The sequence below is a fragment of the Pseudomonas sp. GW821-FHT03C07 genome, assembly GCF_059420925.1.
Genome location: NZ_JBWKUQ010000004.1, coordinates 168825 through 223583 on the forward strand (window position 1 = coordinate 168825; position 54759 = coordinate 223583).

General features: G+C 59.1%; 57 protein-coding genes and 6 pseudogenes (2 of these 63 running past the window's edge). 27 read left to right on the forward strand and 36 right to left on the reverse strand.

Going from position 1 to position 54759, the window contains the following annotated elements; translation table 11 throughout:
- Positions 1–35, reverse strand: the start of a protein-coding gene (locus tag AC07VG_RS10040; RefSeq protein ID WP_495020962.1) for an SDR family oxidoreductase. It extends 934 nt beyond the left edge of the window; 35 of the gene's 969 nt are visible here — the first part of the coding sequence; the start codon lies at positions 33–35; its stop codon lies beyond the left edge, outside the window.
- A 146-nt stretch (positions 36–181) separates the two neighbouring features.
- On the opposite strand from AC07VG_RS10040, the gene AC07VG_RS10045 reads away from it, so the two are divergent.
- The gene (locus tag AC07VG_RS10045) at positions 182–634 is read left to right on the forward strand and encodes a winged helix-turn-helix transcriptional regulator (RefSeq protein WP_121132440.1); all 453 of its coding nucleotides are present in this window, start codon (positions 182–184) and stop codon (positions 632–634) included.
- A 130-nt stretch (positions 635–764) separates the two neighbouring features.
- Here AC07VG_RS10045 and AC07VG_RS10050 read toward each other — a convergent pair whose 3' ends face one another.
- The 3 genes from AC07VG_RS10050 to AC07VG_RS10060 all read right to left on the reverse strand — a co-directional run bounded on the left by AC07VG_RS10050 (position 765) and on the right by AC07VG_RS10060 (position 2446).
- The gene (locus tag AC07VG_RS10050; RefSeq protein ID WP_495020963.1) at positions 765–1634 is read right to left on the reverse strand and encodes an AraC family transcriptional regulator; all 870 of its coding nucleotides are present in this window, start codon (positions 1632–1634) and stop codon (positions 765–767) included.
- A 263-nt stretch (positions 1635–1897) separates the two neighbouring features.
- Positions 1898–2020 carry a hypothetical protein gene (locus AC07VG_RS10055; protein WP_495020964.1) on the reverse strand — a complete coding sequence of 41 codons (123 nt, stop codon included), beginning with the start codon at positions 2018–2020 and terminating at the stop codon, positions 1898–1900.
- Between the two features lie 117 nt (positions 2021–2137).
- Positions 2138–2446 carry a hypothetical protein gene (locus tag AC07VG_RS10060; RefSeq protein ID WP_495004445.1) on the reverse strand — a complete coding sequence of 103 codons (309 nt, stop codon included), beginning with the start codon at positions 2444–2446 and terminating at the stop codon, positions 2138–2140.
- 697 nt (positions 2447–3143) lie between these two features.
- On the opposite strand from AC07VG_RS10060, the gene AC07VG_RS10065 reads away from it, so the two are divergent.
- The 3 genes and pseudogenes from AC07VG_RS10065 to AC07VG_RS10075 all read left to right on the forward strand — a co-directional run.
- Positions 3144–5615, forward strand: coding sequence for a YeeR family protein (locus AC07VG_RS10065; protein ID WP_495020965.1), 2472 nt, complete (start codon positions 3144–3146; stop codon positions 5613–5615).
- A gap of 195 nt (positions 5616–5810) precedes the next feature.
- Positions 5811–6386, forward strand: a pseudogene (locus AC07VG_RS10070) (NAD(P)H-dependent oxidoreductase).
- 53 nt (positions 6387–6439) lie between these two features.
- Positions 6440–6550: pseudogene (locus AC07VG_RS10075) on the forward strand (MerR family DNA-binding transcriptional regulator); the annotation flags it as partial.
- A 643-nt stretch (positions 6551–7193) separates the two neighbouring features.
- Here AC07VG_RS10075 and AC07VG_RS10080 read toward each other — a convergent pair.
- Entirely contained in the window at positions 7194–8345 is a 1152-nt protein-coding gene (locus tag AC07VG_RS10080; protein ID WP_495020966.1) for a hypothetical protein, read from the reverse strand.
- Between the two features lie 527 nt (positions 8346–8872).
- On the opposite strand from AC07VG_RS10080, the gene AC07VG_RS10085 reads away from it, so the two are divergent.
- Complete coding sequence (locus tag AC07VG_RS10085; RefSeq protein ID WP_495020967.1) at positions 8873–9331, forward strand: metallophosphoesterase family protein; 459 nt, start codon at positions 8873–8875, stop codon at positions 9329–9331.
- A 185-nt stretch (positions 9332–9516) separates the two neighbouring features.
- Here AC07VG_RS10085 and AC07VG_RS10090 read toward each other — a convergent pair whose 3' ends face one another.
- The gene (locus tag AC07VG_RS10090; protein ID WP_495004450.1) at positions 9517–9807 is read right to left on the reverse strand and encodes a hypothetical protein; all 291 of its coding nucleotides are present in this window, start codon (positions 9805–9807) and stop codon (positions 9517–9519) included.
- Positions 9808–10077: 270 nt separating this feature from the next.
- On the opposite strand from AC07VG_RS10090, the gene AC07VG_RS10095 reads away from it, so the two are divergent.
- Positions 10078–10383, forward strand: a complete 306-nt coding sequence (locus tag AC07VG_RS10095; RefSeq protein ID WP_495004451.1) for an NIPSNAP family protein — start codon at positions 10078–10080, stop codon at positions 10381–10383.
- 162 nt (positions 10384–10545) lie between these two features.
- Positions 10546–10872: a hypothetical protein gene (locus AC07VG_RS10100; RefSeq protein ID WP_495004452.1), complete on the forward strand. Its 327-nt coding sequence runs from the start codon at positions 10546–10548 to the stop codon at positions 10870–10872.
- 345 nt (positions 10873–11217) lie between these two features.
- Here the strand turns inward: AC07VG_RS10100 and AC07VG_RS10105 are convergent, their stop codons facing one another.
- The 4 genes and pseudogenes from AC07VG_RS10105 to tnpB all read right to left on the reverse strand — a co-directional run bounded on the left by AC07VG_RS10105 (position 11218) and on the right by tnpB (position 13814).
- Positions 11218–12135: a class I SAM-dependent methyltransferase gene (locus tag AC07VG_RS10105; RefSeq protein ID WP_495004453.1), complete on the reverse strand. Its 918-nt coding sequence runs from the start codon at positions 12133–12135 to the stop codon at positions 11218–11220.
- A 169-nt stretch (positions 12136–12304) separates the two neighbouring features.
- A pseudogene (locus AC07VG_RS10110) lies at positions 12305–12457 on the reverse strand (IS5/IS1182 family transposase); the annotation flags it as partial.
- A 114-nt stretch (positions 12458–12571) separates the two neighbouring features.
- Positions 12572–13583: pseudogene (gene tnpC, locus AC07VG_RS10115) on the reverse strand (IS66 family transposase); the annotation flags it as partial.
- Between the two features lie 42 nt (positions 13584–13625).
- On the reverse strand, positions 13626–13814 hold the full coding sequence (tnpB, locus tag AC07VG_RS10120) for an IS66 family insertion sequence element accessory protein TnpB (protein ID WP_495020968.1): 189 nt from the start codon (positions 13812–13814) through the stop codon (positions 13626–13628).
- A 182-nt stretch (positions 13815–13996) separates the two neighbouring features.
- Here tnpB and AC07VG_RS10125 point away from each other — a divergent pair, with 182 nt between their 5' ends.
- On the forward strand, positions 13997–14161 hold the full coding sequence (locus tag AC07VG_RS10125; protein WP_495004455.1) for a metallothionein: 165 nt from the start codon (positions 13997–13999) through the stop codon (positions 14159–14161).
- Between the two features lie 31 nt (positions 14162–14192).
- Here the strand turns inward: AC07VG_RS10125 and AC07VG_RS10130 are convergent, their stop codons facing one another.
- Positions 14193–14414: a hypothetical protein gene (locus AC07VG_RS10130; protein WP_495020969.1), complete on the reverse strand. Its 222-nt coding sequence runs from the start codon at positions 14412–14414 to the stop codon at positions 14193–14195.
- A gap of 263 nt (positions 14415–14677) precedes the next feature.
- Here AC07VG_RS10130 and AC07VG_RS10135 point away from each other — a divergent pair, with 263 nt between their 5' ends.
- Positions 14678–15586, forward strand: coding sequence for a LysR family transcriptional regulator (locus AC07VG_RS10135; protein ID WP_495020970.1), 909 nt, complete (start codon positions 14678–14680; stop codon positions 15584–15586).
- Positions 15587–15761: 175 nt separating this feature from the next.
- Here the strand turns inward: AC07VG_RS10135 and AC07VG_RS10140 are convergent, their stop codons facing one another.
- The gene (locus tag AC07VG_RS10140; protein WP_495004458.1) at positions 15762–16679 is read right to left on the reverse strand and encodes a DMT family transporter; all 918 of its coding nucleotides are present in this window, start codon (positions 16677–16679) and stop codon (positions 15762–15764) included.
- Positions 16680–17055: 376 nt separating this feature from the next.
- On the opposite strand from AC07VG_RS10140, the gene AC07VG_RS10145 reads away from it, so the two are divergent.
- Complete coding sequence (locus AC07VG_RS10145) at positions 17056–17436, forward strand: GNAT family N-acetyltransferase (RefSeq protein ID WP_495020971.1); 381 nt, start codon at positions 17056–17058, stop codon at positions 17434–17436.
- 160 nt (positions 17437–17596) lie between these two features.
- Positions 17597–17791 (forward strand): DUF1737 domain-containing protein, encoded by a 195-nt coding sequence (locus AC07VG_RS10150; RefSeq protein ID WP_495004459.1) that lies wholly within the window; start codon positions 17597–17599, stop codon positions 17789–17791.
- Here the strand turns inward: AC07VG_RS10150 and AC07VG_RS10155 are convergent.
- The 3 genes from AC07VG_RS10155 to AC07VG_RS10165 form a co-directional block, all read right to left on the reverse strand.
- Positions 17778–18374, reverse strand: coding sequence for an eCIS core domain-containing protein (locus AC07VG_RS10155; RefSeq protein ID WP_495020972.1), 597 nt, complete (start codon positions 18372–18374; stop codon positions 17778–17780). The two genes, AC07VG_RS10150 and AC07VG_RS10155, sit on opposite strands and share 14 nt — an antisense overlap.
- Before the next feature lie 111 nt (positions 18375–18485).
- Positions 18486–19358 (reverse strand): NmrA family NAD(P)-binding protein, encoded by an 873-nt coding sequence (locus tag AC07VG_RS10160; RefSeq protein ID WP_495020973.1) that lies wholly within the window; start codon positions 19356–19358, stop codon positions 18486–18488.
- 46 nt (positions 19359–19404) lie between these two features.
- A complete protein-coding gene (locus AC07VG_RS10165; RefSeq protein WP_495004462.1) occupies positions 19405–19827 on the reverse strand; it encodes a DoxX family protein in 423 nt (140 codons plus the stop codon).
- Between the two features lie 119 nt (positions 19828–19946).
- Between AC07VG_RS10165 and AC07VG_RS10170 the strand changes: the two genes are divergently transcribed.
- Both AC07VG_RS10170 and AC07VG_RS10175 read left to right on the forward strand, forming a co-directional pair.
- A complete protein-coding gene (locus AC07VG_RS10170) occupies positions 19947–20852 on the forward strand; it encodes a LysR family transcriptional regulator (protein WP_495004463.1) in 906 nt (301 codons plus the stop codon).
- A gap of 380 nt (positions 20853–21232) precedes the next feature.
- On the forward strand, positions 21233–22525 hold the full coding sequence (locus tag AC07VG_RS10175) for an MFS transporter (protein ID WP_495020974.1): 1293 nt from the start codon (positions 21233–21235) through the stop codon (positions 22523–22525).
- Positions 22526–22694: 169 nt separating this feature from the next.
- Here AC07VG_RS10175 and AC07VG_RS10180 read toward each other — a convergent pair whose 3' ends face one another.
- The 4 genes from AC07VG_RS10180 to AC07VG_RS10195 are packed head-to-tail and all read right to left on the reverse strand — an operon-like array spanning position 22695 to position 27769.
- Positions 22695–24146, reverse strand: a complete 1452-nt coding sequence (locus tag AC07VG_RS10180) for an anion permease (RefSeq protein WP_495004465.1) — start codon at positions 24144–24146, stop codon at positions 22695–22697.
- A gap of 54 nt (positions 24147–24200) precedes the next feature.
- Positions 24201–25454 (reverse strand): complex I 51 kDa subunit family protein, encoded by a 1254-nt coding sequence (locus AC07VG_RS10185; RefSeq protein WP_495004466.1) that lies wholly within the window; start codon positions 25452–25454, stop codon positions 24201–24203.
- A 10-nt stretch (positions 25455–25464) separates the two neighbouring features.
- A complete protein-coding gene (locus AC07VG_RS10190) occupies positions 25465–27123 on the reverse strand; it encodes an FAD-binding protein (RefSeq protein ID WP_495020975.1) in 1659 nt (552 codons plus the stop codon).
- A 10-nt stretch (positions 27124–27133) separates the two neighbouring features.
- On the reverse strand, positions 27134–27769 hold the full coding sequence (locus AC07VG_RS10195; RefSeq protein ID WP_495020976.1) for a 4Fe-4S dicluster domain-containing protein: 636 nt from the start codon (positions 27767–27769) through the stop codon (positions 27134–27136).
- A gap of 384 nt (positions 27770–28153) precedes the next feature.
- On the opposite strand from AC07VG_RS10195, the gene AC07VG_RS10200 reads away from it, so the two are divergent.
- Positions 28154–29176, forward strand: a complete 1023-nt coding sequence (locus AC07VG_RS10200) for a hypothetical protein (RefSeq protein ID WP_495020977.1) — start codon at positions 28154–28156, stop codon at positions 29174–29176.
- A 408-nt stretch (positions 29177–29584) separates the two neighbouring features.
- Here AC07VG_RS10200 and AC07VG_RS10205 read toward each other — a convergent pair whose 3' ends face one another.
- The 7 genes and pseudogenes from AC07VG_RS10205 to AC07VG_RS10235 all read right to left on the reverse strand — a co-directional run.
- Positions 29585–29713, reverse strand: a complete 129-nt coding sequence (locus AC07VG_RS10205; RefSeq protein WP_495021118.1) for a colicin E3-like toxin immunity protein — start codon at positions 29711–29713, stop codon at positions 29585–29587.
- On the reverse strand, positions 29710–29841 hold the full coding sequence (locus tag AC07VG_RS10210; protein WP_495020978.1) for a colicin E3-like toxin immunity protein: 132 nt from the start codon (positions 29839–29841) through the stop codon (positions 29710–29712). The genes AC07VG_RS10205 and AC07VG_RS10210 overlap by 4 nt, the downstream gene beginning before the upstream one ends.
- Before the next feature lie 7 nt (positions 29842–29848).
- A complete protein-coding gene (locus tag AC07VG_RS10215) occupies positions 29849–29953 on the reverse strand; it encodes a colicin E3/pyocin S6 family cytotoxin (protein ID WP_495004472.1) in 105 nt (34 codons plus the stop codon).
- A 266-nt stretch (positions 29954–30219) separates the two neighbouring features.
- Positions 30220–31467, reverse strand: a complete 1248-nt coding sequence (locus AC07VG_RS10220; protein ID WP_177145490.1) for a ribonucleotide-diphosphate reductase subunit beta — start codon at positions 31465–31467, stop codon at positions 30220–30222.
- A 275-nt stretch (positions 31468–31742) separates the two neighbouring features.
- Positions 31743–32117, reverse strand: coding sequence for a DUF2784 domain-containing protein (locus AC07VG_RS10225; protein ID WP_495002372.1), 375 nt, complete (start codon positions 32115–32117; stop codon positions 31743–31745).
- A 64-nt stretch (positions 32118–32181) separates the two neighbouring features.
- A complete protein-coding gene (gene dapA, locus AC07VG_RS10230) occupies positions 32182–33057 on the reverse strand; it encodes a 4-hydroxy-tetrahydrodipicolinate synthase (RefSeq protein WP_495020979.1) in 876 nt (291 codons plus the stop codon).
- Positions 33058–33555: 498 nt separating this feature from the next.
- Positions 33556–33696: pseudogene (locus tag AC07VG_RS10235) on the reverse strand (antitoxin Xre/MbcA/ParS toxin-binding domain-containing protein); the annotation flags it as partial.
- Positions 33697–33811: 115 nt separating this feature from the next.
- On the opposite strand from AC07VG_RS10235, the gene tam reads away from it, so the two are divergent.
- Positions 33812–34576 carry a trans-aconitate 2-methyltransferase gene (tam, locus tag AC07VG_RS10240; protein WP_495002370.1) on the forward strand — a complete coding sequence of 255 codons (765 nt, stop codon included), beginning with the start codon at positions 33812–33814 and terminating at the stop codon, positions 34574–34576.
- A gap of 42 nt (positions 34577–34618) precedes the next feature.
- On the opposite strand, the pseudogene AC07VG_RS10245 reads toward tam, so the two are convergent.
- The 3 genes and pseudogenes from AC07VG_RS10245 to AC07VG_RS10255 form a co-directional block, all read right to left on the reverse strand.
- Positions 34619–34717 (reverse strand): annotated as a pseudogene (locus AC07VG_RS10245) (type II toxin-antitoxin system HicB family antitoxin); the annotation flags it as partial.
- 52 nt (positions 34718–34769) lie between these two features.
- Complete coding sequence (gene ppnN / locus AC07VG_RS10250; RefSeq protein ID WP_495002369.1) at positions 34770–36143, reverse strand: nucleotide 5'-monophosphate nucleosidase PpnN; 1374 nt, start codon at positions 36141–36143, stop codon at positions 34770–34772.
- Positions 36144–36464: 321 nt separating this feature from the next.
- The gene (locus tag AC07VG_RS10255; protein WP_495002368.1) at positions 36465–37409 is read right to left on the reverse strand and encodes a sensor domain-containing diguanylate cyclase; all 945 of its coding nucleotides are present in this window, start codon (positions 37407–37409) and stop codon (positions 36465–36467) included.
- Positions 37410–37626: 217 nt separating this feature from the next.
- Between AC07VG_RS10255 and fabV the strand changes: the two genes are divergently transcribed.
- Positions 37627–38823 carry an enoyl-ACP reductase FabV gene (gene fabV / locus AC07VG_RS10260; protein WP_495020980.1) on the forward strand — a complete coding sequence of 399 codons (1197 nt, stop codon included), beginning with the start codon at positions 37627–37629 and terminating at the stop codon, positions 38821–38823.
- 123 nt (positions 38824–38946) lie between these two features.
- Here the strand turns inward: fabV and AC07VG_RS10265 are convergent, their stop codons facing one another.
- Positions 38947–39771 (reverse strand): aspartyl/asparaginyl beta-hydroxylase domain-containing protein, encoded by an 825-nt coding sequence (locus AC07VG_RS10265; RefSeq protein WP_495002366.1) that lies wholly within the window; start codon positions 39769–39771, stop codon positions 38947–38949.
- A gap of 194 nt (positions 39772–39965) precedes the next feature.
- Here AC07VG_RS10265 and AC07VG_RS10270 point away from each other — a divergent pair, with 194 nt between their 5' ends.
- The 3 genes from AC07VG_RS10270 (at position 39966) to AC07VG_RS10280 (ending at position 41763) form a co-directional block, all read left to right on the forward strand.
- Positions 39966–40622, forward strand: a complete 657-nt coding sequence (locus AC07VG_RS10270; protein WP_495002365.1) for a ribonuclease T2 family protein — start codon at positions 39966–39968, stop codon at positions 40620–40622.
- Between the two features lie 128 nt (positions 40623–40750).
- Positions 40751–41449 (forward strand): AzlC family ABC transporter permease, encoded by a 699-nt coding sequence (locus AC07VG_RS10275; RefSeq protein WP_495002364.1) that lies wholly within the window; start codon positions 40751–40753, stop codon positions 41447–41449.
- Complete coding sequence (locus AC07VG_RS10280) at positions 41449–41763, forward strand: AzlD domain-containing protein (protein WP_495002380.1); 315 nt, start codon at positions 41449–41451, stop codon at positions 41761–41763. The genes AC07VG_RS10275 and AC07VG_RS10280 overlap by 1 nt, the downstream gene beginning before the upstream one ends.
- A 27-nt stretch (positions 41764–41790) precedes the next feature.
- On the opposite strand, the gene AC07VG_RS10285 is transcribed toward AC07VG_RS10280, so the two are convergent.
- Positions 41791–42879, reverse strand: coding sequence for a GlxA family transcriptional regulator (locus AC07VG_RS10285; protein ID WP_495002363.1), 1089 nt, complete (start codon positions 42877–42879; stop codon positions 41791–41793).
- A 99-nt stretch (positions 42880–42978) separates the two neighbouring features.
- Here AC07VG_RS10285 and AC07VG_RS10290 point away from each other — a divergent pair, with 99 nt between their 5' ends.
- The 7 genes from AC07VG_RS10290 to AC07VG_RS10320 all read left to right on the forward strand — a co-directional run bounded on the left by AC07VG_RS10290 (position 42979) and on the right by AC07VG_RS10320 (position 49075).
- Positions 42979–43848, forward strand: coding sequence for an ABC transporter substrate-binding protein (locus AC07VG_RS10290; RefSeq protein WP_495002362.1), 870 nt, complete (start codon positions 42979–42981; stop codon positions 43846–43848).
- Between the two features lie 66 nt (positions 43849–43914).
- Entirely contained in the window at positions 43915–44703 is a 789-nt protein-coding gene (locus AC07VG_RS10295) for an amino acid ABC transporter ATP-binding protein (RefSeq protein WP_495002361.1), read from the forward strand.
- Positions 44704–45360: an amino acid ABC transporter permease gene (locus tag AC07VG_RS10300; protein WP_495002360.1), complete on the forward strand. Its 657-nt coding sequence runs from the start codon at positions 44704–44706 to the stop codon at positions 45358–45360.
- On the forward strand, positions 45357–46040 hold the full coding sequence (locus AC07VG_RS10305; protein WP_495020981.1) for an amino acid ABC transporter permease: 684 nt from the start codon (positions 45357–45359) through the stop codon (positions 46038–46040). The genes AC07VG_RS10300 and AC07VG_RS10305 overlap by 4 nt, the downstream gene beginning before the upstream one ends.
- 4 nt (positions 46041–46044) lie before the next feature.
- Positions 46045–47469: an amidase gene (locus AC07VG_RS10310; protein ID WP_495002358.1), complete on the forward strand. Its 1425-nt coding sequence runs from the start codon at positions 46045–46047 to the stop codon at positions 47467–47469.
- Entirely contained in the window at positions 47469–48698 is a 1230-nt protein-coding gene (locus AC07VG_RS10315; protein ID WP_495020982.1) for a D-amino acid dehydrogenase, read from the forward strand. The genes AC07VG_RS10310 and AC07VG_RS10315 overlap by 1 nt, the downstream gene beginning before the upstream one ends.
- Before the next feature lie 23 nt (positions 48699–48721).
- Positions 48722–49075, forward strand: a complete 354-nt coding sequence (locus tag AC07VG_RS10320) for a RidA family protein (RefSeq protein WP_495002356.1) — start codon at positions 48722–48724, stop codon at positions 49073–49075.
- Positions 49076–49239: 164 nt separating this feature from the next.
- Here AC07VG_RS10320 and AC07VG_RS10325 read toward each other — a convergent pair whose 3' ends face one another.
- From AC07VG_RS10325 to AC07VG_RS10335, 3 genes are read right to left on the reverse strand one after another with little or no spacing between them, the layout of a single operon-like run.
- A complete protein-coding gene (locus AC07VG_RS10325) occupies positions 49240–50541 on the reverse strand; it encodes an NAD(P)/FAD-dependent oxidoreductase (protein ID WP_495020983.1) in 1302 nt (433 codons plus the stop codon).
- The gene (locus AC07VG_RS10330) at positions 50538–51626 is read right to left on the reverse strand and encodes a polyamine ABC transporter substrate-binding protein (RefSeq protein ID WP_495020984.1); all 1089 of its coding nucleotides are present in this window, start codon (positions 51624–51626) and stop codon (positions 50538–50540) included. Before AC07VG_RS10330 ends, AC07VG_RS10325 begins: the two co-directional genes overlap by 4 nt.
- Before the next feature lie 46 nt (positions 51627–51672).
- Positions 51673–53031 carry a glutamine synthetase family protein gene (locus AC07VG_RS10335; protein ID WP_495002353.1) on the reverse strand — a complete coding sequence of 453 codons (1359 nt, stop codon included), beginning with the start codon at positions 53029–53031 and terminating at the stop codon, positions 51673–51675.
- Between the two features lie 174 nt (positions 53032–53205).
- Between AC07VG_RS10335 and AC07VG_RS10340 the strand changes: the two genes are divergently transcribed.
- A complete protein-coding gene (locus AC07VG_RS10340) occupies positions 53206–54117 on the forward strand; it encodes a helix-turn-helix domain-containing protein (protein WP_495020985.1) in 912 nt (303 codons plus the stop codon).
- A 9-nt stretch (positions 54118–54126) separates the two neighbouring features.
- On the opposite strand, the gene AC07VG_RS10345 is transcribed toward AC07VG_RS10340, so the two are convergent.
- Together AC07VG_RS10345 and ampC are read right to left on the reverse strand one after the other, a co-directional pair.
- The gene (locus AC07VG_RS10345) at positions 54127–54525 is read right to left on the reverse strand and encodes a hypothetical protein (RefSeq protein WP_495020986.1); all 399 of its coding nucleotides are present in this window, start codon (positions 54523–54525) and stop codon (positions 54127–54129) included.
- Between the two features lie 43 nt (positions 54526–54568).
- Positions 54569–54759: the 3' portion of a class C beta-lactamase gene (gene ampC, locus AC07VG_RS10350; RefSeq protein ID WP_495020987.1), read on the reverse strand. 985 nt of this gene lie beyond the right edge of the window; only the last 191 of its 1176 coding nucleotides appear in the window; the start codon falls outside the window, past its right edge; it ends in the stop codon at positions 54569–54571.

The window sequence follows — 54759 nt, forward strand, 5'->3', positions numbered from 1 at the left end:
ACGTGGCCGGTGCCGCCAGTGACGAAAACGAGCATGTTATTGGCCCTTCTGAGCAGTGTGATACGAAACGTGCTGGTGCGACTGCGCTCAGCGTACGAGCCATGCTGGTATGTTCACTTGCAAAAAGCAAGTGAATTGCAGGGATTTACTTGCTCCATGCAAGCGATGTTAAGATCCGGCCATGAAAACAACCTCTAAAGAAGACGTTCGGTCCCATTGCGCAGTGAACTATGGTGTGGAGATTTTCGGCGACCGGTGGTCGCTCCTGATCATTCGCGACATCGTTTTTGTGGGTAAGAAGACCTATGGCCAGTTCCTGAAATCGGAAGAGGGGATCGCGTCTAATGTCCTCGCTTCCCGCCTTGCCTTTCTTGAGGGGCAAGGCATTCTCTCGAAGGCACCCAACCCCGACGATAGGCGCAAGGATTTCTACACGCTGACAGAGAAAGGCCTGGACCTCATTCCCATCGTGCTCAACATCGTGCTTTGGAGCGCGAAGCACGATTCGAAGTCATACGCACGGCACCTCGAGGCGTTCGTGACTCGAATAAGTCAAAACCCCACGCAGGTGAGCGAAGAGCTGAAGGCGCTGGTCCGCAATGGCGGATGTATCTTTCCCGAGATTAAGGAATGAACCAGACGGCCAGCAAAAACGGGGTCAGAAACCTCGCGATCGGCAGCAACGGGTCGATTCTGTTGAAAAAGTCGACCCTGGACGGACACTCGTCCACGTCAGCCCAGGGTCGAAAGCTCTGCTTGCTCCGCTATTGCAGCGGAACATACACATCTGTTTGCCACTGATCCCGCGGTGTCTCGGGATAGACACTCAGGTAATTGAAGAACAACGGCTGGTCACGAAGTTCCTCTCCACTGGCAGGAAGCCAATCGCGGTAAATCGGATAGATCGTTTCGCCGATATGATCCGGTGACCCCACGTGTCGCACCACGACGCAGCGACCGGCAGGAATGACGATCTCGTGCACGCCGAACTCATTCGGCGCCACGGCCTCGTGAATCTCGCCGCAGATTGCGAAGCGGAATGCTTCTGGTGGTGTCGTATCGGGGTTGTTATAGGGAATGCCAAAGTTGCGACTCGATGCCACCGGCGACTGTCGGCTCTGCATACGCCACTCGATGAACCTGCGCACGCTCTCATTGACGAGCCCGGGTGGTCCGCAGTGCTCAAGCGCGGCTACCCTGACTTCAGGGAAGTCTACGATTCGTACTTGCATGATGATAGTCCTGGAAAAATGAGGGATTGCGAATACCGCATTCCAGACTTGCCAGTTCGGTTCCTTCCTGAACGCACTCGGTGTCGTACCGAATGCCCGCCTGAACGCTCTGCAAAATGCCTCGGGACTTTCAAAGCCGGCACCGAATGCGGCGTCCAGTACCGAGTGATCCGCGAGGGCGGCCAGGCGATGTGCCGCGCGTCGTAGTCGCATCAGTTGCACATAGCGTGAGACCGGCACACCTACGAACGCGGTGAATTGTCGATGGAAGTGAAACGCCGAAAAGTTCGCCACATGGCTCAACGTCTTCACCGACAGGTCACCTTCGAGATTGGCATCAATGTAGGCGAGCACGGCGTTGAAGCGCTTTGTGTAAGCGAAATGGGTCGGCATGTCAGACACTGGGAAAAGCTCCTGGAGGTACGGTCGGCAATAGAGTCGACTATAGCGGCGCGAACGTGCCTAGCCGCGCTTGCTCAAGGCACATTTTGGGTTGGCCAATGCGATCTTTTCCAAGGCGTTCCTCTATCGTTTGAGCCGCTGTCATCAACTGACACCTACCACTGAAGTACCCAATACCTAGGCGGAACGGCGGCGCTCGGCAGCGTGCATCAATTTAACGGGGAATGGGTGTCCGGTCTGGTAGGGGCAAGTCCAATGACTGCTTAGCGCACAACATCCACTGCAGTGAACGTGTACGCGCTATTCGGTTTGTCCGACGTCAACTCCAGCATCAGGGAAACACCCAAGTCCTCGATGAAGGCGTTGGAGGTTTTACTGGTGCCCATCTCGCACTCTAGGTGTTCAGTCTCGGAATGAGAGGGTGCGGATTAATTGTGAAACTGTCTGGATTTTGACTCCAGTGCAGAAAATGCCCCGTCACACAAAGTGGCGGGGCTGGATGCTTAGTCGACGATGTCCAGGCTGAAGGACGGATTGAGTGTAGTGCCGGTGATCGAGTAAGAGGCGGTGGAGCTATCGTCTTCCCCGTAGTTGAAATTGTCGCCCGAGTCGTGATTGGGCCCGCCCTGAACGTAGGCCCTGGCCCAGCAGGAGGTGCCTTCAGGAACACCATATTCGCGAAGGTCGACCTTCGCAACGCCACCGGCGGTGATCACCTCAGTTCTATCTGGAGGGCATTCGCCACCGTCCCACTCGACTCTGAAGGACGAGGCGAATCCTGCTCTGTTATGAAATTCGACGAGATATGGCAAGGTATTTTCCTTTCATAAGTTTTAGTGTTTTCCTAATTGTCATATCACGTCTCTTCGAAGACGGAATGACGACAGCATGAGCCATGTTACGGGTAACACTTCCAGTATTAGCCCGACGTTTAAAATCTACGCATCACGCCAGGCTAGTGCGGAACCCTTTTTCCTCATGGTCGTCAAGTAAAGCGCAGAGCAGCGTTGACGCATTGAATCTGGGACGCTGCGATAGCGAAGCCTTCCATGGGGAATTATTTCCTTTTAATCGTAAGTAAGATGGCGCGTAGTGACATCTTCACTAGCGCTGCTCGATTACGAGGCTAGCCGCTTTTCACGGGTATGCGTTTTAATATTTAGAATTGTTGGTTATAAGAAAAGTGGCTAAAAGCCATTAATATTTTTTCACGCAGCCATAGAGATACGCTCAGATTTGAGCACGCCGACGATGTGCTTGCCTCTGAGATGACTCGGAGCCTGTGATGTTCAAGGCGCCTCCACCAAGAGGCGCTTTCAAACTAAACAGGTACGAATTAATTGAATTGAGCGCATGCCACCAGGGCTGACTCCATTAATTTGCTACTAGTCCAAATGATGTCTATGTGATATCAATCGCGCCCTCAAGGACCTTACTAGAGGGCGTTATGCCATTGCAGGGAAGCACATTACTGCCGTCACCCTTTCCGACCCCGGCGGATGACTGCTGATGGCTGTCATTGTCGGGATCATCGTTTTCCTCATCGCACTGGCGCTGTTGGCCAAGTTGTTACGTTTCATAGGGGTAGTCATACAGTTCGCCCTCGGCCTGGTCGGATTGGTCACTCTAGGGCTACCTGCCGGCTATGGCATGGCCGTAGAGGCTGGCTGCCAACGACCCTGGTTACGCTCCGGTATAGCCTGGCTAACCACTATCACGACATTCATGATTACCCTCTGCTGGGGTGTACTGGGCTGGCACCCGTACCTGCTTGCTGGCAGTTTCGCGAGCCTGAAATTCGCGCTGCCAGCTGGGTTGTTCGTGGTCATGCTTGTGGTCCACCGCAAGAGTCAGCGCAGCCATGTGGACAACCTGGCGGATGAGTGGCTGCTCAAGAAGGACCAGGAATTCTATCGTTGCCTCCACGGCACCTTCGCGCTGTTGATGATTTCCGCTGCGGTACCGGGGCTGTTCGACCTTCTGCACTGGCCCGCTGTGGGGCTTGCTGTCTACGCCTACTGGGGCGTGGCGTTGCTGGTACAGCTTTACTGCATCAGTCATGACTATGCCCGCATCCAGCTGGAGCTTGGCGCAGTGGAGGCGTTACAGGTGCAGACCTCGCTCAATGTCAGCCAGACCCTCAAGGATCTGACCGCCGATAGCCTGCTTGATGGCGAGGAGGTCGAGACCATTTTCAATGGACGTTTGTCCTCTATGGTCGCTGCTGGCACGTTACGGGAAATAGAGGTTGCTGATCAGCGCTGGGTCTTTGAAGGCGGCTGGTATCGTAACCGCTACAGGGCGCTGCATGGCGTGCTGCTCAAGCAGGTGCGCCACCGTTCGGAGGCCCTCGGAAGCTTTGTGCGCACTGCGTTTGGGTTGGAAGGTGCTGCTGGCCGGGACTTTATCGAGCAGCATATGAGCTTCGGTCAGTATCAGGATTTTCGTGACGGGCGTTTCTGGTGCGCTTTTGCGCTATCGCAGCGAATCAGCTGCTGCACTGCTTGCGGGATCGCCGAGGTTCGCAACAGCGCGAACGATGCAGAGTGGTTTTGCTCCAAGATCTGTACTGAAACCGAGCAGGTGTGCCTGACCGTTCGTGACAAGCCGCAAGAGGAGTTTCTGGCTGATGCCGCTACCAGCGGTTTTGTGCTCATGGCTGCCGGCAGTGCCTGGGATGCCAATCACAAATTGTTCGCCGCGGGTGGCCAGGGCCACGGCTTCGCCGCCGAGAAAGCCAATCATCGTGTCGATCGTTTGATGGGGCGTAACGCCGAGATCCTGGGTGACAACAACGCCAAGAATGGCGCTGACCGCTTGGTTCAGGGGCAGATGATCCAGACTAAATACTGCGCTACTGGCGCCCGCAGTGTGGGGGCCGCTTTCGATGGGCAGCAGGGCGACTACAAGTATTTCGACACACAGGGGCGCCCCATGCAAATTGAGGTGCCAAAGGATCAATACGTCGACGCCGTGCGCACCCTCCAGAGAAAGATTAGCGAGGGTAAGGTCCGCGGTGTCTCGGATCCGGAGGATGCCGCCAAACTTATCCGCAGGGGGCATCTGACCTACAGCCAGGCACGCAGCATCACCAAGTTTGGAACCTTCGAGTCGATCGCTTATGACATTACCGAGGGTGTAGTGGTCGGAGCCGTGGCCGGTGGCATCAGCTTCGGCGTCAGCGCTACGTTGTTCTACCTGAAAACCCAGGACCGTCGACAAGCGTTGCAGGTTGCGGCCGTGCAGGCCGGCAAGACTTTTGGCCGTAGCCTGACTGTTTATGTGGCTGCCCAGCAATTGCATCGAGTGCAGTTTATCCAGCGTTCGTTGACCCTTATCGATGTGACCAGCTTGGCACCGAGCACACGCGGGCTGTTGGCTCAAGGCATGGGGGTGAGCAAGAGCGGCTTGAACAAGGCCCTGCGCGGAACTCTGATCAGTTCCATCGCCGTGATCGCGGTCACCACGGGGCCGGACCTGGTCAAGCTTGCCCGCGGTCGTATCTCCAAAGCGCAGTTTGCCAAGAACCTGGCCGTTGCCTCATCAGGGGTGGCTGGTGGTGCGGTCGGCTCTATTGCGGGGGGGATCCTCGCCGCACCGCTGGGGCCAATCGGTGCCATGGTTGGCCGCACGGCTGGCGGTATCATTGGCGCAATCGTCGCTTCTGCGGTCTCTAGTAATCTGATGGGTAAACTGGTCCAGGAGGATCGAGTGCTGATTATTGGCATCATTCAGGCTCAACTGGAGTACCTTGCTGTCGCCTTCATGCTGGCTAAGGAAGAACTCGACAGCGTCAATGCCAACTTGGATAACGCCCTCACCCAGAAAAGTCTGGAGGTGATCTTCGCTGCCAAAGAACAACGTCGCGCAATGGCCAATTTTTACCTTAAACCGGTGGTGGTGGCGGTGGTACGCCAGCGTCCGGTAATTGAGTTTTCGCCGGGTGATGTGGTGGATGCATGGGAAGGTATGGTGGCTTGAGGGGGGTAAGCCTGATGGTCGGCAGAGGCCGCTCTGACCCTGTTGCTCTGTTACGAGTTGCTCTTTGGCGCCCACAACCTACCAGCAACATCAGCGCCGATGATGCATCTCTCGTGAGCCAGGCAATATCAAGCGCTTGACTCTCCTGCCAGGGGCAGACTTTACCCTGAGGGCTTATTCCCTCTGGAATCCCGCATGAGCAAGCGCACCCTGGTCGTTCTCGGCTACTCTTCCGCGAACAGTTTCTGCTCGGCGCTGGCCGATGCGTACCTTGAATCGTCTTTCCAGGCAGGTCACGAAGTACGCCTGTTGCGGTTGGGCTAGCAACGCTTCAACCCGGTGCTGCACGACGACCATCACACGACACAACCGCTAGAGCCAGACCTTCTACGGGCCCAGGCCGACATTGCCTGGGCGCAACATCTGGTGTTCATCTATCCGATTTGGTGGGGCGGGATCCCAGCGCTCTTGAAGGGTTTTCTGGATCGGGTATTACTGCCTGGCTTTGCCTTCAAATACCGACAGAATTCGCCGTTCCCGGAGCAACTGCTCAAGGGCCGTAGCGCTGAACTGTTGGTTACCCTCGATACGCCACCTTGGTATTACCGCTGGGTCTATCGCATGCCTGGCGTGCATCAAATGCGCAGGACCACCCTGGAGTTCTGTGGCATCAGACCCGTGAAAACCATCACCTTCGGTCCATTGATCAAGTCCCGGCCAGTGCAGCGGGAACGCTGGCTGGAGCAAGCGCGGGCCATTGCCCGTCGCTAGGGGGCGGATTTTCAGGTAATTTCGGTGCCCTGCACATCATCAATGGACTGTTCATGTACATCGGTAAAGCGGCTCAACTGTCAGGTACGACGGTAAAAACTATCCGCCACTACGAGACTATTGGCCTGCTACCTGCCGCGCGACGCCAAGGTCGTTATCGCCTCAGCTTGAATGGTTCGAGGGCGAACTGACCCGAAACCGCCAGTTGTGCCCTGTGTGACAGGTTCGTTTTCTATCCTGCAAGAAACGTCAAGCCAGTCGACCTCTCGCGGGCGTGAGTACATGGCTAATGAACAATCTCGGTTCATTTGAGGGTTGGCTGCAAACAAATTATTCAGCGAAGAGCTGATGAAGTATTAGACATGATCAGTGGCTCTCACTAGATCTGAATCGTGATCAACAAAGCGGAAAGCCGGGCTTTCTGCTTCTCCGCAGGGCGCTGTCAGCCGCTGACATTGGACGCTTATTCCGTTGGTTGGAAATCCCCATGAGTGCAAAGCCCAGTGCTGTCAACGCAGCGAACCACAGTTCTTTGACACGTTTTTGACACAATGGTGGCACCAACGTTTCTCTGGGGCAGTTCACTGCCAGGGCGGTGCATGCAGTACCGCTACCGCTTGATCTACATGGGTATCAGGCACGATTCGGTCGTCGCCAATGATGAGGAAACGGATTCGACGGGTTCAACCAGGCAGGTTGAGAAAGAGGGAAAACCCTGCAGTTAAAAACTGCAGGGTGAGTTGGCTTTTAGCCTTGACTCGAGACCGGCTAATGGGTGCCCCTTCCGCTGAACTCGGAAAGTAAGACTTATTCACTACCATGCATATTAATAAAACCACTCTGATTATCGCTTGGGGTATTGATGTCAAGCTTATCCAGACCGAAACTAACTCCACGATACCCAATGGCTATTGGGTACTTGAACACCTGGCGCAACGTTATGCCCGTAGCGGAGCTTCTGGATACCGACCCCGTAGCCCCAGGTATGCTTGGAACTGCAGCTTGGGCGGAAGCATCAATGTTCGTTTGGAGATCATTTATTTGACTCTCCAAGAGGGCGATGGTGTTTTGAGTGGTATTGGTAGCAGGGGCTGCGGCAGGTGCAGGTGCAGCAGGTTGGGGCGTAGCCGCCTTAAGCTTCAACAGCTCCTGCTGAAGCTTCGCTTTTTTGTCACTTAAATCGACCAGTTTCATTGTCGTAGCACTTAACTGTGCACTGTCAGCGTCTGTCGCAGAAATAGTTATATCTATTGCCCTGGCATAATATACCTCGGCGACTACTACCAAAGATGCCTTTACTCCTTGCGGCATATCCACAAGCATGCTTTTTCCAAGATTAAGTAGCTGGCTTTTTGTTTGAGTTAAGTTGATCTCTTGGAAGTATGGCGCAGCGGCGGCAAGCACTTCATCTAGCGGAACACTAATGGATTCTGCCGCCGGGACTGTGTATGACACTAGATAACGCGATTTTTTGCTAAAACCAAATAAACCTCCCCACGCCCCATTTGTCAAATTTACGCCTAGGTCGGTATCGCTTGCTGATGCAAAACTAAACCCAGGGAACGCAACGAGCCCATTAACTCTGCCGCCTGTTACGGGGTAATCCTGCATATTCCAGGGGGTTAAAGAAGTACCTGTTTCATTGACGTATGAGGCCATGGCAGGGAGAGCTTGTCTCTGCTGCTCGAGCGCAAGCTCCTTTGACAGGTCAATGTGACCATAACGTTTAGGTGTGACGGTATAGAACTCGCTTGGCATCTTGCCTATCAATGTAGACGGAGCTGTAATCCCGAGATAAACATCCCCTGGTTCAAATCGCTCTCTGGGAGGGTAAATCGGAGAAATGCCAAGCTGGCGTGCATTGTCAGACCATTGCTTAGCAATTAGTCCGGGCTGGGGCTTGGAAGCAGAACAGCCGACGATAAGCACCGTGAAAAAAACAAAAAGTAGCGTTTTCATCGTTATTCCTTGAGGGAGGATGGCTTCTTGCTATCTCAATAAAGGTTATAAACTCTGATATCGCAAGCTCATGGTGAGTGAAACGAAAGCGCTCCATAAATCCCATGATTCAAATGACCCAGAGGCCAGCCAATGCTGTGCTCCAATTTCTTTCTGGAGCCGGTCACCATGACGCGCCCCGGGGTCAAAGTCGTAAACGAAAAAAGGGAGATCGAAAAAAGGGGATAGATTTACAAGGTAGACCATCCGCTTTTGGACGATTCCTGTCTGTCGCGACCGGTTGAATCCACAACCCATAGCGGACATAGAAGAGCGCCCCGGGTGTTCGGGGCGCTTGGCAGGAGCTGGTGGTGGATCGGTAGGCGTTCAGTTGTGCGAGAAGTACTGCTTCAAGCCATACACGAGGCCGGCGAAGGGCATGCCGAGCGCAGCATAGACGGCCTCGGGCGCGGCGTTGTCGGCCAGAATCTCAATGACGACGTTCGAGTAAACTGGCGATCCACTTCTAACCCGTCGCGGTGCCCTGCATGAAAGTTGGAGTGATTTCCGATACTCACGGCCTTCTCCGTCCCGAGGCGCTGGCTGCCCTGAAGGGTTGCGATAGAATCATTCACGCCGGCGACATCGGCAAGCCTGAGGTTCTGGAGCACCTGGCCGCTATCGCTCCACTGTTCGTTGTGCGCGGAAACAACGACCAGAGCGCGCCCTGGGCAGATCATCTACCGGACCTTCTGCGGCTTGACCTGGGCGGATGGCGGACCTTGCTCGTGCATGACATCGCCGATGTACCCGCCGTTCTTGATGAGGGCATCAAGCTGGTGATCACCGGCCATTCGCACAAGCCTCTCATACAGTGGCGTGGTGAAACGTTGTATCTCAATCCTGGGAGCGCGGGCCCACGGCGTTTCAAGCTTCCGGTGACGCTGGCGCTGCTGGAGGTACTTGATACCTCCATCGAGCCTCACTTGGTTTCGCTTCTGGAATGACTCGGTATGCCGATCCATCACCGTCATGGGCGTTTGCTGCGGACATAAAAAAGCCCGACAGCGTCGGGCTTGAGTGAGGTGCTGCCTTGGGGTGACTCAGGCCATCGATAAATCCATTCTCCCCTGAGTGAGAGCAACAGATACGGCACTGGCGAGAGTGTCGCGAGATCAATCGGAACGGCGCGCTATTTGATCTGCACAATGACCGGTCCTTCCGTTACTATCGGCGGGTGCGCGTGGATATTCGAGGCATTCTTCTGAATCCAGTCGCGCGCGACTTTCAAGCTCGCATCGCTGCCGGCCTTGTCCGTGCAAACAGTCACCGACGTACCGCCATCACCAGTATTCAGCAGTGTGTAGCTTACGAGGCCAGGGACTGTCCGCAGGGTCGCTTCGATGTCGGCCTTGCGCTCTTCTAAAAGCTTGAAAAGCTGATTTGCTCCAGTACCCAAATAGGTTCTTATAACCGCATACATAGTCGTCTCCTTCGGGAGTACCGTCTTGATGCCAATCCAGGTCCTCTGATGGCTGCTATCACTCAGTATTCAGCTTAGCCAAATGCCAGCGACAAGCGAAATGCAACGACCACTGGCCACTTTTGGCCGAATGCCGCCGGAGGCCAAACCTGTGCCGCTATGGCAGGCTGCGCTGGCTCCCAACACCGCCCGCGATCCCAAGGCCGGCAGGGTGCAGGCACATACAAGCTATGTAGAATACGCCGCGCTCGAATTCAAAGGACTAATCCCATGATCACTTGCCACGTCAAATACGTCATCGACCCCTACCAACTCTCGGCGTTCGAACGCTATTCGCGCCAATGGATTGGGTTGGTGACCCGCCTGGGCGGTCAGCATCACGGCTATTTCCTGCCTGCCGAAGGGGCTAACAACATCGCTTATTGCCTGTTCAGTTTCGCCAGCCTCGCCGACTACGAGCGATATCGACAGGAGGCCGCACAGGACCCGGAGTGTGTGCGTTTGGTGGGGGAGGCGACTGAATTGAAGTTCATTCTGAGCTATGAGCGTAGCTTTCTTCGCCCTGTGCTTGAGTGACACCTAACCTACGGGTTCGCCACTGGGCTGTCCACGGACCCCACCGGCAGCTACTGCCACAGCCCACCGACCCCACGCGGAGTTACACCGATCACAGCGCCTCGTGGGCAAAACTGATAAAATCCATTAGCTTCCTAAGTAAATAGCGATGAGACGCCCACAATGAGTAATGAACTGAGCGAAGAGGAGATGCGCTTGGCGCTGTTTGGTCCTTCCAGCCCAAGCACCGATCCGCTACCGGCAGTAGAACCTGAACCAGCGTTCGTACCCCCTCCTGCGCCAACCCCCAAGCCTCGACGTGTTGCGAAAGCACTCTCCCCGAAGTTGCGAGTCACGCTACGCGCCACCAAGCAGTTTGGCGGTGACGTCGAGGTGTTGACCTATGATGCCAATACCCTGAGCACCTTCATCGCGGAGCAAGAGGCCAAGGCCGAGGCGAAAAAGAAGAAGTTCCGGTATTTCGAATTGGTGTCGATCAAGCCCATCTAGCGTCTGTGAGTCGGTGCACCGGATAGCTAGCGCCGGTAGGGGCGGTCCGACATGAGCAAGTGCACCCTGATCGTTCTCGGCCACCCTTCCGCGAACAGTTTAGTTTCTGCTCGGCGCTGGCCGATGCGTACCTTGAATCGTCTTTCCGTAAGCGTCCGGCAAACACGCCTGCCGGACGCTTAGAGCTTGCTTGAGATGGCCTGAGTCAGGCTGCTGGCCGGGTAGTCCCGGCCAGGCTCACCAAGTCATTTTCGAAACTGATTGGAGTCTGTTTGCGCAGCATCGGATTTTTATCGCTCACTGCTGCTCGAAAAACCAGTTTTTAGAAGCTCCCTAAAGAGCCGACTAAAGTCGGCGGAAATACAACTGGGTCGTCGGCAGCATCGCTGGACCTAGCAGCCGCTTCGCAACGGTCTTCACGAACTTCATCGAGTCGCACGTTACGCAACAGACCGGCTTCCGAATAGGCGCGAAACCTAATCGCGTAGCGAAGCGCTTAAGCGTTTCTGGCGTAAAGGCGTTGATGTGTTCAAGCGGGTGGATTTTTCCATAATCGTCTCTAGTTCCGATGGTGCGCACTCCTGAGCAGTCAGGTGTCTCAAGCACTAGAATGCCACCGATTGCGAGAAGTTCGCTCAATCGCAGCATTAGGCCGTGTGGGTCGTCAAGATGCTCTAAAACCTCAAAGAGTGTCAAAGCATGGAAGGGGGACATGTTGGCAATGTCTTCAATCTCGGCGAATACTTTGGAGAAGCTGTTGTTATCGCGCTTTGCGGCTGACCTATCCACGCCATACGCCTCGAAACCGTACATTGAACACATTGAAAGGAAGCCACCATAGCCGCAACCGAAGTCCAGCACACGAGGTACTTCGGAACCACGTAAGGAACGGGTTAGTTGTTCGATTTGGAGGACGTGTGCTGTGTAGCCTGCTGCCGTCCTAAACACATTTGCAGGTGTCTTCGAATATTTTTCGAACGCTTCGATGGCATCCTGCGACATCCACTTAGAAAATCGGCGCTCATTCCATTCCGGGTCGAGAATATAGCGATGAAACATCAGACCGCAATCTTTGCAGGCGACAAACGACCATTGCTGTTCTCGCAAGAACGGAGCTGGATGCTCACCCCAAGGATCCTCTTCGATGAAGCGCTGAACCGCACCTTCATCAAACCGTCCTGCAGACAATTCGACTAGGCCGGTGCCGCCGCAACTGATACATGCGGTTCGTACAGTAAATTTCGCAGTCTCGGTAGTGTTCATCTTTTTCCTATCCGATAAATGCTAAGGAAGGTCTGAAATAGACACCGATAATTGATGTCTTCCGCGTTCGGGGTTCAAAAAATCGGTGGCCTGACTGAAAGTCAGGCCTAGCTTTGCCAAAATCATGTTTTTTTCTTGAATTGCACCTTTCCAAAGCGTTTGGCGCTCATCACAGGCGCAACCCTCCCACATTCAATATCCATTTTCGCATCATCCTCAGGTTCGACAGCGCGAACAGCGTGGTCTGCTGTGCGGTGTTTTTTACTAATCCCCGAAAGCGCACCTTCGTGTAGCCAAACTGGCGCTTGATCACTGGAAACGGGCACTAGAAGAATTATCACTCGCCTTGGGTCGCTGAACTCTATCAGCGTAGCCAACGGGACTAAGATCTGCTTCGTTTGGGGGACGCCACTACAATAAGGTAAGCAGCCGGTGATCACAGGTTGCGCAACGGCACCCAGTTATGCGGCAACAACTCCCCGATCTGACTCATCTTCTGCGTCGGCAGCCGTTCCAGCACGTCTTTGAGGTAGGCATACGGATCATGCCCATTGACCTTGGCTGACTGGATCAGGCTCATCAACCCCGCCGCGCTCGCCGCTGCGTTGGGAGCCTGCAAAGAGCCAGTTGGAGCGCCCGATAGCCCAGGGGCGGATCCGGTTCTCCGCCTGATTATTGTCACTGGGCAAGGCCCCGTCATCGAGGTAGCGCGACAGCGCCGTCCAGCGCTTGAGGCTGTAGTCCAAGGCTTTGGCGATGGCCGTGCCCGGCGTGACCAACTGACGCTGGGCCATCATCCAGGCGTGCAGCGCGTCCATGATCGGGACCGCTTTTTCCTGGCGCAGTTGCCGACGCTGATCGGGGGGCAGGTTGCGGGCTTCGCGTTCAACCTCGTACAGCAACTGGATGTAGTGCAGGGCCTGCTCAGAGAGTGGGCTTTTATCTGCCGTGAACAGATCAAAAAACTTGCGCCGAGCATGGGCCATGCAGCCGACCGCGATCACGCCCTGGGCAAAACTGGCCTTGTAGGCACTGAAGTCGTCGCAGACCAACTGGCCTTTCCAATCCCCCAGAAAAGCCCGCACATGCTCGCCCGCCCGACTGGGGCAGAAGGCGTAGACCACGGCGTTGATGTCGGTAAACGCGGTGGTGCAGTAGGCCCAGACATACGCCCGATGGGTTTTCTTCTTACCCGGCGCGAGCATCGGCACCGGGGTTTCGTCGGCATGCACCACGGCGTGCCCCAGCACCACTTCGCGCAAGGCATCGACCAGCGGCTGCAAGCGCACGCCGCACACACCGACCCACTCTGACGGGGTGGATTGGGGGATGGCCTAGCCGGCGCGCTCGAAGATCTTTTCCTGGCGGTACAGCGGCAAATGATCCGCGAACTTGCTGATTATCACCTGGGCCAACAGCCCGGCGGTGGGGATGCCCTTGTCGATGACCGGCGACTGACCGCTCGGCTAGGTCAGTGACGGGGATGTCTTCTAGAGACGACGGATGGCGCTGTCAGACCCGAGGCGTTGCCAGGGTAATCCGATCACCAGGGCCTGAAGTTGCTCCAGGTCCAATTCCAGCTGTGTTCCGTGGCGAGTACCGGGCCAGACGAACCGTCCCTGGTGCAAACGGCGTGCGGCCAGCCAAATGCCCAGGCCGACATTGCCTGGGCGCAACATCCGGTGTTCATCTATCCGGATGGGCTAGGCTTGTTACTGCTGAGCTTGGCGATGACTCCGAGACAATGACAAAAGAGCATTGCGAAGACGTCAGTGGAGGCTGATGATGGATCGCGTCAGTCAGCTGTTCATGCGCGTTGCACCACAACGTTTGGCGACCACCCGACAATCGGAGTCCGATCATGAATGAACAAACCTGCGCCTGCCCGCACTGCACCTGCAAGGTTGGCGAGCATGCGGTCGTGCGTCATGGCAAGCACTACTGCTGCCAGGCATGTGCCGATCATCACCCCAATGGTGAACCTTGCTCGGCTTCCAAATGCCACTGCGCGGATAAACCCAAGTAGGGGTCGTATCTCTATTCCCTGCGTTTGCCGCTTACTCGTCATCGTCTTCCGTGCTGCTCAGGGAGGAAGGGTTCTCTTCGACATATTCCTTGCAGCCTTGGTTGAATGACAGTGATGGGGTGCTGCAGTCACTGGCGTCGTCAATATCGTTCTCTGCTGCCCACGCGTATCCGGCATCATGTCCTTCTCCTGCCAGGAGAGTGTACGGTGACGCGCTCAACATCAGTGCGACGGCGATAATTCTCAAGTCCATTTGTGAATCTCCTTGTGCGAGGTGTTGAGGGTTGCATAGAGCCATGAACCACTGGGTTTCTGCCAGTAAAAATAGCCAGGCGCAAAAGTGAAGGCAGATATGAGCGCCTTGCAATGGGGGGGCTTTTTCCGTGTCGTTTATGGCAACCAACCGACAGGAAGGCCATCGAACGCGCCTATCGGGAAAGCTCACATGCCATTACAACCATCCATCGCTCGGCAGCAAACGCTGCGAGAATAAATTGGAACAGGAGCCATTTTTCCATGATGGAAAACGCTGAGCTGGAAGCTTTCAAGGCTATTGTCGATTACGGCAGTGTCACTCAGGCCGCGCTGAAGCTCAATCGCGTGCAATCAAGCATCTCATTCCGTATCAAGACGCTGGAGTCCAAGCTGGGCGTTCGCCTGTTCGAACGTTCGGGCCGCCGCATTGTAGTGACGGCTGCTGGCAACGAACTGTATGGCTATGCCTCGAAAATCCTTGAGTGGGTAGCGAAGGCTGAGGCTCGTTTCGGTCGGGGCAGCGCTCCGCAGAAGCTGCGCCTTGGGGTGATCGAAAATTTCACGCTTTCTCATCAGCCGTTATTGCAGCGAATAATGAGCAATCCGATTGCGTTAGATGTCGATATCACCTTAGGCAACTCCACGTTTTTGATAGAGGCGCTGGAGTCAGGGATTTGTGATGCCGCCATCGTCGGAGCAGGAATCGCACCTGGGCATCTGACTCGGCTTGGATTGTTCGAAGATCGTCTGACGCTGATTTATGGTGAGTCGCATGCTCCGGTATCGCTGGACACCTTGGACGGGTGCAGCTTTCTGGTCAACAGCCGGCAGAGTGCCTCGCAACGCAACCTTAAAGAGTTGCTGACGCTTCATCGTGCGACTCCTGACCGGGTCGTTGAGTGCGGCTCCTACTCGTTGCTGTTCTCTCAGGTAGCGAATGGTGCCGGCGTTTCACTGGTACCCCAAGCACTGGTTGAAGTCTTCGCGCCTACCTACAAAGTGCTGAACCTGGAACTGTCGGGACCCTATGCGTCGTTCAATACGGAAATGGTCTTTCTCGATGCTTCGCCAGATTCTCCTGCAAGGCGACTGACCCAATGGATTCTTGAAAGCGAGAAACACGAGGTTAACCCTGTGGTTGGACAACAAGTAGAGATGAGCCACGGTTAACCATGGCCCCTCGCGCGCGGCAGCCTACGGTGAAACTTGGCCGTTACAGGAACAGCATACGGCTTCCTCCTCATCGCTCATGCGGATCTCAAGTGCGCCCAGATCCGAACAGCCAGTGATCAGATCGCCGTCCGTTGAGCCGAGCCCGGTTGCGACGACTTTTGCCCGGCGACTTTCAGGCCGTCTGTACTTTGCTCATCAGTTTCGGCTTGGGTTTGGCCGAACACATCACAACGCCGGCGGCGATAAGTACCAGGCTGACCCAGTGGTACACATGGAGTGGCGTACCCAGGAAAATGATGCTCAGGACGCCTCCGGACAAAGGGACGAGATGAGTAAAAATCTCCCCGCGTGTTGCGCCGATTTCAGCGATGCCGCGGTTCCAGAACAGGTAAGACAGCCATGATGGAAAGATGACCAGGTACGCCAGCCCCCATAAGCTGACGGTGCCATCCAGCATCGTGTGAAGACTGTCTGGTGTCAGGTATATCGTTACAAGCGTGAAGGGGATCAGCAGTAAAGTGCCCACCAGTGCCGAGTAAGTGACAAATGCGCCGCCGGGAATGGTCTTGGGCTTTGTTCGCAGAAAGGCGCAGTACATTGCCCAGCTGGCTGCCGACAGCATGGTCCACAAGTCACCCTTGTTGAATTGCGTGAGGAAGCGCAAGTCCGAAAGGTGACCCATGGTAACCAGCCATATGACGCCCAACGTACTGGCTACGACGCCAAGCCAGTTGCCACGCGATATGTGGTCGCCGAATACAAAGCGATTGATGGACAGCACCAGGCACGGTGTTGCCGAGAGATAGATGGCGGCGTTCAACGACGTGGTGTACTGCAGCCCTATATACAGGGTCAGCGGGAACAACACTTGGCCGCAGATCGCGAGCATCGTCAGTGTTTTCCAGGACTGACGAATCGCTCCCATTGATCGGGTCAGCGGTCGATAATTAATGATCAGCAGCAACGCGCTGGTCAGCAGCCATCGTGCTTGCGACAGCAGCACAGGATCGATGTCGCTGACCATCAGCTTGCCGACGACATAGTTGCCACCCCAAAAGATGGCGGCCAGAGAGAGATAAAGATAGGGCATGGCTTGGTTCCTTTACGCCGTTTCCAGGCAAGCGAATTCCGGATGTGCGAGCTTGATGTCTACGCTGCGAATGAATAGAGGGGCGCCCGAGTCACCACGCGCGTCCAATGCCACTAGTGGATAGAGGCGCAGGCCCCCCGGGGGCACAGACTCTAGGCGTTACACTTTTATCCAGATAACGATCGAACACTTCAATATTCCTTCAGCTTTCAAAACCATAAACCGAGCGGCGTGCTTGGCGAGGGAAGCTTAAGGAGGTGTCGGTCGTACGAATATCGAGTTATTTTGCTGGGGCCAATCGAAGAAAACGAATGATCGGGCGTCGCGGGGGGACGCGACAGAGGCCGCCGCCGCCGTTCTCGACTACGCACGTGACGTGCTCGGTCTCTCAGAGTGTTTTGATCCTGTGCGCGCGCGTCAGCGCTTTCTCAGCAGTTTTGAAGCTCACAACACACGCTACATTGAGGTGGCTGGTGAGCGGATTGGTTTTGTTGTGGTCAAGCATCACCTAAAAGAGCTACTGCTTGATCACTTGTATGTGATACCGAACGCCCAGGGATCGGGTGTGGGCTCAGCTGTCCTCTCTCAGGTTTTCAGAGAAGCTGATGCGGCTGAGCTTCCTATCAGGGTTGGTGCTCTCAAAGAAAGCGCTTCGAATCGGTTTTACCTCCGTCATGGCTTTCAGTTCGTCGAAAGCGGTGAGTTCGACAATGACTATGTTCGTCCGTGGGCTCCTGCGACTAGCTGTGCAGGCTAAATGAAAGCTTCCGACCTGCTTCACGGATTTCGGTTGTGTGGAGATGTCGGCGGAGCTCGTTGCCAGTGAAAATGCTAGGGTGTCGCATCCAGACTACCCTGACCTGACTCGCACCCCGTGTGCCAGGGAAATTCCACATATTATCGAAGGAAATTGATGTATGAGCCTACCCCCAGAAGGCCTTCCCATTTATCGAGTACTGACTGGCCCCGATGACGCCGCCTTTTGCCACCGCGTCAGTGACGCCTTGAGCATGGGGTACGTGCTGCATGGTTCTCCTGCACTCACTTTCAATGGTCAACAGGTGATCGTAGCGCAGGCAATAGTCTGGTCTGGAGGCGCTACCTCTGCCTAATAGTTACCCACCGTCTGACCTCAGCCTGTATGGCATAAGCCGGCGCCTCCACAGCATTGAAATCTTGTGTATAGCGCCGGGCAAATCCTTCTACCCCCCATTCCTGATACTGCTGCACATGCTTTAATTCGTGAGCCCAGAGCGCGATGTTCTGTTCTGCGGTTTGAGTGTCCCGGAAGACAATGATGTCGATCAGCGTCACGGCACCGACATCGGGATTTTGCAGCATGGCAGTGGCGGCATTGAATTGACCGTTGTCGCTAACTTTGTAACGTGCGGCATCGAGGATGCTGGGGGCGTACCAGCGCAGCAGTTGCTCCCGGATATGCGGTGGAATAGGGTGGGTGCCGGCTTTGGCTGCTTCAGCGCGGGCTTGGGTCAGCCACAGCGCCAGGGCAGGTGCCGCGATCTGGTAGAGGCCATCAGGCAGAGGGCTGAGCAGCGGTCCCAGGTCTGGCAGACAGATGCAGCTATCCAGGCACACTTGTTTCTCGCCAACTGGGCAGGCATTGGTCTGGGCTTGAACTTCAAGAGTCAGGCAAAGAACAAGCAGCGCCACCAGGCGCGTGAGGATGGGCGGCATTGGGCGCTCCACGGGCGGATGCAGCGCGAACAGTAGGTCACAATTGATCGACGATCCGCATAGCTTTAGCGTAGCCCCGAACTTCCGTCTCACGCCTGGTCCGTCCCGGGCTTACGCCTTGGCGGCGTTCAGTGCAGCCTCGAATACATCGCGTGCGGACGTCGTACCCGCTACGTGCTCCGTACCCTCGACGCCAAGGTCCATCCATCCTGCATTCACAGCCTCAAACATTTCTTCGGCCGGTCCGGTGTGGCCCTTCGGGATGCCGAATTGCTCGAACGCTTCCGCCCACGCTGCACGCGGGACTGCAAAGGCTTTCACGTCGAGATTCAGGACTTCACCCAATTGCTCCGCGACTTCATCTGCGCTGACCATCGAACCAAGCTCGATGACGCGCTGCCCTGACCACGCTGGCCCGGTCAAAAGGGTTGCGACCTGCGCGCCGATGTCGTTCGTCGCGACCATGGTCGATTTCCGGTTTGTCGGATGATAGTAGACCGGTAGCATTCCACCTTGGGCGACCTGCAAGCCGTAGAGGAAGTTTTCGAAGAAGCCACCTGCGCGCACCAATGCGATTGGCGATATCAGGTCGCGAAAACCTTGCTCCAGAAGCGACAAAGCCGTGATCATCCCAAGCCCGTTGGTCCTGTTCGCACCCATCGAGGAAAGCACTACCACCCGCGGCGGCGCTGCCTTGGTGAGTGCCTCGACATAGTTTGCAATCACGCCCTTGGCTTCTTTGTAATCTGGCGAGGGGGCCCAGACCGCAGGCAACATGACAAACGCACCTTCGACGCCTTTGAGCGCCCGCTCGATGGCTGCCGAATCATTCCAATCACCGTCAACCAGTTCCACACCCTGGTCAGCCCAGCTTGACGCCTTCTCGCGATTGCGCACTAGTGCGCGTACTTCCTTGCCGTGCGCCAACAGATGTTCTGCCGTTGCGCCGCCCACTTTTCCCGTGATTCCCATGACTAAAAACATGTGTTTCCTCCTGGTCTTGAGGGACAGAGCACTGCCCCCTGTTGGTTTAACGGATAAGTGGCACAATGGCCCGGATACGGGGATCGCGCGCGTAGAGACCGCCCCATGTCATTGCGCCCAGAAGCAGGGAAATGATTTCCGGCGGCGACCCCAACTCACCTATGCGGACATGGGTGCAGAGGGCACCTCCCAAAAAGCCCGTCACCAGAATCGCGCCGAGAACGGCGGTGGCCGGGATGGCGTAAAGGATGGCGCAGGTGAGTATGATCGGACCCACGACACGGGTCAGGTCCATCGCGAACCCGGTTTCCTGCAACATGCTCGCGATCTGTGCCGGCGCGAAAAGCTGAATGGCGCCGTCTGCCACCAGCGCGATAACGACAAACGCGCTCATTATCCGGCCGGCCCACAGGGCGCGATGCGAGGTCATGCTTTCAGGCACCTGATGCAGATTCATAGTTTCGGACACGGGTCGTTCTCCGATGGGGTTATCCTGTTTTGAAGCTTACTGTGTCTCTTGGGTATAATAAGCATCGACAAAATGAACGCACTGTTCTCTCTGTGGAGAACAATGCCGAGGCACGAACAATGCAAAATCTCGAACCCATCCTCATATTCATAACGGTTGCGGAAATGGGCAGCTTCACCCGCGCGGCCGATAGCCTGGGTATCCAAAAGGGGAGGGCCTCAACGGCGGTCCGCAAGCTGGAAGAAGAGGTTGGTGTCAGGCTCCTGCACCGGACGACGCGCAGCGTGCAGTTGACGGAGGACGGACGCGCATTTCATGCCCGTGCCCGCGATCTGCTTGCTGAAGTCGATGACCTACACTCGATGTTTGCAGATGATCGCGTGACACTTCGCGGGCGTTTACGGGTCGATTTTCCGAGCGAGGTGGCGCGCGCCACTATCGTGCCGGCCTTGCCAGCCTTCATGGCGACTTATCCCGAGTTGGAGCTGGAGGTGTCGAGCACGGATCGGCAAGTCGATCTGGTTCAAGAGGGGTTCGACTGTGTATTGCGGCTTGGACCCATAGGGGACGAGACGCTGATTGCCCGTCCACTGGGCCAGTTGCGCATGGTCAACGCTGCCAGTCCCGCCTATCTAGCCCGCTATGGCGTCCCTCGATCGCTAGAAGATCTCCAGCGTCAGGGGCATCAGATAATTCATTTTTCGACGACGCTGGGGGCAAGACCCTATGGATGGGAATATCCAGACGGTGACAGCTACACGACGCTGCAGTTGCCAGGTGCGCTCCACGTCAACAGCGCGCAGACCTACGAAGCCGCTGCCCTCGCCGGCCTTGGCCTGATTCAGGCGCCACTCCTGGGGATTGGCCGATACTTGGAGAGTGGAGCGCTTGTCGAGATCATCCCCGATTTTCGTCGCCGGGCGCTCGCTGTGTCCCTCGTCGTAGCACATCGGAGCAATCTGTCGCGCCGGGTTCGCGTATTCATGAAATGGATCGAAGATGTGCTGACACCGTATCTGGAATAGCGAGACGAACATCTTTGTCCGGGCCTTGACTGGCAGCCTGATCTTGCGATGGTTGCAGCCTGCTTGAGGGACGTTATCCTGTTCTCGGAATATCATTGAACCTAAAAATGACAGTTGATGAGCCCAAGCCAAGGCAAAGGTTTGTCGTGTGGTGAGATCTACCGTTGACGAATGATACCGAGGGCGTTAGGTTGAATTTAATGAACGCATTTTTCGTGACCACCACGACAACCACCACCACGACCGCCATCGGCGGGCCGCGGGGAGGTTGTGCGCTCTAAACACAGGCCACAATTTAACCGAAAGGCCCCGCCGGAAACGGACGGGGCTTTTTTGTGCTCTTTGTCCTTCCGGCCCATAAAAACGTCAGGGAGAGAAGGATGGATGATGTCGATTACCGCGAATTGGGGAATAAACTCGATTTGCGAAAAGTTCGGTCTGCAAGTAACGCCGTGCAATCAATGAAGGTTCGCCGGGGTTCGTCGCTTTTTGATCGATTCACCGGCGGCATTGGTTTAGCAACAACGGTCCTGCTCTTTCTGCAGCTTCTGGTTAATCTCTCGGTGTTCGGGTCTTTTCCGCTGCTGGCTGCCTTTCTGAGTGTCGAGCGACATTTGAGTGCTGGCGACATCGCGAGCGTACTCACCGTGAGCCTGCTGTCGAGTCGGCTGTTGCCGCTTATTCTAGGATTCGCTACCGACCGCTTCGATAGCCGAGTGCTGGCTTCGTTAGGCCTGGTCTGCCGTGCTATGGGATTCATCGGCTTGGGCCACGTTCTTGATTTCTCCGCGTTGCTCGCATGTGCCTTCTTGAGTGGACTCGGCGCAGCCCTCTATGAAACGACCGCGTACTCCGTGTTCGGCACCCTCAAAACAGACATCCGTTCGCGTGTCTTCGTTTTGAATAATCTTGTACTTAATCTGGGGGCGCTGGTCGGGCCCACGGTGCTGTTCTTACTGCCTGCCCATGGCGGCGCTTTTCCCTTTGAGGTGAGCGGTTATATCTTTGCTGTGTTGGCTTTGGTGGCACCGTTCGCCGCTGTACGAGCGCGCGGGCATGCAAGACCGAGGCGGGTTGCCTCTGCGTTTTTTGAGGTTTTCCATGACCGGCAATTTCGAAGACTCTGCATCGCACTTATCCCGTTCTGGACGGTGTACACGCAAATTTATGTGTTCATCCCGCTGACTTTTGCTCAGGGAGCGTCAGGGTATAACGGTGTGCGACCGTTCTACATCGCGAACGCTTTGTTCGGTGTCTTAATCGCGCTTCTGGGGATGCGATGGTTTCAACGCGCGGGGTGGCGATCGTTGATGTCAATCGGTCATCTTGCGCTGCTCGCCTGTTTCGCGCTGGCAGCGCTCATTTTCCTGGGTGAATGGAACTCGCAGCAGTCTCTGGTGATCCTCGTCGTCATCGCTTTGGTTTTTACGTTCGGTGAAAGCCTCATCTTGCCCGCCTCGAACATCGCTCTCGCTGAACTGACGACCGAGAGCAACGCGGGAAGCTATTTCGGCGCGTCAGCAGTCTCTTGGGCGATAGGTGGGGCATTGGGAAACTATCTGGGCAGTATGGGCGCGGGATGGACGCCGATCAGCATGGGTTGGCTCGTCTTCGCTGTTGTCAGCATGATCGGGTTACTTTGTTTCAAGAGGCTTGAACGGGTACCGGCATAAAATTAGGCAAGACGGCAGGACCGTTTCCAACGGTCATATCATAAACTTGAGCCGGTCTACGTGAGGCTCTTTCTATGAAGAATCCAATGATTCATGCATTGAAGTAACCTCGTTCAAGCCGGCGTGGCAGACCGTTGAAAATGGGCAACGCTCTGTGCGGCGGTGTAGCCTAGGACAGCGCAAGGATCCAAGGCGCGCCCAGACCCAGCAGCAGAATGAGAAACAACCCGCCGAAGATAGAGCCCAGGCGCCAGTAATCGGCACTAGGCAGATAACCACTGCCGTAGTAGACCGGGCTCGGCCCCGTGCCATAGGGTGTAATGATGCCCATCAGCCCCAGCGAAGTGCCCAGAAGCAGCGCGAAGGCTTGCAGATCGATGCCGCTCACTCCCATCCCGGCTGCCAGCATCACCGGCAGTAGCGCGGTGGTGTGGGCGGTGGAGCTGGCGAACAGGTAATGGGCCAGATAAAACACCACCACCAGCAGCACCATGGCAACGTTGGGAGAAAATCCATTCAGGTGGGCCGCGACGAATTGACCGAACCACGGCACAAAGCCCACCCGTGTCAGGCCGTCGGCCAGGGCCACCAGCGTGGCGAACCAGGCGAAGGTGTTCCAGGCTGCCTTGTTGCCCAGTGCGTCATCCCAAGTGATGACATTGCTCAGAAGCATCAACACGATGACGAGGATGCCCACCAGGGCCGGGTCGAGCCAATCCCCCGCGAATATCCACAGTCCGAGCGCACTCACCACCAACGCCAACAGGATCTTTTCGCGACGTGACAGTGGGCCCAGATCGGTCAGTTCGCGGGCCGCCCAGGCCGGCACTTCTTCGTTGCTCTTGATCTGTGGCGGATACAGCCAGTACGCCAGCAACGGCAGCACTGCCAGTAACAGCAAGCCGACCGGTGCCGCGGCGATAAACCACTGGCCCCAGGAAATATGCACGCCGGCGATTTTTTCGATCAGGGCCGAGGCCAGCAGGTTGGGCGCCAATGCGGTCATGAACAGCGAGCTGGTGACACAGGTGGACGCGATGGCAACCCACATCAGATAGGAACCGATGCGCCGCGCGCTGGGGTCGTTCGGTTTGGAGTCGTAGAGTCCAGGCAGGTTGCGAATCACCGGGTAGATGGTGCCGCCACTGCGAGCGGTGTTGGACGGGGTAAAGGGCGCCAGCACCAGGTCCGCGAGCATGACGGCATAGCCCAGGGTCAGGGTCTTGCGGCCCATGCGCTTGACCAGCAGCAACGCAATACGCCGCCCCAGCCCGGTTTTCTCATAGCCCAGGGCGAACATGAAGGCGCTGAAGATCAACCAGACCGTGTTGTTCGCGAAGCCCGACAGGCCCCATTTCAAGGCCTCCGCGGGCACCTTGAAGCCTGCGCTGGCCAATTGTTCCGGACTGAACAGCACCCAGGGGGCCAACACCGCCGCGACCGCGACCCCGATCAGGCCAATCACGGCGCCCGGCAGCGGTTCGAAAATAAGGCCTACGACCACACCCGCGAACAGGGCGAAAAAATACCAGGCATGCGGGGCCAATCCGGCAGGTGCCGGCAGGAGTGCGAGCACAAGCGCAACGCAAGGTGGCAGCAGAAAGGTCCAGAGATTACGCACTATCGAGTTCCTAATAATACCGAGGGCTGAAGGCAATTGACGGGCGATTGGACGTCATCCACCCACGGCAATGACTTGAGCGGCGTATTCGTTGCGAAATTGCTTCAGGGAGCTGAGTACTACCGTTGCCGCGCCATCAATCAGGCCACAGCGGCCGCTGCCCGGAAGCAAATGGCAGAGACTCTCCAGTGCCTGCAGGTCATTGGGCAGGCCCATACCGGTATCGATTCGCCGCAGCAACCGCGAGAGTTGATAGGTCCCGGCTTTACATGGTGGGCACTGGCCGCAGGAGCCCGCCGCAAAGAAGTCGACGTACTCCGCCACCTTGCGCACGATGCTGGTGCCCTCCGAGATCACGATCATGGCCCCCGTACCCAGGCTTGAACCACGGGCCTTGAGCGCATCAAAGTCCAGGGGCACATCCAGATCGCCCGTGCCCAGCAGGGTATTGGAAGGACCGCCGGTGAATACCGCCTTGAAAGCGCGTTCGCACAACATGCCACCGCCGTGCTCGAAAATCAGCGTGCGCAGCGAGGTGCCCATCGGTAGCTCGTACAGGCCTGGCCTGAGTACGTCCCCGGAGAGTGAGTAGAGCTTGGTCCCACAGGCGTTACCCAGGCCCAGGTCTCGGTACCAGGCGGCGCCATGGCGCAGGATGTGGGCAACCTGGGCCAGGGTTTCGATGTTGTTGATCAGTGTCGGTTGGCCATGCACGCCACTTTGCGCGGGGTAGGGCGGTTTTTGCCGGGGGAAGGGGAAGCCTCCTTCGACACTGGCGATCACGGCGGTTTCTTCGCCACCGATATACAGGCCCGAGCTTTCCACCACCGCAAGGTCGATCGGGCGATTCTGCTGCCGGGCGACTTCGGCCAGGAGGGCGCAGCCCCGCCATTGCTCGACGGCCTGACGCACAACGGCCACTGCTCCGTGCTGGTGCGGGTTGACGTAGAGATAAACGTGATTGGCCCGTGTGGCTAGCGCGGCAATCAGCGCGCCCTCGATCACCTGATGCGGCGATTTTTCCAGTAGTTCGCGATCCTTGAAGGTGCCTGGCTCATCCTCGTTACCGTTGCACAGGACATACTTTTCCAGCTCCGCAGGTTGCTCCGCCACGGCGGCCCACTTGCGATGGGTAGGGAAACCGGCGCCACCCAGGCCGCGCAGGTCTGCTTCGGCCAGGGTCGGGAGGATGCCGCCCGGATCGCTTAGCGCGGCGCGCAAGCCTTCGCCGCCGCCCTGGGCGAACCAGGCATCGAGATCGGCGCCCACTTGTACGGCGGGGGCGAGTAATACGAGTTGAGTCTTCATCTCAGGCATCTCAGTAAGGCAGCGAGTCGGCGTGAGTGGTCGGCAGTGCACCCTTGGCCCGGTGGGGCACGGCGCTGTGCCGGCGCAGGTCGAAGTTGCCGTACCCGGGGAACAACTCGGGGCCGTAGACGTTCAGTGGCAAGCCGGCGGCGATCAACTGGCGTTGCCAGTCGTACACGTGTGACAGGCCGACCTTCGGTGCGGGCGTGGGGTCGGCGGTGTGTGCCGCGTGCTCTCCAGCCCGGCGTCCGAAGGTGATGATCTCTGCCAGGGCGTTGCCCATCATGCGATTGCGTCCATGGATGCCGCCGCTGATTTCGCCGACGCAGTACAGCCCGCGTACCGAGGTTTCACCGTTCTCGTTGATGGCCACTCCTCCGTTTTGATAATGCAGGGTCGGCCGGACGATCAGTGGCTCTACGGCTGGATCGATACCGCACTGGCTCGCGACATGCCCCAGGCTCACCAGGCGTTCCTTGAGAATCCCCGGATGGCGGCGCTCCAGACCGGGTGTATCGAGCCAGACGCCCAGTTGCCCGTCACGCTCGACGCCACGGCCTTCTGCGCATTCCTTGAGGATTGCGGCGGACACCACATCGCGGGTTTGCAGTTCGGGAATGAAACGCTGCCCCAGTCCGTTCACCAGATAGGCTCCAGCCGAGCGCGCGGCTTCGGAAATAAGCCCGCCGACACGATGCGCCGGCCAGGCCAAGCCGGTGGGGTGATACTGGAAGGAATCGATTTCGCGCAGGCGAGCGCCAAGACGATAGGCCAGGATCAAGCCGTCGGCGGTTGCGCCATAATGGTTGGACGTGGGGAAACCATTCAGGTGCAGGCGCCCGGCGCCGCCCGTGGCGAGTATCACGCGGCTGGCGCGTACGAGGATGAAGCTGTGCCGTTCCAGGTTGTACAGCACGCCGCCCACGCAGGTGCCGCTTTCGTCGGAGAGCAGCTCTACCAGAGGGCAGCGGTTCCACACGCTCACCCGCTCTTCCAGTTCCACCGCCTCGCGCAGTACCCGCATCATCTCCAGACCCGTGTAGTCCTTGAACGAGAGGATGCGCGCACGGCTGGCACCGCCGGGTTTCTTGCGCAGCAGCTTGCCACCGATCAAGCCGCCCTCGGCGAGATCGAAGTGCATGCCGCGCTCGATCAACCAACGAATACTCTCCGGTCCCGACTGGGCGAGACGCGCCGCCAGCGTTCGATCGGCACAGAGGTGGCCGGCGCGCAGGGTGTCTTCAAAGTGAATCTGGGGGCTGTCGTCCTCGCCGACGGCAGCCTGTATGCCGCCCTCGGCCATCACCGTATTGCTGTCGCCCAGGCGCAGCTTGGTCGCGAGGATGACATGGGCACCGTGTTCCACGGCGGTCAGCGCCGCTGCGCAACCGGCACCGCCGCCGCCGATAATCAGCACACCGGTATTGACCACCGGGGCACCGGCCAAGGCCGCGTCATCAATTTGCGCGTTGCTGTGCAGGCGGTCTGTTAGTTCGCGCGGGCAGTTGTCGCCGCGATTCACGCCCACCTGCAGCGGCGTATTGGCGCCAACCTGATAGTCCGGGTGGAAGGCGTGCAGCAGTGCTTGTTTATCGAATGCTTCAGAGGCGGGCGCGCAAGCGCTGGCGCGCAGTTGGGCCAGTGCTTGCAGATAAGGAATACCGGGCATGTTGTGTTCCTTATTCCAGCGTCACGTTGGGGTCGACGCTCGTCACGCCGCGGTTGATCTGGCTCAGGCGCTGCATCAGGTCCGCCGGTCGAAAGCCGACGGAAGCTGACATCCGGCGTATGTAGAGGCCCAGATGGTTCGGCGAAATATGCTCGGGGCAGGCAATGGTGCACAGGTTGCACATGATGCATTCGTCGAATACCTGGCTGGCTGACAGATCCCCGACGGCGGCCAGGTTGACGCCTTTCTGCACCTCCAGGCCCTTGGGGCAGGCGCGGTCGCAACCGCCGCAGTGCCGGCAATGACTGGCTTCGGGAAAGGTGGCGGCAATGCGCTCCGAGATGTTCCAGGTGTCGTCCCAGTCGTGGAGGTTGTAGGTGTGGTGCCGGTTCATGGGCAGATGGTCGAGGAAGCTGATCTGCAAACCCTGCTCGACTCGGGTTTCGCAGGCCAGGGCGGTGCTGACCTCACGTTCGCCAGCACGCCGGATCAGCACCCGGCATGAGCCACAGACGCCTTGGCCCATGCAGCCGACAGCGTCGATGAGCGGTTGTCCTGAGTCGATAACGGCTTCCAGGATCGAACGCAGGGCGCTGGTTTCGATCAGTTCTCCATTGAGGGTGACCTGAACCGGGGATGTTGGCATAAAAGCTCCTGAACGCCCCGCAAACGGCAAGGGCTCAAGAGCAGCCTAGAGCATCGGGACTAGAGGGGAACTGATGCGGCTCAATAAAACCGTACTCGCTCCTGTCGCCACCTGTTTAGGCGTTTTGGGCTTCGAATGGCGCAGACCCAAGAAACCGGTGATGTCTTGAGAGAAGGTCGAGGATGATGGTGCGCCATGGAGGCTTACACACACTGGAAGATCCCAGTACATTCAGCTCTGGTCCAAGTTCTTGTAGGTTTTCGAATTGCTGCTACCGTTTCAAGCTGACAGCCGTAGCTCTTGTTATCCTGAAGCGACACCTAACGGGCCGGACCCGGAGGGCGTGGCGCGGGCACCTTGGGCTCTTACCCTGAAGGGATGCTTATGCCAGGTGGAAACGGTTCCAACGATGGCTTCTCCAGCGCCAGTAATCTCTTTATTCCTGTCCTGACCACTGTTTGCCTGCTTCTGCTAATGCTGATCCTGGCGGTAAGGCGCCTGCATCGGTATCAGGAAAACGAGGAGCAAGAGCCCCCGGCCATCACCGACTGGCGTACACCTATCACGCACAGTTTGCGCCGAGGTAATTTCAGCAGACAGACGATCGATACATCGCTCTCCAGCTTTGGCAGCGCGCAGGTGCAGGCACTGGGCAATCCCGGGCCGTCAGCACTGGACATCCAGACGGCAGCGACGAACTTCGACGATATCCGTGGCGGTGCTTTCCATCTACGGCATATCGTGGCCGACAACTTCCTGCGGCGGGCGGTGCAGAGCGTCCTGAACAGTCGAGTCGATGAGCGAATGGCTGTGGTGCGCGCATTGTTCGTGGCGATGAACGCCAATACCCTGGTGGCGACCTGGGATAACGTGGTGCAGCGCCTGCAGAATGGCCGGGCCGATCGCAACTGGTATCAGCTATTGGGCGCCAATCATGTTCGAGATCTACGGACCGGCCTAAACAATACGGTGGGCCAACTGTTCTATTCGGAACAGCAAGGCAACCTCCTGACTGGTACGCACGTGGACGTCACAGGTGATGCGATCAGCGTCCTCGGCGAAGACCGCGTGAGTTCCATCGTCAACAGCGCCACGGACCTGATGGAGTCCCTGAACCTGAGGCCGCGCCTGGTCCATCTGGAGGGCGAAATTCTGCTGGGTTTCTCCGGCGCATCGGGGGCCTACCGGCGATATGGCTATGACCCGCGTCGCAGCCACGACACGGCTGAGGATGCGTTGCGCCTGATGTCCTACGGGCAAAGCCTGCGTGCTTTGAGTCGTTCCGACCTGAGCGTGGTGTTGCGCTACCTGGTGCGCTATCGCCGCCGCGAGGTTCTTGCCGGTTTGCTTGTTGTCCTGTGGTCCATCTGGTACGACTTCGGCTTTCCATCGCTCGGCTGGGAATAGTGCTGCGAACCACGCCAATGCCTGGGTGGTGGCCGAATTCCTAGGCTGATACTAGATCACCTACCTCTGATAGTTCAATTCCAGCGTTTTGGCCTTGTCAGGAGTTGTTGCAGGAACGGATTCCCTCATGCAAGACTAGTTTCCGAAGCCTGCTTGAATGAGTCAAACGCTCCCTCGTTGCAGATGAACAAACGTTTGTCCAGAATGGAATTTTCAGTTTTTGGGTGGTCTGTTTCCAGCGGGAAGTGGTTACGATCGCAGTCTGACGATACAGTCGCGATATAAATAAAATTTTGTTTTTTAATATCTTTCCTTATGTCGATAGAAATTGGTTTTTCTTTCGTTTATTTTGAGTGGCTGGTTTTTAACATCATAAAATCCTGCGTAGAGCACTCTTCTGAAAGTCAGCTATCGCCATTTGTCTGCATGATCGAATGCAATTGTATAGTCATGTTTTTTTAAGTTAATTTCGTGGTTGAAGTAGGGCTGTAATTTTGCTTTCCATTCATCGGAAATGTTAAAGCATCCATTGTTTATAGTGGTTTTGGGGGCAGCCCTAGGGACTCCATACTGGAATAGTCATCGCCTTGGTCTAAGGAGCGTTCTCCACCCTCACCAAGCTCTGTGAGTTTGTCAAACCACTGGATTCGCAATTTCAGTCCCATGGAAACCTCACAGACATTTTTTAAGATTACGCTTTTTATTAGCGGGCTTGAGCTGTTCGCCTGTCACATAGTCGAATGCGCCTATGTGGCTACCGTCGCTGGCTCTATACACTTCATGCGGGCGGTCAATAAATTGATGACCTTGTTCACCTGTATACGGTTAAGCGATAGTGATCCGCGAGATTTGGGCAATATCGCCTCTATTTCACGGCTATTATTACAGGATGCCAGTGACGTATTCGATGTGATCGAAACGCGCGGGCTGGAAGCGAAGCACCTGGCTTCATAGCTGCAGTGCCCAGACGCAAACGAAAAAGCCCTGAACAGGTTCAGGGCTTTTCGGTATTCCAGTCTATTCACCCAAGGTGAACAGCGGTATCAATCCCAGCTCAACGCCCCGCCAGTCTGATACTCGATCACCCGCGTCTCGAAGAAATTCTTCTCTTTCTTCAAGTCCATGATCTCGCTCATCCATGGGAACGGGTTGGTCGTACCTGGGTATTCTTCCTTCAAACCGATCTGCGACAGGCGACGGTTGGCGATGAACTTGAGGTAGTCCTCCATCATCGCCGCGTTCATGCCCAGCACGCCGCGCGGCATGGTATCGCGGGCGTATTCGATTTCCAGCTGGGTGCCCTGCAGGATCATCTGCGTGGCTTCTTCCTTCATCTCGGCATCCCACAGGTGCGGGTTCTCGATCTTGATCTGGTTGATCACGTCGATGCCGAAGTTCAGGTGCATGGATTCATCCCGCAGGATGTACTGGAACTGCTCGGCCACGCCGGTCATCTTGTTGCGACGGCCCATGGACAGGATCTGGGTGAAGCCGCAGTAGAAGAAAATCCCTTCCAGCACGCAGTAGTAGGCGATCAGGTTACGCAGCAGTTCCTTGTCGGTCTCGACGGTGCCGGTCTTGAATTCCGGGTCGGAGATCGAACGGGTGTACTTCAGGCCCCAGGTGGCCTTTTTCGCCACCGATGGAATCTCGTGGTACATGTTGAAGATCTCGCCTTCATCCATGGCCAGCGATTCGATGCAGTACTGGTAGGCGTGGGTGTGGATCGCCTCTTCGAAGGCCTGGCGCAGGATGTACTGGCGGCACTCGGGGTTGGTGATCAGGCGGTACACGGCCAGCACCAGGTTGTTCGCCACCAGGGAGTCGGCGGTGGAGAAGAAGCCGAGGTTGCGCATGACGATGCGGCGCTCGTCGTCGGTCAGGCCTTCCGGGTCTTTCCAGAGGGCGATGTCGGCGGTCATGTTGACTTCTTGCGGCATCCAGTGGTTCGCGCAGCCGTCGAGGTACTTCTGCCAGGCCCAGTCGTACTTGAAGGGGACGAGCTGGTTGAGGTCGGCGCGGCAGTTGATCATGCGCTTTTCGTCGACCGCGACACGGGCCGAGGCACCTTCGAGTTCAGCCAGGCCTTCGGCGACGTCCAGGGCATCGAGTGCCGCCTTGGCACGGGCGATGGCGGCCGAGTCGGAAGCGGTCACGGCACGGGCCTCCTGGGCCGCGGCGCCACCGGCGCTGTCGAGGCGGTCCATGTTGGCTTCGGTGGCGTGGCCGGCGTTGGCGCCCTTGACGGCAACCTCGCCTTCTTCCTTGTCGAATTCGTCCCAGCTGAGCATCGGATGTTCCTTGTAGGGGTGTTTGTAGGCCTGGCTCACTGCCTTTTCGTCAGACAGGTAGACACGTGTTCAGGGCTCCCGTTCAACAGGATTCACAACACAAGCAGGCATTGGAAAACCCTGGCGGCCCAGGGGATGAAAGGTGCCGTAGGAGAGGGGTGGCACATCATGTAGTGTTTTTATTAATCTTGAGCACACTATATGGTGGTTTTGTTAGAGGGTCAATCCGAGAGACGGCAATAGCGCTGTTTCGTCGCAGCCCCTCGGCAAGGTGCCTAGTGTGCGGCTTTCAGGCGTCGGGTCTTGAACAGACGCAGGTAAACCGTGAGGTTGAGCAGCAGCACCAGGGCCCCGAAGCCAAGCTGTAGGGTGGGTGTCAGTCCGGCGGGGTAGATCAGTGGAATCAGGTAGTGTTCGATAAAACCTTCGCCATAACCGCCTTGTCCGGCGGCTTGGCGAAAGAGGTTTTCCCAGCGGGTCAGCGGGCACTCCAGGTGAAAGACTTCGACGATCACACCCCAGGTCGCGGCAGGCAGGTGCAGCCAGATCAACCGGCGCCATTTGAGCACCAGCAGCCCGCCAAACAGCACGAACAGGATGAACAACAGGTGAAACGACACCAGCCCGTCGGCCGCTATCCGGTAGAACATCTCGACTTCCTTTTCTGATCCAGGCGTAAGTGCGGATATCCTACTCGGGTGGCTGGTCCGGCTTCTACCGGGCTTCGTGGTCAAGCGTCGCGAGGATGTCGTTCAGGCGCCGGGTCGTGGCTTTACTGCTGGTTTGCATCGGTGCGCGCAGTTCGTCACGAATCAGTCCTTGAAGGGCGAGGGCGGTTTTCACCGGGCCGGGGTTGGGCTCGACGAACAGAGCCTGGATCAGTGGCGTCAGTTGGAAAAACGTGGTCCTGGCGGCTGCGAGCTGCTGATCCTGGATCTGCCGGTGCAACCGTACGAACAACTCGGGATGGATATGCGCCGATGCCGCAATCGCCCCGCTTGCGCCGAGGCACAGCGCGTTGAACATCTGATTGTCCTCACCACACAACACATCGACCTTACCGCTGGCCAGCACCGCCAGGGTGTTGCCCAGGTTGCCGCCGCAGTCTTTGATGGCGACGATATTCTCATGGGCGACGATGTTAAGCAGGGTCGCCTGCTCGAAGCTTACCCCGGTGCGGTAGGGAATGTCGTAGACAATCACTGGCACGCTGGAAGCATCGGCGACGGTCTTGAAAAACGCTTCCAGGCCGGCCTGGGACGGGCGGATGTAATAGGGTGCCGGGATCAGCAGGCCGGCCAGCGGACGCTTGAGTATCTCGCTCTGGAATTGCAGCAACTCGCTGAGGTTGTTGCCCGCCAGGCCCATCACCACCTGTTGCGGCGGGACCTGTTCGAGCACGGCATCCAGCACCGCCAGCTGTTCATGCTTGCCCAGTGCCGCGGCTTCCCCGGTGGTGCCACAGACGACGATGCCGTCGACGCCGCTGTCCAGCAGATGCGCGACCAGGCGCCGCAAGGCGACGAAGTCGATGGCCTGATCCGCGAACGGCGTGACGATGGGAACCCAGATACCTTGAAACGATGACATGCACTTTCTCCTGATGGTTGACCGTGTCGTCACCGTCAGAAGCGTAGAAGGAAGTTGGCAAGGAGGAGGAGTGACCCGTCGTCGCGCTCAATGTCCTGTCAGCTCATCTGACGGGACAGCGCGCCCCGGTCACATGAGCGACTGTTTCTTCGATTTAGGGGCAAACGCAACGCATGCAGGTGCCTTGGCATTCAAGCCAACGGCGACAGCAATGAGGTTGTGCGTTGCGGACATATTTGTTTGCACCCTGGATAAGCGCTTATTTTTAAAAGCTGGCGGCGGGTTTGTCAATGGTCGGTTTGGCGCAAATGTCACTTACGCTTCTGCGCCGAGGTCCAGCGCATCGCCCAGGCCCTTGGTGTGACGCAGGTCATCGCTCCAATCAGCCTTGAGTGGTGCGGCTGGGGCGATGCTGACATCACCGTGGATCTCGACCTTGAGCAGTTGCTGGGTTTCCGGAAAGTCTTCCTGATCCACCTCAAGGCGGACGAGGATTTCAAGCATGGCCATGGGGCTTTTTTCCGAGAAGCGATCCTTGGGCTTGGACAGCCAGCGCTTGGCTTTCTCATCATTGCCGAACAGTGTATCGGCCATGGCGGTGATGTGAGCGGCACGAAACAACCGGTCACTTCCATCGACGCCGCTCAAGCATTTCAATACCTTTCAGTATGGCCGCTTGTCATTGTTAGCATTTGTCATCATGGCGTGCAAAACCTACGCTTGTGCTCACTTCCCATAGACAAGAGGACGCTTGATGACCTGGTCAGCCAAGCAGTATTCAACATTTGAAGAAGAACGCACCCGCCCCGTCCGCGATCTGGTGGCTGCCATCCCCACTCGCACCGTAGGTGTCGCCGTCGACCTGGGGTGTGGTCCGGGCAACTCCACCGAGGTCCTGGCCCAGCGTTTTCCCGAGGCACGGGTCACCGGCATGGACAGCTCCGACGACATGCTCGTCAGCGCCCGGGCGCGCTTGCCCGGGTTGAATTTCGAGCTCGCCGATATCGCCACCTGGAACCCGGACCAGACCTACGATGTGATCCTGGCCAATGCCTCGCTGCAATGGGTACCCGATCACGCGATGCTCTACCCCCATCTGGTGAGCAAGCTGTCCACCGGGGGCAGCCTGGCGGTACAGACCCCGGACAATATGCAGGAACCGTCGCACCGGCTGGCGCGGGAAGTGGCAGCAGACGGGCCGTGGGCGGACAAGATCGGTGCGGTGCGACACCCGCCACGGCACGACGCGACTTTCTACTATGAACTGCTGCGCCCGCACTGCACGACGGTGGATGTCTGGCGCACCACCTATCACCACCCGCTGGCCGGTGGCCATGCGGCTGTCGTGGAGTGGTTCAAGGGTTCCGCGTTGCGGCCATACCTGGCGCCGCTGGACGAGGTGGAAAAAGCGGCTTACCTGCAACGTTACCTGGCGGCGATCAGCGAGGCCTATCCGGCGCTGGCCGATGGCACGGTACTGTTGCCGTTCCCGCGCCTGTTCGTGGTGGCGAGTCGCTGATCCTGGGGGCGTTGCAGCATAAGGTTCGTGCAACGTCCCGAATCAGGCATGCTGCAGCAAATACTCGCTCAGCGCCTGGCGGGTCAGGTCGTTGAGGGTCACCTTCTGGCGCGTCGCGGTCAGCGCGGCGGCCAGATGGAGGGCGATCTGTTTGCGCCCGTTCGGCAGGCACAAACAGATCGTTGTCGCGGGGTTAGCTCACCACGCGATAGCAAGGCACATAGGCCGCGCCACCGGGGAGTTTCATGCGGTGTTGCTCAACGAAGGCCTTGAGCAGCTTGTCCAACGGTCGCATCACTGCCGCATCGCCATGGATCTCGTAGGGGCCGTGTTCCTCGATCAGGCGAATGCCCTTGTCCTTGACGTTGCCGGCGACGATGCCCGAGAAGGCCCGGCGCAGGTTGGCCGCCAGTTCGTGGGCAGGCAGGCTGCGGCTGAGGTTGAGGCTCGCCATGTTGGCGTGAGTCGGATCGAACGGGTGCTGGAAGCCGCCGTCGATCTTCAGCAGCCAGTTGAAGTGGAAGGCGTCATTGCGTTCGCGACGGAACTGTTTGACCGCCTTCAACCCATGGGCCATTTGCCGGGCCACCTGGGCCGGGTTGTCGATGATGATTTCGTAGTGTTTCTGTGCCGCTTCACCCAGGGTCGCGACCACGAAGGCGTTCAGTTGCTGCAGGTAGGCTTCCGCGCTGCGCGGACCGGTCAGGATCACCGGGAACGGCAGCTCGCGGTTGTCCGGGTGCATCAGGATGCCGAGCAGGTAGAGGAACTCTTCGGCCGTACCGGCACCGCCCGGGAAGATGATGATGCCGTGGCCTACGCGCACGAACGCTTCAAGGCGTTTCTCGATGTCGGGCATGATCACCAGTTCGTTGACAATCGGGTTCGGCGCCTCGGCGGCGATGATCCCCGGTTCGGTCAGGCCCAGGTAGCGGCCGGTGGTGATGCGTTGCTTGGCGTGGGAAATGGTCGCGCCTTTCATCGGCCCCTTCATCACGCCAGGACCGCAACCGGTGCAGACATCCAGGCTGCGCAAGCCCAGTTCGTGGCCGACCTTCTTGGTGTACTGGTATTCCTCGGTGCTGATCGAGTGGCCGCCCCAGCACACCACCATCTTCGGTTCCAGGCCGGGGCGCAGGGTGCGGGCGTTGCGCAGCAGGTGGAAGACGTAGTCGGTGATGCCCTGGGAACTGTCCAGGTCGATACGCTGGCTTTCCAGTTCGTTCTCGGTGTAGACGATGTCGCGCAGGGCACTGAAGAGCATTTCGCGGGTGCTGGCGATCATTTCGCCGTCGACGAAGGCGTCGGCCGGGGCGTTCAGCAGTTCCAGGCGGACACCGCGATCCTGCTGGTGGATACGGATCTCGAAGTCCTTGTAGGCTTCGAGGATGGTCTTGGCATTGTCGACATGGGCGCCGGTGTTGAGGATGGCCAGGGCGCACTGGCGGAATAACGTGTAGATGCTGCCGGAGCCGGCTTCGCTCAGTTGCTGCACTTCGCGTTGGGAAAGGGTTTCGAGGCTGCCCTTGGGGCTAACCGAGGCGTTGATTACCGATCGTTGGGTCATGCTTTATTCCATCAAGGCGATGTCGCCGGGCGGCTAAGGCGCCGGCTGCACCAGAAAGGCTTCGCGCGCACGCGTGTTCCTAGCATAGCTAAATCGGGCACCCAGGTGGTCGGTGCCAGTGGGTTCAGCTTGCAGGATTTTAACGCGCCGCGAAACCCGTAGGCGTGTCGCCAGTGTTCAGTTCGCGTTGGCGTCCCGGGTACGCCCTCGTTCAGCACGTAGTGGTCGTTGCGCCGTGCGAGGCGCGGCAACCCGCTTTCGCGTTCGTTCGCCGGCAGGCGTTCAAGGAACGTCGACTTCACTCTCCAGCGCACCGTTTGATCAGTCGCTGAAGTTAGCGTACTCGGCGCCCATGCGGCCGTTGCGCTTGACTCGGTAGAGCAGTTCGTCGACTTTCTCGACAAAACCCAGTGCCGGCTCATCGACGGCGGGGCGTATGGTGCCGACTCCGAGGCTGAGACTCAGCAGCGCGGAAACCGCTGACTTCTCATGTTCGATCTGCTGTTGGCGAACCAGTTGCAGGCATTTCTCCGCCACTTGCCGGGCCTTGTCCGCCGGTGTTTCGGGCAGTAGCCAGATGAACTCCTCGCCACCGATCCGGGCAATGAAGTCCCGTGGCCGATTGGTCGCCTGGGACAGGGTCTGGGCCACTTGGCGCAGGGCTTCGTCACCCTTGATATGCCCGTAGTGGTCGTTGTACTGCTTGAAAAAGTCGATATCCAGGATGATCAGCGACAGTGGCAGTTGATTGCGCTGGGCATATTCCCACTCCCGGGCGAGCACGGTGTCGAACATGCGCCGATTGGCAATACCGGTCAGGCCGTCCTGGAACGAGTATTCCTCCAACTGCTTTTGCAGGCGGATCAGGTGCTCTTCGGTTTTCTTGCGTTCGCTGATATCGAACATAAAGCCGATCAGCGCTTCGACTTCACCGTCCTTGCGCACCACATGCACCACATCGCGGATCCAGACGTACTCGCCGTCGCGGGTCAGCGCCCGGTAGTCGGCCTCGTGGTCGACGCCGGCCTTGGACTGCGACACACAGAAGTTCACCACATATTCCCGGTCATCCGGGTGCATGCGGGCGACCCAGTCATCGACCCCGACCCAGCTGTCCGGGGTCCAACCGAGCAGGGCCTCGATCTGCGGGCCGATGTAGCTGAACGTCATGGTTTGCCAGTCGATCCGCCAGGGAATGGCCTTGGTCGATTCGAGCAGGGTCTTGTAGACATCACTATCGGTTTCGGCGGCGCTGGTGGTGTTCATGGTCGATCAGGCTTCACTGGCGGAGATGGGCGCTAGAATGTTGTGCGTACGGCAGGTAATCAAGGTTTGGGCGATACAAGGCAAGGGATTTTGCTTTCCCCGCGCAAGCCTGTGTTGTAAAAGCAGTGACGCCTCGGCTTTTTGAACGTCTATGACTAGAATCCGCGACACTGCTTACCATCAGTGTCGATATCGGCCTATGAGAAAAGGGAACCTTATGATCATCAAACCACGCGTTCGTGGCTTTATCTGTGTGACCACCCACCCTGTGGGTTGCGAAGCCAACGTCAAGCAACAGATTGACTACGTCACCCAGCAAGGCCCGGTCAGCGACGGACCGAAGAACGTCCTGGTGCTCGGTGCTTCCACCGGTTACGGCCTGGCGGCACGCATTACCGCGGCCTTCGGTTGCGGTGCCAATACCCTCGGTGTGTTTTTCGAGCGTGAAGGCGACGAAGGCAAGCTCGGCACCGCCGGCTGGTACAACAGCGCCGCGTTCCACAAGTTTGCCGAAGCCAAAGGCCTGTATGCCAAGAGCATCAACGGCGATGCCTTCTCCGATGAGGTCAAGCGCCTGACCATCGAGGCCATCAAGCGCGACATGGGCAAGATCGACCTGGTGGTCTACAGCCTGGCGGCGCCGCGCCGTACCGACTCGAAAACCGGTGAAGTCTACAGCTCGACGCTCAAGCCGATCGGCAAGTCGGTCACCCAGCGTGGCCTGAACACCGACAAGGAAGAGGTCAACGTCACCACGCTGGCCGAGGCGACCCAGGAAGAGATCGACGGTACCGTCAAGGTCATGGGTGGCGAAGACTGGCAGCTGTGGATCGATGCCCTGGACGAGGCCGGTGTACTGGCTGACGGCGCGAAAACCACCGCGTTCACCTACCTGGGCGAAAAACTGACCCACGACATCTACTGGAACGGTTCGATTGGCGCGGCCAAGAAGGACCTGGACCAGAAGGTCCTGAAGATTCGTGAACGCCTGGCGGCCAAAGGCGGCGACGCGCGGGTTTCGGTGCTCAAGGCGGTGGTCACCCAGGCCAGTTCGGCAATCCCGATCATGCCGCTGTACCTGTCGTTGCTGTTCAAGGTGATGAAGGAGCAGGGCTCCCACGAAGGTTGCATCGAACAGGTCTATGGCCTGTACAAGGACAGCCTGTACTCGCCAACCCCTATCCTCGACGAAGACGGCCGCCTGCGTGCCGACTACAAGGAACTGCAGCCGGAAGTCCAGGCGCAGGTGGCGAAGCTGTGGGATGCGGTCACCACCGAAAACCTCAACGAACTGACGGATTTTGCCGGCTACAAGGCCGAGTTCCTGCGTCTGTTCGGTTTCGGGGTTGAAGGTGTGGATTACGATGCCGACGTCAGCCCGGACGTGGCGATTGTCAATCTGATCCAGGCCTGAATCAGCGCCCGCGTCCTGCGGGCTTGAGGCGGGCGCCTGAGGGGCTGGGTCATCCAGCGCCTCAAGGCGATTACCGGGTTTGGCCGCGCCGCGTCGAAGGCGCGGCGCAACCGCCAGCCGTTGTTACTTGATGACCTTCCAGTTTTTGTAGAAGCCCTGGCGCAGGGTGAACGCCGCGCTGGCGAACGCCGCGATCGCGCCGCTGATAATGCGCGGGGCGTAGGACGGACGGACGATATCGATGAACAGGCAGTAACGCTTGGCGTCGTTCTTGTTGAAGGACGCATGCAGCAGCGTGTCATCGAAAATGAACAGCGGGTCGTCATGCCAGTAGTGCTTTTGCTGGCGGCACTGGATGTAGACGCCTTCATGGTGCGGCGCCGGGGCCATGTTGTAGAGCACGCGGAACATCATGCGCAGCGGGCCGAAGTGGAAGGACGTCGAGCGGTTTTCATTGAATACCGACACGCCCACGGTCTTGACGTAGGGGAACTTCTGCTGGAGTTCCGAGATGTCCAGTTCGGTGTCGATCTTGCGTCCGTACCACTGGAAGAACAGCATGCCGCGCTTGTTTTCCGCCATCCGCGAATCGAGATACTGGATGATCTCGTCCTTGTGGCTCATCGCCTTGTCGATGACCTGCTGCAGGTCGCGCTGGCAGTCTTCCGGCAGGTCCTGCATTTTGTAGATGCCGCGATTGGGCTTGCTGATCAGGTCGAACAGGGAGTTGAAGGGCGACAGCACCCAGGTGTTGCGGCCATTGCCGATAAAATACTTCTTCGCCAATTCGGTGGTGTAGATGCCGTTGCGCAGGAAGTCATAGACACCGCAAACCACGACCAGGAGCAGGAAACCGAGGATGGTTTTCGGGAAGCAGTAGATCAGAAAGAGTACGGCCAGGGTCCATAGGATGGAGACGACTTTCTTGCGGATGTTGCGAATACTCATGAAACACTGCTCCCTAGAGCGACTACGTCACGTGTGGCGTGCGCCGGGGCGGCGCGATAAAGCCTGAAAAAAGTCCCAAATACTACTGTTTTGTAATGGCGTTTAACAGTTTTTGTTAGAGCCAAGGCTTGACCTGAATCTATGGTTACGATGTTTTGAGCGCCATGATGGCGCCCGATGGAATAGGAAAACCAATGAAATTATCTTCTGTAGTCGCATTACTCATCGTCCTGGCGATGGGCCATGCAGGTCTCAGCGAAGCCCGGCAACCGAGGCAGCAGACGGAATCGGTGGCGGGGGTTTTCGATTACTACCTGCTGACCTTGTCCTGGTCACCGACCTTCTGTCTGACCCATGCCAACGCCCAACAGTGCAGCGGCAAGGGTTATGGCTTTGTGCTCCATGGTTTGTGGCCGCAGTATGCCAAGGGCGGCTGGCCGCAATCCTGCCCGCCACTGACGCCCTTGACGGCGCAGGAACGGCAGCAGGGGCTCAGCCTGTTTCCCTCGGGCAAGCTGCTGGAACACGAATGGAACAAGCACGGTACCTGCAGCGGCTTGGGCGCTTCGGGCTACCTGAACGCGGCCGACAAGGCACTTGGAGCGGTGGTGGTTCCGCCAGCCCTGCAACCTTCGACGACGCCGCGCGAATACTCCGCCGACCAGATCGTCCAATTGTTCCACCAAAGCAATCCGGGGCTGCCCGAGGGCGGCGTGACGGTGCGTTGCAGCGGGCCGGAACTGGCCGAGGTGCGTGTGTGCCTGACCAAGGACTTGGGCTTCGGCGAGTGCGGCAAAGGCGTCAGGAATCAATGCCGACAAGGGCCGGTGCGCGTGCCACCGATTCGCTGATCGGTCCGGGCTACCTGGGCGGCGCTTGATGCAAGGCGCTGCTCAAGTGTCACGTTGTGCACAAATGTTCAAGACAGGCGCGCGGCGGGCTGGCAAAGTCAGCGTCTTTTTCTTTGTGCCCGAGTCTTATGTCCGATCATCTGTTACCTCGCGCCGCCTTCCTGCGCGGCGCTGCGGCCATCATGCCGTTGTCCCTGGCAACCGCGCCCTGGGGATTGCTGGCCGGCTCCATGGCCATCGAGGCCAACCTGACGCCCCTGCAAGGCCAGGGCTTGTCCAGCATCGTGTTTGCCGGGGCCGCGCAACTGGTGGCGATCGGCATGCTCAAGGGCGGCGCGGGGATTTTCTCGATCCTGCTCACCACCGCGCTGCTGACCTCTCAGCACCTGTTGTACGGCATGAGCATGCGTTCGGTGATTTCCCCGTTGTCCGGCCGCTGGCGGGTCGGCTTGGGCTTTCTGCTGACCGACGAACTGTTCGCCTTGACCAGCCAGCACGACAAGCAACAGTTCAACCGCTGGTATGCGCTGGGGGTGGGGCTGACGTTCTATATCGCCTGGAACCTGTTCACCCTGGCGGGGATTGTGCTGGGCCGCAGCATTCCCGACCTTGAGCACCTGGGGCTGGATTTCTCCATCGCGGCGACCTTTATTGCCTTGATCACCCCGGTGGTGCGCAATGTGCCGACCGTGGTCTGTGTGGCGGTGTCGTTGTTCTGTTCGGTGCTGTTCAGCTACTGGCAGCTGGGTTCGGCCCTGGTGCTGTCAGGGCTGGCGGGAATGACGGCGGGGTTTCTCTGCAACAAGCTGTATCGGGGGCGCGAATGATGGTCTGGGCGGTGATTTTCGGGATGGGCTTGCTGGTGTTCCTCAACCGTTACGTGTTTCTCGAACCGCGCCTGCCGGTGCGCCTGAGCAGCAATGCCCGGCAGTTCCTCGGTTTTGCCGTGCCGGGCATGCTCACGGCGATCTGCGGGCCGATCGTGTTCATGCCCGATCACCAGTTGAACCTGCAGTACGACAATCCGTACCTGCTCAGTTCACTGGTGGCCATCGGCCTGGTGATCTACACCCGCAACACCTTGCTCAGCATGTTGCTGAGCATGGCGTTCTTTTTCCTGCTGCGCTGGTGGTTGGGGTGATCCGGGGCTGAGCGGCCACTACGACAGTCACGGCCCGGCGTGCCTCAACAACTCCTTGCGCAACTTGCCCGGTGACAGGCCGAACAGGCTCTGGAAATGCCGGATGAAATGCGGCGCATCGGCAAAGCCGCACTCGAAGGCGATTTCGCCGATCTGCCGATCCGAACTGACCAGCAGCCAGCGCCCGAAGCGTAGCCGCACCTGGCGATAGAACTGCGCCGGGCTGGTGTCGGTTTCCGCCATGAACAGCCGTTCCAGCTGGCGCTTGCTGGTACCGACCCAATGGGCGATGGCCTCGATTTCCAGCGGTTCGGCCATGTGCTTTTCCATCAGCATCACCGCCTCGTGCAGGCGCCGGTTGGACGAGCTGGCATAGCCCAGGGCTTTGCGCCGGTCGAGGAAGCTGCCGGTGCCGCTCTTGGCTACAGTCATCTGATGCACCACCTTGCCGGCCCGGTCCGGGCCGCAGTGCATGCCGATCAGATGCACCGCCAGCTCGATCACCGAGACGCCGCCGGCACAGGTGATGCGGTCCTTGTCGATGAGGAAGTCGTTGTGGGTGATAAAGCGCAGGGTTGGAAAAAGGCGTTTCCAGTCATCGGCATGGTAGGCATGCACACAGGCGGTGTGGCCCTCCATCAGCCCGTGGCGGGCCAGCACGAAGCTGCCGGTGCACAGGCCAATCAAGGGCACGCCGGCCGCCGCGGCCTGGTGCAGGAACGCCGGGTAACTTTTCGGCACATCGGCCAGCGAATCCAGCAGGCCGCCGATCACCACGATGTAGTCGAAGCGTTGCGGGTCGCCCATCTCGCTGTCGATGGGCACATCCAGTCCGCCGCTGGAGGCCACGCGTTGCCCCGGCGTGCCCAGCACCTTCCATTCGCAGCGGATCGGCCGGCTCTGGTCACCGGTGTCGGCGGCGTGACGCAGGGCATCGGTCAGCCCGGACAACGAAAGCAACGGAAAACGCGGCCAGAGCACAATGCCCACCGACAGTTCCGCCGTTCCGCGACGCTTGTGCGGGGCGGGTGCCGCTTGCCGGTCGAGGCGCGCCACCAGGCTGGGTTCGCCGGCCTCGTTTGCGGTTTCATGCAGATGTCGCAAATATTCAATCATTTGTGCAAAGCATCCAACTGATTCAGGTGCCCTTGGCCCTAGGATGAAGGCCTGCCCAACATCCTGTCGTTCAAGAAGAAAACCAACGAGGTGCACACGATGAACAAGCCTGACATTCAACGCATGACCGGTCTTTGCGCCGGTTTGATACTGTCCCTGCTGGCCGCGGTACCGGCGTTCGCGCTGGACACCGTGGAGCCGGGCAGCCTGACCATCGCTTTCAGCGGTGACATGCCGGGGACTGGTTATCAAGATAGCAAGATGGTCGGCTATGACGGTGAAATCCTTCAACAAATTTCCGAAAAACTTGGGATGAAGGTCAAGCCGGCGCTGATGGAGTGGTCGGGGACCATTGCTTCGGTGCAGGCCCGCCGCGTCGACGTCATGGCCGGGACCATGGGCTGGACCGAGCAGCGCTCGAAAATCATGGCCCTGAGTGATCCGATCCACTACTTCAAGAATGGCATCACCCAGACCGACAAGTCCGACTGGAAAACCCTCAAGGATCTGCAGGGCAAGAAGGTCGGGACCATCACCGGTTTCTCCTTTATTCCTGAAATGCGCAAGATCCCGGGGCTGCAAGTGACGCTCTACGACACTTCGGACGCCGCCGTGCGCGACCTGCTCGCCGGGCGTATCGACGCGGTGATCGGTGATCCACCGGTCATGCAGTACGCCATTTCGCGCAATGCCCAGTGGCACCTGCATTTCAATGCCTTCACCGACAACGACCCGGATTTCCCCCTGCTGACCGGGCTGGGGCAGGTGGTGTTCGGTTTCAACAAGGACAACCCGCAGCTGCTGGCGGCGGTCAACGCGCAGATCGAGGCGCTCTGGAAAACCTGCGAGATGCGCAAGATCGGCGCTCGCTACGGCCTGACCCAAGATGTCTGGTTCATGCCCCAGGGCAAGGACCTGCGCCTGAGCGTCGACCGTCCGGCGGATTGGAAACTGCCCGGCTGCCAATAATAAAGCGTGGTGCGCAGGGTCAGGTTGCCGACCCTGCGCCAGACCGAGAAAAAGCGGGTGAGCAAGATGTCCAACCTGGTAGAACCTGCGCTGTTGCGCGTGTGTGATCTGTACAAGAGTTATGGCGACCTGGAGGTGCTCAAGGGCATCAGCCTGGAGCTCAAGGCCGGGGAAACCCTGTCGCTGATCGGCCCCAGCGGCTCCGGCAAGTCGACCTGCCTGCGCTGTATCAATTATCTGGAGAAACCCAGCCGGGGTGAAATCTGGCTCGGCGATGAACTGATCGGGCAAGCTCGGGACGGCGCGCGCCTGCGTTTGCTCAGCGATCGGGAAATGGCCCCGCAACGCCTGGAAATCGCCATGGTCTTCCAACTGTTCTACCTGTGGCCGCACTTGAACGTACGCGACAATGTCGCGCTGGGTTCGATCAAGGCCCGTGGCATGCCGCGCAAGCAGGCTTACGAACTGGCCGAGGCCATGTTGGAGAAGGTCCATCTGCGGCACAAGGCCGATGCCTATCCCGAGCAGTTGTCCGGCGGCCAGCAGCAGCGGGTCGCCATTGCCCGGGCCCTGGCGCAGCAACCCAAGGTGATCCTGTTCGATGAGCCAACCTCGGCCCTTGACCCCGAACTGGTGGGTGAAGTCCTGGCGGTGATTCGTGAGCTGGCCGAAGAGGGCCGGACCATGATCATGGTCACCCACGAAGTCCGCTTTGCTCGCGACGTGGCCGACCGGGTGATCTTCATGGACGGCGGCCATATCATCGAGCAGGGGCCTTCGGCGCAGGTGATCGACACGCCCAGCCACGAGCGCACCCGCAGCTTCCTCGGGCGCATGGCCATGGAGCAGGCTTGAATGAGCAGCCTCCAGACCTTTTTCGGCTTGTTGCCCCTGCTGTTGAGCGGTGCCCTGACGGCGCTGGAAATCGCCCTCTGCACCCTGGTCCTGGCCAGTATCGGCGGCTTGGCGCTGGCGGTGTGGCTGACCTTCAGCCGTTCGCGACTGGTGCAGGCGGGCATTGCCTGTTTTATCGAATGGATGCGCAACGTACCGGCCCTGGCGCATTTGTTCCTGATCTACTTCGGCCTGTCGTACCTGGGCATCAATCTGCCCGCGTGGCTGGCGGCCATCGTCGGCTTGAGCCTGGTGGGCAGCGCCGTGCTCTGCGACATTTTTCGCGCCGGCCTGCAGTCGCTGCATGTCGGGCAATACGAGGCCGGCCTGGCGGTCGGGCTGACCCGTGTGCAGATATTGGCCAACATTCTCTTGCCCCAGTCGCTGCGCCGTTCGTTGCCGGCCTTCGCCAACTACGTCACGCAGTTGATCAAGGACACCTCCATCGCTTCGGCCATCGCCGTGCCGGAAATCATGTTCCTGGCGCGCAATCTGGTGACCTCGACCTTCCAGACCTCGCTGATCTACTTCGCGGTGATGTGTATCTACGCGGCCATGATCCTGCCCATCGGCCTGGGTTTTATTCGTCTTGAACGGCATTGGGGGAGCGCACGATGATCAGCTTCTTTGCGCAATACCCCGAGTACTGGAGCGACTGGACCGCGCGCCTGCTGCAAGGTGGTGTGGTCACCGCGAAGTTGTCGTTGGGCGGTTTTGCCCTGGCGGCGCTGCTCGGCAGCTTGTTGACCTGGGCCTTGCGCAGCCCGTTTGCCTGGCTGCGGCGCTCGGCGCAGTATTTCATCCAGGGCATGCGCGCGCTGCCTTTGTTGGCTTTGTTGCTGGCGCTGTATTTCTCCCTGCCGAGCCTGGGTTTGACCTTGTCCGGCTTCGCGGCCGGCATCCTCGGGCTGGGCTTGCAGGGCAGTGCCTATATCGCCGAGATCCTGCGCGGCGGCCTGGATGCCTTGCACCGTGGGCAGCGCGAGTCGGCGATTGCCGTCGGCCTGACACCGTTCCAGGCGTTCACCGCGGTGATCCTGCCCCAGGCGATTCGCGGGATGTTGCCACCGCTGCTCAATGCCTATGTGTCGATCCTCAAGGACAGCTCGCTGTGCGCCCTGATCGCCACCGATGAGTTGATGTTGGCTGCCCGGGCCATCGCCTCGGAGAGCTTTCTGCCGATGCACATCTTCCTGTTGGTCGGCCTGTTCTATTTCGTGATCGCGTTCCCGCTTTCCCTACTGTCGCGGGTGCTTGAGAGGCGCTTTTCCCGTGGCCGCAAAAGCCTGAGAGGTTGACTGGATGAATTCCCTGGACCACAGCACTTTCCACAGTATCGGCCAGTTGCAGCAGGCGCTGCGCAGTGGCCGCCTGACCAGCGAGGCCCTGGTGCGCGGCCAACTGGCCCGTATCGAACGCTTCAACGGCCAGCTCAATGCCTATGTCGAGGCGTACACCCAACGTGCGCTGGGGGCGGCCATCGCGGCCGACCAGCAGCGTGCCGCCGGGGTCGACCTCGGGCCGTTGCATGGTATTCCGGTGGCCATCAAGGATCTGTTTGAAATCGCCGGGCAGGCCATCACCGGTGGCTCGCTGGCGCAGCGTCCGCGGATCTCCCGGCTCACGGCGACCGCCGTGCAGCGCCTCGAACGGGCCGGGGCGATCATCCTCGGCAAAACCCATACGGTGGAGTTCGCCTTCGGCGGTTGGGGCACCAATGCGGTGATGGGCACGCCCTGGAATCCCTGGGATCGCGAGGTCCATCGGGCGCCGGGCGGTTCCAGCAGCGGTTCGGCGGTGGCGGTGGCCAGCGGCCTGGCCAGTGCGGCCCTGGGCACCGATACCGGCGGCTCGGTGCGGATTCCCGCCGGCATGTGCGGCCTGGTGGGTTTGAAGACCACCCGTGGGTTGATCAGCCGTCATGGCTTGATCGAACTCTGCCCGTCGCTGGATTCCGTGGGACCGATCACCCATACGGTCGAGGATGCGGCCTGGATGCTCGATGCCTTGCTCGGCCCCGATCCGCTGGATCCGGTCTCGGCACAGGCGCCGGTGTTCAGCGCCGCGGCGGGACTCAATCAAGCGGTGGCCGGGCTGAGAGTCTGGGTGTTGCCGCAGGCCGAACGCAGCGCCATTGCCCCCGATATCCTGGCGGCCTACGATCGTGGACTGGAGCAACTGGCCGCGTTGGGCATGCATCTGCTGGAGCAGCCACTGCCGCGCTCGCTGGAACTGTGCATGCGGGTGGCCGGCGGACTGATGAGTGCCGAAGGGTATGCCAGTCTCGGTGCGCTGTTCGAACAGAGCGATCTGCGTTTCGACCCCCATGTCCAGCGCCGGGTGTTGAGCGGCAAGACTATCGATTCGGCGGCTTATATCGATCTGCACAACCAGCGCCGCGCCGCGCGCAAGGCCATGCAGGAGGCGATGCTGAATGTCGATGCCTGTGTGTTCCCGACCAATGCCGTGGGCAGTGTGCCGCTGGATCAGGTCGATGAATATGGCACGCCACTGGCCCTGTTGGGGCGTTTCGCCAACCTGCTCAACTTGTGCTCGGTGGCGCTGCCGGTGGGCTTTGACGGTCAAGGTATGCCGGTGTCGATGCAGATTGTCGGCAAGGCGTTCGCCGAGCCGCTGATCCTGCGCATTGGCCATGCCTATCAGCAGCAGACCGATTGGCACCGGCTGAGCCCGAGTGGTTGGGTGCTGGACAAGGAGGCGGTGTAATGGAGATTTGCGTGGTGGGCGCGGGCATCGTCGGCCTGAGCAGTGCCTGGTTCCTGCACCGGGCCGGGCATCGGGTCACGGTCATCGACCAGGCGTCCGGCCCCGGCATGGGGGCCGTCGGCGGCAACGGCGCGCAGTTGAGCTACAGCTATGTGCAGCCGCTGGCCGATCCGTCGCTGTTGCCGGGCATCCCGAAGTTGTTGCTCGACCGCAGCGGGCCTTTGCGCTTCACCCCGCAATGGAGCCCGGAACAATGGCGCTGGTGCATGGAGTTTCTCGCCGCTTGCCGGACCTCGGTATCACGCCAGACCACGGTGGAGTTGCTGACGCTGGCAACCGAGAGCCGCCAGGCCCTGGACGAGTTCATGCAGGAGCAGCGTCTGGACTGTGACTTCACCCGCACCGGCAAGCTGGTGCTGTACCCGGATGCCGAAGGACTGGACAAGGCGCAGCGCCAGGTACGTTTCCAGGCAGGCCTGGGCTCGCGGCAGCAGGTGCTCAGCGCGCGCGAGGCGGTGGCGATAGAGCCGGCGCTGGCCGGTTACCAGTCGGCATTTCACGGCGCGATTCATACCGACAGCGAATGCGCGGTGGACGGTCTCAAGCTGTGTCGTGAAATAGCCCGGTTACTGGCCAGCGAGGGTGTGCCGTTGTTATTCGACCGCAAGGTCGAAGGCTTCCATCGGCGTGGCGAGCGGATCACTGCCCTGAACCTGAAGCATGCCCACTCCGGGGCCGAAGTGCTGCATTGCGAGGCGCTGGTGCTGGCGGCAGGCGCCTACAGCACCGGCTTGCTGGCGCAATTGGGTAGCCGTTTGCCGGTCTATCCGCTCAAGGGCTACAGCATTACCTTGCCGATTACCGAGCACACCCGGGCGCCGATGGTGAGCATCACCGATATGCGCCGCAAGACCGTGTTCGCCCGCATCGGCGACCGCCTGCGGGTGGCAGGGATGGTGGAGTTGTGCGGAATGGATGCGTCGATTCCGGCGGCGCGGATCGAGCAGCTGCAAGCCTCGACCGAGGCGCTGTTCGGCGGCGGTTGGAACACCGGGGATTGTCAGCCCTGGAGCGGTTGGCGGCCGGCGACGCCCACCGGCAGGCCTGTGCTTGAACGCCTCGCAGGCAGTAACCTGTACCTCAACACCGGGCATGGCGCGCTGGGCATGACCCTGGCCTTTGGCAGTGCGCGGCGCCTGGTGCGGCTGGTCGAACAAGCCGCCGGCTGATATTTGTCCAAGGAGAAAGACCGATGACGATTCAACGATTCCAGAGCAATGCGCGGATGTCCGGGGTGGTCAGTCATGCTGATGTGCTGTACCTCGCCGGCCAGGTGCCGGGCGATCTGCAAGGCGATATCGAGTCCCAGACCCGTCAGGTGCTGGAGAAGATCGACGGGCTACTGGCCCTGGCCGGCAGCGACAAGACCCGCTTGCTCAGCGCGCAAATCTGGCTCAAGCATATCGACCGCGACTTTGCTGCGATGAACGCGGTCTGGGATGCGTGGTTGCCAGAGGGCGGCGCCCCGGCCCGGGCCACGGTCGAAGCCAACCTGGCGCGGCCCGAGGTGTTGGTGGAAATCATGGTGATTGCGGCCAAGGCCTGAGCCTTCAGGCACAACGCGCAACCCCTTGTAGGAGCCAGCTTGCTGGCGATGGCGGCCGAATAGTCGATGCAGGACTGACTGGCCTCATCGCCAGCAAGCTGGCTCCTACAGGGGATAGATGTTCCAGCACAAGACTGTCGTCGTGCCCAAAACTCGGCATCGGCTTAGCCCAGCACCTCACGCAACCGATGCCACAGCATTCCCAGCGCCAGCAGGGGAGAGCGCAAGGCCTTGCCCCCGGGGAAGGTCATGTGCGGCACCGCGCTGAAGATATCCATGCCCTGGCTCTGTCCGGCATGGATCGCCTCGGCCAACAACCGCGCGGTCCAGTGGGTCACGTTGACGCCATGCCCCGAATAGCCCTGGGCATAGAACACATTCGGATGCTGCTGCAGGCGCCCGACCTGAGGGAAACGATTGGCGGTAATGCCGATCATGCCGCCCCATTGATAGTCGATACGCGCCTGCGCCAGTTGCGGGAACACCTTGAGCATCTTCGGCCGCATATAGGCACCGATATCCGCCGGGTCGCGTCCGGAGTAATGGCAGGCACCGCCGAACAACAGGCGCTTGTCGGCAGAAAGCCGGTAGTAATCCAGCCCGACTTTCTGGTCGCACAGCGAGCGGTTCTGCGGAATCAACTCGGCCGCCACCTCGGCCGCCAGCGGCTCGGTGGCGATGATGTAGCTGCCGGCCGGCAGCACCTTGCCGCTCAGGCGCGGTTCCAGACCGTCCAGGTGCGCGTTGCAGGCCAGCACCAGGCTGTTGGCGCGTACCGAACCGCTGGCGCAGCGTACCTCCACGGTACTGCCATGGATCAACGCCAGCACCGGGCTGTGTTCGAAGATCCGTACCCCCAGCGCCTGCGCCAGCCGTGCTTCGCCGAGCACCAGGTTGAGCGGGTGCAAATGTCCCGAGCCGTTGTCGATCAGGCCGCCGGCATACACCGTGCTGGCAACCACCTGGGCCATGTCCTGAGGCGCGACAATCCGGGTTTCATGGGCATAGCCCAATTCCGCCAGATGCTCCTGCTCGGCGCGGAATGCCGCGAACTGGGCCGGGGTATTGGCCAGTTCGCAGAAGCCCCAGCGCAGATCGCAATCGATGGCGTGCTCGCGGATGCGATTGCCCACCACCTCGACCGACTCGATACCGGCCCGCTCCAGGTAACGCACACCTTCTTCGCCGACATACTTGGCAAAACCGCTGACATCATGGCCGATGCCCCGAATCAGTTGCCCGCCATTGCGCCCGCTGGCGCCCCAGCCGATCCGCCGGCCTTCGAGCAGCACCACCGACAGCCCGCGCTGCGCCAGTTCGATGGCAGTGTTGACGCCGGTAAAACCGCCACCGATCACACACACATCGGCACTCACCCGGGATTCGAGCCGGGGATGATCCGGCAGCGAACCGGCAGTCGCCGCATAGTAGGAACGGGTATGTTCCATTGGGCTGGCTTGACTCATTTATTGGACTTCACTTTGCTCCAGGAGCGGGTCATCAGGCGCATGATCTCAGGTGTCGGTGTGGTGGAAATGTAGAGCTTATCGAGGACTTCCTGGGACGGATAGACCTCGGGGTTGTTCACCAGCGCCTCGTCCATGTACTGCTTGGCTGCCGGGTTGGGGTTGGCGTAGCCGACGGTGGCGCTGACCTTGGCAATCACTGGCGGGTCCAGCAGGTCGTTGATGAAGGCGTGGGCTTCTTTCACATTGGCCGCATCGGCGGGAATCGCCAGCAGGTCGAACCACAGGTTGCCGCCTTCCTTGGGAATCGAGTAGGCGATGTTCACCCCGTTCTTCGCTTCCTTGGCCCGGTTGGCCGCTTGGAACACATCACCCGAGTAACCAAAGGCCACGCAGATGTCGCCGTTGGCCAGGTCCGAGATGTACTTGGAAGAGTGGAAGTAGGTGATATAGGGGCGCAGGGTCAGCAGCTTGGCTTCAGCCTTCTTGTAGTCGTCGGGTTTCGAACTGCGGGGGTCCATGCCCATATAGTTGAGGATCGCCGGGAACACTTCGTCGGCCGAGTCCATGAACGACACACCGCACTGGGTGAGCTTCTTCAGGTTCTCCGGTTCGAACAGCACTGCCCAGGAGTCGATATGGTCGATGCCCAGCACCTGCTTGACCTTGTCGACGTTGTAGCCGATGCCGTTGGTGCCCCACAGGTACGGCACCGAGTGCTCATTGCCCGGGTCGTTTTTCTCCAGCAGCTTGAGCAGCTTGGGATCGAGGTTCTTCCAGTTCGGCAGTTGCGAGCGATTCAGTTTCAGGAAGGCCCCGGCTTTGACCTGGCGGCCGAGAAAATGGTTGGAAGGCACCACCACGTCGTAGCCGGTGCGTCCGGCCAGCAACTTGCCTTCCAGGGTTTCGTTGGAGTCGAAGACGTCGTAGATCACCTTGATACCGGTCTTGCCCTGGAAGTCGGCGAGGGTGGTGTCACCGATATAGTCGGTCCAGTTGTAGACGCTGACGGTCGGCTCGGCTTGTGCGGTGGCGCTGAACAGCAAGGCCAGTGCTAGCGGAACGGCGGATTTCAATAGACGCATTTGACACCTCTTGGGGTTGTTTTTTGGTCTGGGTAAAGGTTCTGAATCAGACGCTCAGCAGCAGGAACTCGCGTTCCCAGGAGCTGATCACGCGCTTGAAGTTTTCGTGTTCGGCGCGCTTCACCGCCACGTAGCCACGGACGAACTGGGTGCCCAGGTAGCGTTCGATGGTCGGGCATTCCTCCATGTGCGCCAGCGCGTCCTCAATGGTGATCGGCAGGCGCAGGTTGCGACGCTCATAGGCGCGGCCCTCGACCTTGGCGCTCGGCTCGGTCTGCTCGACCATGCCCAGGTAGCCGCACAACAGGCTCGCGGCAATCGCCAGGTAAGGGTTGGCATCGGCGCCCGGCAGACGGTTTTCCACGCGCATGGCCTCGGGGCTGGAGGTCGGCACCCGCAGGCCCACGGTGCGGTTTTCCTCGCCCCACTCGACATTGACCGGCGCCGAGGTGTCCGGCAGGAAGCGGCGGAACGAGTTGACGTTGGGCGCGAACATCGGCAGCACCTTGGGGATGTACTTCTGCAAACCGCCGATATGGTGCAGGAACAGTTGGCTCATCTGCCCATCCGCATCGACGAAGATCGGCTTGCCAGTGGTGCTGTCGACCACACTCTGGTGCAGGTGCATGGCGCTGCCGGGCTCGTCGGCGATGGGCTTGGCCATGAAGGTTGCGGTGACGTTGTGCTTGAGCGCGGCTTCGCGCAGGGTGCGCTTGAACACGGTGATCTGGTCGGCCAGGTCGAGGGCATCGCCGTGGCGGAAGTTGATTTCCATCTGCGCCGGGCCGTCTTCGTGAATCAGCGTATCGAGGTCCAGGCCCTGGGCTTCGCACCAGTCGTAGACGTCTTCGAACAGCGGATCGAATTCGTTGGCGGCATCGATGGAGAACGACTGCCGACCGCTTTCCGCCCGGCCCGAACGCCCCAGCGGGGCCTTGAGTGGCAGGTCCGGGTCTTCGCAGCGCTGGGTCAGGTAGAACTCCATTTCCGGCGCGACGATGGGCTGCCAGCCTTTGTCGGCGTAGAGCTTGAGGACTTTTTTCAGGACATTGCGCGGCGACAGCTCGATGGGGTTGCCCTGCTTGTCGAAGGTGTCGTGGATGACGATGGCGGTCGGCTCGATGGCCCACGGCACCACATACATGGCCGACGAATCCGGCCGGCAGATCATGTCGATGTCGGCGGGGTCGAGCAGGTCGTAATAGACATCGTCGTCGACGAAGTCCCCTGTTACCGTTTGCAAAAGCACACTTTCCGGCAGGCGCATGCCTCGCTCATGGAGGAACTTGTTGGTGGGTGCGATCTTGCCGCGGGCGATACCGGTCAGGTCACTGACCACGCACTCTACTTCGGTAATCTTGTGTTCTTTCAGCCACGAAGACAGCTGATCGAAAGGGGCATTCATAAAGACCTCGTTATTGGTTTTTTTCGGCGCCGGGTGCTGTGTCCGCATCCCGGTCGAGCGGCGAGAGACTTCCCCTGCGGCGCATTGGCGACTATCTTGGGCGAGCGATGGGGGTTCCATCTATCCACTTTATGACGCCTCAAGACGCACCAAATAAGTGCGAGCGGTCAGCCGATGACAGAGTCAAACGCCTTGCGGGTTCAAGCGTTCAACACCGCCGATGTGGCCGAGCAGGTACGGGCCACACCGGGTTGGGTGCAGCATTACCAGCAGATGTCGCCGGGGCATTTCGCCGGCCAGATTCGTTACCTGGACCTGCAAGGGGTGCAGATCTACGAGGAGTGCATGAACACCCGGGTCGAACAGAACTTCAGTGCGCCGTCGGGGGCGCTGGTCTTCTGTTTCGATCGCAGTGACAACGCCTTGTATGTACTCAACGGCGAGAGTCGCAATATCTGGATCACCCCCGAGAACTACCAGGAAGTGGCGGTGGTGTTCGGTCCGGAGTTCGTTCAGCAGCATGGCCTGGATGTGGCGCGGCTGGAGGGGCTGTTCATGGCGCCGCTCAACTCGCAACAGAACGGCTTGTTCAGCCGCTGGCTGAGTGGGACCTTGACCCGCCTGGCGCAGACCTTCGATCCGCCGAGCCGGGAAAACCTCACTCAGCAACTGTTGGACGACTGCCTCTACATTCTCGACAACGCCTGTGTCTGCCTGGATCGAGGCTCTCTGCAGCGCCGCGCCGAAGAGCGTTCGATCATGAAACGCATCGGCGAGTGGGCGGCTGACTCGCCTGAGCAGACCGTCAACCTGTTGGAGCTTTCGCAGTTCGCCGGGGTTTCATTGCGCCAGTTGCAGCACACTTTCAAGGCCTACACCGGGATGACCCCGAGCCATTGGCTGCGCTTGCGCCGGCTCAACAGCGCCCGCCATGAGCTGCTCGGGCGCAATGCCCTGGACAAGACGGTGGCCGAGGTGGCGATGAATTGGTCGTTCTGGCACCTGGGGCGTTTCTCGAACAGCTATCGGGCGCTGTTCGGCGAACTGCCCAGCGAGACGCTCAAGCGCGGCCAGCGGCTTCGCTGAGCGCGCGTCTCAGGCATCGCGCAACAGGTCGTTGGCATTGAGCAGGGCGTAGGCGATCTGCGGGTTTTTCTCCAGGCCACGGCGGATCGCCGCTGGAATCGACTGACGGGTCTTGCGGCACAGGCCGGGGTGTTCGGCGATCTGGATATCGATGCCGCGCATGGTGCGCACTTCATTGAAGCCTGGGGCGACGGACACACGCAGGCCCAATTGTTCGTATATCCGCAGTTGCAGGCGCTCGAGGTCGGCCAGGCTTTTGAGGTTTTCCAGGCGCTCGAGCAGAATCTTTTCCTGCTGCCGGGTCAGGCTCAGGATGCGCAGGTCGGCGCCCGGTACTTGCAGCAGTTGTTCCCGCTCGCAAATGCAGGCGCCGGGTGGGCAGGGCTGACGGATCGGTAGGGCTGTCATGGACTCCGATCATAGCCAACCCGGCCGGCCTTTGCCTATCTGCTTACTCAACGGCCTCCAGCGCGTTCAGGATCTGGTAGGCGGCTTTTACCCTGACCGGGTTGGGATAGTTTTTGTTGGCCAGCATCACGATGCCGATGTGCTTCGCCGGCACGTAGACGACGTAAGCGCCGAAGCCACGGGTCGCGCCGGTCTTGTTGAACAGCGCAGCCTTTTGCGGTGGCTGCGCGGGGT

What these genes read in the sequence shown, in the direction of transcription:
- AC07VG_RS10290 (WP_495002362.1), top strand. Translation starts at nt 42,979, where the DNA reads ATGAACAAGCCTGACATTCAACGCATGACCGGTCTTTGCGCCGGTTTG.
- AC07VG_RS10295 (WP_495002361.1), top strand. Translation starts at nt 43,915, where the DNA reads ATGTCCAACCTGGTAGAACCTGCGCTGTTGCGCGTGTGTGATCTGTAC.
- AC07VG_RS10125 (WP_495004455.1), top strand. Translation starts at nt 13,997, where the DNA reads ATGAATGAACAAACCTGCGCCTGCCCGCACTGCACCTGCAAGGTTGGC.
- AC07VG_RS10090 (WP_495004450.1), bottom strand. Translation starts at nt 9,807, where the DNA reads ATGTATGCGGTTATAAGAACCTATTTGGGTACTGGAGCAAATCAGCTT.
- AC07VG_RS10300 (WP_495002360.1), top strand. Translation starts at nt 44,704, where the DNA reads ATGAGCAGCCTCCAGACCTTTTTCGGCTTGTTGCCCCTGCTGTTGAGC.
- AC07VG_RS10255 (WP_495002368.1), bottom strand. Translation starts at nt 37,409, where the DNA reads ATGAACACCACCAGCGCCGCCGAAACCGATAGTGATGTCTACAAGACC.
- AC07VG_RS10315 (WP_495020982.1), top strand. Translation starts at nt 47,469, where the DNA reads ATGGAGATTTGCGTGGTGGGCGCGGGCATCGTCGGCCTGAGCAGTGCC.
- AC07VG_RS10220 (WP_177145490.1), bottom strand. Translation starts at nt 31,467, where the DNA reads ATGCTCAGCTGGGACGAATTCGACAAGGAAGAAGGCGAGGTTGCCGTC.
- AC07VG_RS10190 (WP_495020975.1), bottom strand. Translation starts at nt 27,123, where the DNA reads ATGCCCGGTATTCCTTATCTGCAAGCACTGGCCCAACTGCGCGCCAGC.
- AC07VG_RS10320 (WP_495002356.1), top strand. Translation starts at nt 48,722, where the DNA reads ATGACGATTCAACGATTCCAGAGCAATGCGCGGATGTCCGGGGTGGTC.
- AC07VG_RS10055 (WP_495020964.1), bottom strand. Translation starts at nt 2,020, where the DNA reads ATGGGCACCAGTAAAACCTCCAACGCCTTCATCGAGGACTTGGGTGTT.
- AC07VG_RS10325 (WP_495020983.1), bottom strand. Translation starts at nt 50,541, where the DNA reads ATGAGTCAAGCCAGCCCAATGGAACATACCCGTTCCTACTATGCGGCG.
- AC07VG_RS10155 (WP_495020972.1), bottom strand. Translation starts at nt 18,374, where the DNA reads ATGCCGCCCATCCTCACGCGCCTGGTGGCGCTGCTTGTTCTTTGCCTG.
- tam (WP_495002370.1), top strand. Translation starts at nt 33,812, where the DNA reads ATGACCTGGTCAGCCAAGCAGTATTCAACATTTGAAGAAGAACGCACC.
- dapA (WP_495020979.1), bottom strand. Translation starts at nt 33,057, where the DNA reads ATGTCATCGTTTCAAGGTATCTGGGTTCCCATCGTCACGCCGTTCGCG.
- AC07VG_RS10135 (WP_495020970.1), top strand. Translation starts at nt 14,678, where the DNA reads ATGATGGAAAACGCTGAGCTGGAAGCTTTCAAGGCTATTGTCGATTAC.
- AC07VG_RS10130 (WP_495020969.1), bottom strand. Translation starts at nt 14,414, where the DNA reads ATGGACTTGAGAATTATCGCCGTCGCACTGATGTTGAGCGCGTCACCG.
- AC07VG_RS10140 (WP_495004458.1), bottom strand. Translation starts at nt 16,679, where the DNA reads ATGCCCTATCTTTATCTCTCTCTGGCCGCCATCTTTTGGGGTGGCAAC.
- ppnN (WP_495002369.1), bottom strand. Translation starts at nt 36,143, where the DNA reads ATGACCCAACGATCGGTAATCAACGCCTCGGTTAGCCCCAAGGGCAGC.
- AC07VG_RS10105 (WP_495004453.1), bottom strand. Translation starts at nt 12,135, where the DNA reads ATGAACACTACCGAGACTGCGAAATTTACTGTACGAACCGCATGTATC.
- AC07VG_RS10340 (WP_495020985.1), top strand. Translation starts at nt 53,206, where the DNA reads ATGACAGAGTCAAACGCCTTGCGGGTTCAAGCGTTCAACACCGCCGAT.
- AC07VG_RS10280 (WP_495002380.1), top strand. Translation starts at nt 41,449, where the DNA reads ATGGTCTGGGCGGTGATTTTCGGGATGGGCTTGCTGGTGTTCCTCAAC.
- AC07VG_RS10185 (WP_495004466.1), bottom strand. Translation starts at nt 25,454, where the DNA reads ATGAAGACTCAACTCGTATTACTCGCCCCCGCCGTACAAGTGGGCGCC.
- AC07VG_RS10160 (WP_495020973.1), bottom strand. Translation starts at nt 19,358, where the DNA reads ATGTTTTTAGTCATGGGAATCACGGGAAAAGTGGGCGGCGCAACGGCA.
- AC07VG_RS10045 (WP_121132440.1), top strand. Translation starts at nt 182, where the DNA reads ATGAAAACAACCTCTAAAGAAGACGTTCGGTCCCATTGCGCAGTGAAC.
- AC07VG_RS10150 (WP_495004459.1), top strand. Translation starts at nt 17,597, where the DNA reads ATGAGCCTACCCCCAGAAGGCCTTCCCATTTATCGAGTACTGACTGGC.
- AC07VG_RS10330 (WP_495020984.1), bottom strand. Translation starts at nt 51,626, where the DNA reads ATGCGTCTATTGAAATCCGCCGTTCCGCTAGCACTGGCCTTGCTGTTC.
- AC07VG_RS10265 (WP_495002366.1), bottom strand. Translation starts at nt 39,771, where the DNA reads ATGAGTATTCGCAACATCCGCAAGAAAGTCGTCTCCATCCTATGGACC.
- AC07VG_RS10095 (WP_495004451.1), top strand. Translation starts at nt 10,078, where the DNA reads ATGATCACTTGCCACGTCAAATACGTCATCGACCCCTACCAACTCTCG.
- AC07VG_RS10285 (WP_495002363.1), bottom strand. Translation starts at nt 42,879, where the DNA reads ATGATTGAATATTTGCGACATCTGCATGAAACCGCAAACGAGGCCGGC.
- AC07VG_RS10080 (WP_495020966.1), bottom strand. Translation starts at nt 8,345, where the DNA reads ATGAAAACGCTACTTTTTGTTTTTTTCACGGTGCTTATCGTCGGCTGT.
- AC07VG_RS10085 (WP_495020967.1), top strand. Translation starts at nt 8,873, where the DNA reads ATGAAAGTTGGAGTGATTTCCGATACTCACGGCCTTCTCCGTCCCGAG.
- AC07VG_RS10170 (WP_495004463.1), top strand. Translation starts at nt 19,947, where the DNA reads ATGCAAAATCTCGAACCCATCCTCATATTCATAACGGTTGCGGAAATG.
- AC07VG_RS10225 (WP_495002372.1), bottom strand. Translation starts at nt 32,117, where the DNA reads ATGTTCTACCGGATAGCGGCCGACGGGCTGGTGTCGTTTCACCTGTTG.
- AC07VG_RS10335 (WP_495002353.1), bottom strand. Translation starts at nt 53,031, where the DNA reads ATGAATGCCCCTTTCGATCAGCTGTCTTCGTGGCTGAAAGAACACAAG.
- AC07VG_RS10270 (WP_495002365.1), top strand. Translation starts at nt 39,966, where the DNA reads ATGAAATTATCTTCTGTAGTCGCATTACTCATCGTCCTGGCGATGGGC.
- AC07VG_RS10200 (WP_495020977.1), top strand. Translation starts at nt 28,154, where the DNA reads ATGCCAGGTGGAAACGGTTCCAACGATGGCTTCTCCAGCGCCAGTAAT.
- tnpB (WP_495020968.1), bottom strand. Translation starts at nt 13,814, where the DNA reads ATGTTGCGCCCAGGCAATGTCGGCCTGGGCATTTGGCTGGCCGCACGC.
- fabV (WP_495020980.1), top strand. Translation starts at nt 37,627, where the DNA reads ATGATCATCAAACCACGCGTTCGTGGCTTTATCTGTGTGACCACCCAC.
- AC07VG_RS10210 (WP_495020978.1), bottom strand. Translation starts at nt 29,841, where the DNA reads ATGGGACTGAAATTGCGAATCCAGTGGTTTGACAAACTCACAGAGCTT.
- AC07VG_RS10175 (WP_495020974.1), top strand. Translation starts at nt 21,233, where the DNA reads ATGGATGATGTCGATTACCGCGAATTGGGGAATAAACTCGATTTGCGA.
- AC07VG_RS10065 (WP_495020965.1), top strand. Translation starts at nt 3,144, where the DNA reads ATGGCTGTCATTGTCGGGATCATCGTTTTCCTCATCGCACTGGCGCTG.
- AC07VG_RS10305 (WP_495020981.1), top strand. Translation starts at nt 45,357, where the DNA reads ATGATCAGCTTCTTTGCGCAATACCCCGAGTACTGGAGCGACTGGACC.
- AC07VG_RS10345 (WP_495020986.1), bottom strand. Translation starts at nt 54,525, where the DNA reads ATGACAGCCCTACCGATCCGTCAGCCCTGCCCACCCGGCGCCTGCATT.
- AC07VG_RS10195 (WP_495020976.1), bottom strand. Translation starts at nt 27,769, where the DNA reads ATGCCAACATCCCCGGTTCAGGTCACCCTCAATGGAGAACTGATCGAA.
- AC07VG_RS10100 (WP_495004452.1), top strand. Translation starts at nt 10,546, where the DNA reads ATGAGTAATGAACTGAGCGAAGAGGAGATGCGCTTGGCGCTGTTTGGT.
- AC07VG_RS10310 (WP_495002358.1), top strand. Translation starts at nt 46,045, where the DNA reads ATGAATTCCCTGGACCACAGCACTTTCCACAGTATCGGCCAGTTGCAG.
- AC07VG_RS10275 (WP_495002364.1), top strand. Translation starts at nt 40,751, where the DNA reads ATGTCCGATCATCTGTTACCTCGCGCCGCCTTCCTGCGCGGCGCTGCG.